This window comes from Fervidobacterium nodosum Rt17-B1, assembly GCF_000017545.1.
GTDB classification, from domain to species: Bacteria; Thermotogota; Thermotogae; order Thermotogales; family Fervidobacteriaceae; genus Fervidobacterium; species Fervidobacterium nodosum.
In genome coordinates, this window is sequence record NC_009718.1 from 749,729 (window position 1) to 807,399 (window position 57,671).

Here is a 57,671-nt window from a genome sequence, read left to right on the forward strand (position 1 = left end):
TTTCGATTTCCATTTCCGCATCAACTGCAAACATCCTAATACCAACTTCGTAAGCGAACTTTATATCTTCAATTTTCTTTATTGTGTTTCCAAAGCTCATTCTAGATGGTTCGACACCGATAGATAGAAGTTTCTCAATTTCACCGCGTGATGCAACATCAAAATGGCTCCCCATGTCTTTTAAAAATTTCACAATCTCAATATGAGAGTTAGACTTCACTGCGTAATAAACTTTACAATTATTTATGTTTTCTATAAGTTGTCTATAGTTGTTTGCTATCACGTTTAAATCCATTACTAAGACTGGTGTTCCGTATTTTTCAGCGATCTGTCTAAGTTTTTCCATCCCTTTTTACCTCCTTTGTAAATTGTCGAACTTATGATAGAATAGAATTGCCAAAATATACATAAAATTCTGTTTAAAATATCAGGTACATATGTTACAATTACTATAACATCACATTGGGGGGAGTAGATTTGAGTATTAAAGAACTTTTCTTTGTATATACATGTATTATTGTTGGTTTGATAATGATTATCACAACACAACCTGTTGTATTTAATACAGATATACCTTTACTTGGTATAGCTCTGGCTTTGTTGTTTTTCTCCCAATCTGTTGAAATACCTATAGGAGGATTAGTATTTAATATTAAGAGTTTTAGCATGCTTTACTTATTGCTTTTTATTCGGCCAGAAAGTATACTAATACTGAGTATTATTACTCTACTTGTTTACATAAAAGATTTACGTCGTTTCCTATTCAAGGTCTCTTTCGAAGTATTACAAATTGGATTTGGCACTCTATTGTTTAAAGCATCTCCAAATGATTATCTTAAAATAATATCATTCGCAATCGGCTATATGCTTAGTAATGTTTTGGTGACGATTTTTTACATTAAGTTTTTTGGAAAAACAAATGTAAAAGCTTATATAAGGGCATTTTTGCTTGTATTTGCGTTATCTTTATTCGGCTCAATGATTTTAACAACTATATACACATTCAACGAAGTCAAGTTATCCTCACTGATTTTTGTTTCAGTTCTTTATTCTGGATTTTTGATACAACTTTATTACACTGTATTTTCTGAACTTTGGCACAAAGAACTTACATTGGAAAAGGAACAAATAGCAAGAGAGATAGAAAATCTTAAGAAATTACCGGAAATTCTCGAGAAAAGTTCAAAAGAAGATATAGACGATGTTTTACAAGATGTTTTAGCTACAACTTGTAAGCTAATAGGATTTGAGTACGCATTGCTTAGTATATTTGATTTCAGGAGCGGGAAAGTAACAAGAATATCAAAGTATGGTATAAAAGATGAGGATTTTGAAAAATTAAAACAAAACAGGCCTGATATAAAATCGACTTACGTTTTAATGCAACAACGCTTTGATGTCGGTGGTGCTTACTTTATCCCAAACGGAAGTGTTGATTTATCCCAATCATCAATTTACAGACCATCTGAATACTTTAAATTAGAGGTTGAAAATGCTTGGGATCCAAATGATTTATTCATTGTCCCATTGATTTACAAAAACAAAACAATAGGATATATAAGTTTTGATAAACCAACAAATATGCTAAGGCCTTCAAAACGTGAAATTGAACTTGCCAAGTTTTTTGCATGGCAGATAACTAGATTACTATCAGAAAGTAAATATTCCGTTTTCTTCCTTTCCGATTACAAAAAAGAGCAAACATACGCATTTCTTATGGAAGAAATCTCGAAAAATATCGAATTTGGGAAGAGTTTTCTAATAGTTTACGTTGACATTGATAAATTTGAAAAGGTAAATATAACGCATGGTTTTAAAGCTGGGGACGAAATGTTACAAGAACTTAGAAATATTTCTGAGGAAGAAATTAAAAACCTTGGAATTTTTTCACAATTCAACGACGAACTTATAATGCTACTATGGTCAATGAGCAAATCGGACGGGGTGCTAGTCGCAGAGAGAATAATTGAAAAATTCAAGAGAAAGTATCCAGATGTCAGTTTAAGTGTTAGCGTTGTTAAATATCCAACTGATGCACAAACATTTGATGAATTACTTGAAAAAATTAAAGTAGCTTTGACAACAGCTAAAAAATCTGGAGGAGGACGTATCGTAACATTATGAGACGTGTAGCTATTGAATTTTCCTACGATGGAACGGACTTTTTTGGTTATCAGATTCAAAATAATGTAAGAACTGTCCAAGGTGAATTGGAAAAAGCATTAGAAAAGGTCTTTAAAATCCATATAGATACATACGCTGCGGGACGGACGGATACAGGTGTACATGCAAATGGTCAAGTAGTATCGTTCGACTGCCCAAATGATAGGCTAATGGAAAATGATATAAAAAATGCAATAAATGCTAATTTACCTGGTGATATTTACATAAAAAAAGTATGGTTCACACATCCAACTTTTAATCCACGTTACGAAGCGAAAAGAAGAATTTACCATTATTATATAGATACATCCAAATCCAAGAATCTTTTTACAAGGCGGTACGTGTGGTGGTTTCCATATGAACTTGACATTGAAAAAATGAGAATAGCCGCTAAATATTTGATTGGAGAACACGATTTCATTTCTTTCAGCAAAAAAGGCGAAGAGAATACCAAAACTATAAGAACGATAAACAATTTAAGAATAATTGAAATAAAAAATGGACTAATTCTAATCCGAGTTGAAGGAATATCATTTTTGAGAGGGATGGTAAGGAGCATCGTAGCAAACCTCGTACGTGTTGGAACTGGAATATGGGAACCTGAAAAAGTAAAGGAGGTGTTAGAATCAAAAGATCGTTCAAAATCAGCTGGTTTAGCACCTGCGCATGGATTATTCTTATACAAAGTTTTATTTTAGCTAATATGAATTTTAATCCTTTTATACCAAATGAAATAATCGAAAAATTAAACGATGATATAAAAAACGATGTTATTAATTGGAACAAATTGGATGTTGTATATCTTAAATTTATTAACGTACCATACGAAATTGAAAATTTTATATACAGACAAATCGCAAAATATGGATTAGTACCAATAAATATAGACTATACAGATTGTACATATCACACAATAGATTCTTCAGATTCTTCAAACAATATGGTTTCATCAGATTCAACTTCGGTCATATTATCTCCTATGATTTCCAAATGTGAACCTATCATATTTTCAACAGATGACTCGTTTATTTTAATTGAATATGGTAATGATGAATACGCTTTACCAATGAATTTGGTTTACGAATTTCCTAACACCTTAGCTCAGTTGATTGAAAGTATTATAAAAAATGATATTATTTATGAAAATTTGGCTGATGCCAAAAATGATAATATCTTAAAAACTATAGTTGTAGATCAAAAAACTGGTTCTTCTTTTCTTACTCAATTTATTGGAATTACTTATTTCATTCAAAATGATAAATTAGAATTACTACAAGGTAAAGTTATATATAGCGCTAAGACAAACAATGTCGAGGCGGTTAATATCGATTTACTGGAAAAAGAGTTACAAAAAAATGATGTGGTTGCAATAACATCTGATAGTGTGGTGACAAAAGAATACATATATAATCTAAAGACAAAGTCTCTAACAAAGTTCCAAGCACCTATAGTTTCAATATGGGATAATTATGTACTATACTCAGATGGAAGTATATCTGATTTATCTTTTACTTGGAATACAAAGATTAGTAATTCGCCGTTGGATTATATATTTACTGAAAACAGAATATGCATTCTTGACATCTCAGGCCAAGTGGTTATAATGAATCAGAAAACACGCAGAATACTTTTTTCAAAAACATTTGAAGGAGCTTATTCTCTAAGTTTAGACAAAGATAATTCATTTATTGTTAAAACTACAAATGGATGTTATAAAATATCTGGCGATAAAGACGTAAATCTTATAGAAAAAGGAGCCAATGAAACATATGAAGAAAGTTCTAAATTTAATATATTTTACCCCTCTTTATTGGACATTTTTCACACTCCATTTGGCTTTTTCTACAAAGGGAATTTTATAGGTAATGAAATATCTGGATTTTATATAAAAGATAAAACAGCACATGTCATTACGGAAGTGGGAACTTGGAAAATAAAGTTCTAAGACTTGATCAGTTATTAATTTTGAAAGGTTTTGTTGAAAGTAGAACGAAGGCTCAACAAATGATTGAAAACGGGCTTGTACTATTAGATGGCAAAGTATGTACAAAACCATCAAAAAAATGTCATTCAGATTCAAAAATTATCATTCTTGATGATTTAAAGTACGTTAGCAGAGCAGGATATAAACTTGAAGGTTTATTAAAAGAATATAAAATAGATGTTAGTGGAAAAATAGCATGTGATATAGGCAGTTCAACAGGTGGATTTATAGATTGCCTTCTTCAAAATGGTGTAAAAAAGGTTTATGCTGTTGACGTAAATACAAAACAGTTACACTCAAAGATTTCTTTAGATGATCGTGTTGTGAAAATTGAAAAAAATGCACGGTATATTTCTAAAAAAGATATAAGTGACAAACTTGATATAATAACAATTGATGTCTCTTTCATATCCATCACAAAATTACTGGAAGGTATTCTTCAATTGTCTGAAAATTACACAAAAATAATATCACTAATAAAACCTCAATTCGAAACAACAAATACGGATAAGGGTATAGTAAAAGATAAAAAAACTCATATTGAAGTCATAAGAAAAATTGTCAAAGCTTTCCGTGATGAAGGCCTATACTGCGAATACTTAACATATTCGAAATTACCAGGTGCTGATGGCAATATAGAGTTTTTTGGTGTATTTTCAAAAGAACCTGTACACTCTATAAGCAAAAGTGATATAATAAGTATCGTAGATACAGCTTGGGAGGAACTAAAATGAAAAAGTTGTTAACTTTGCTATTTATAATCATTATAATATGTTATACATTTGCCGATTCGGATATTTTCAACTTTGTACACAAAGATTATGACTTCATAATAAGATTGTCTAAAGGTGGCGCTTGGTATAAAGAATTAAAAAAGGTTTCGTTTTTTTCTTTTGTTTTTGATAGGAAAGGATTAGGATTCGAAGACTCATTTCTTAGAATACTTGAAGATATGAAATATAAAACTGGTGTACAGCCAACAGTTGTTCAAGACGCTCTTTCAAATGATATACTTTTTGCATCAAAAGGAGCGGAGGTAGATTTCACAACATTAATTTCTTTCGATATAAATTACTACCTGGAATTTATAAAAACTATAACCGGAAGTAGCTTCATAGTTTTTGAAAGCAAGTATCCCGTTCAACTTGTAAAAGCGTTATCATATTTGTTGTCCGTTAATTTTAAAAATCTCCAAAACAATATCTTTCAACTTGGCGAATCGCTTTTTTGCACATCTACTGGGAAATACTTAATATTAGCTGGAAGCAAACAGACTTTAGACATGGCGATAAAAACTTATACAACCCCAGAAATGCAACTTTCAAGAACAAATAAAGATTTTGATAGATTAAAAGCGGGGGTATTTTTTATAAGTGGCTTTGCAAAACCAAATACGCTGAAATTGAATTTACCTGGTGGAATAGGAATAGAAGATTCAACAGCAAGTCATTTACTCATTACATCAAGTATCTCAGCTGGCTCTTTTACATTTACAATAGAGCAAAAAAACACGAAACAATACACAAGCTCAAAGAATATAGACACAATGGGTCAATTACCCAAAGTTTGGAATTACTATCTGAGTATACCTTCGTCAAAGTCATCGATAATTATCGGATCTATTGAACAATGGTTTTCAGGCGTAACATCTGAACTTCAGCAACTTACAAATCTGGTAAAGAATCTTTCAAATTCTTCTACAAATACTTACGTCGCTGGTAAACTCGAAGTTGGTGAAATAGTCTTTATATTTGAAAATTACAGTGGGAAAGACTTTGAAACAAATCTCTCGAAACTTGGTGCAAAGTATGATAGTCAGAAGCAAGAATGGGTTATTAATCTTCAGAATTCAAAACTATACGCGTTCAAGTCATCTAATAAAGTTATAGTTGGTACAGTCGATAAAAACAGCTTTGAAAAGTATGAAAAAACTAGCAAAAAATTGAAAGATTTACCAATTTACTATGATTTTTCAAAGATAGAAGCATACGATTTTAAAGCACTTATGGATTTAGGTGATATAATTAAATCCATTATTGGATTTAATATAACTTCCAAGTTACTTTTTTGGCAATATTCAATAGGTTACATAACTTACTATAAATTTGTTGTCTCCTGAAAGGAGGGAGTTAGATGAGTGAGTTTAACGAATACTTGGGAGTATTTATTGACGAATCGAAAGAATATATTCAATTGTTAAATGAATCCTTGCTTGAGCTTGAGAAAAACACAGATGATGTTGAGCAAATCAACAAAGCGTTCAGAGCCTTGCACACATTGAAAGGTATGGCAGGAACCATGGGTTTTGAACACCTTGCAAAGTTGTGCCATAGAATGGAGAATTACCTTGATGCTGTTAGGTCCGGAAAAGTTACTATATCCAGTGACGAGCTTGATTACCTATTTGGTGGTCTTGATTTAATTGAAAAGATGCTCCAAAGTATTGTGAATAAAGGTAATGACGAAATCGAAGAAGATATTTCTCAAATTGTTGAAATATTTGAGAGAATAGCGGCTGGTGAAAAAGTTTCATCAAAAAAAGTTGCTGAAAAAACTACAGAAATAATCAAAGAAGAGATAAAAACTGAGAAAGAAATTGGAAAAGCTAAGATTGGTGAACTCTTCACCCAAGAAGTAATAAAAGATGTTTTAATGGAGGCCGCAAAGAAAAACATCCCAGCTTATCACGTAATTGTAAATCTACAGGAAGGTACTCAATTAAAATCTGCGAGAATGTACATGGTCTTCCATTCTCTGGAAGAAATTGGTATTGAGATTATTAATTCAATACCACCGGTCGAAGATATAGAAAATGAAAATTTTGATCTTACTGTTGAATTGTTATGTGTTGGAAATGTTTCACAAGAAAAAATATACGAAAAAGTAATGAACGTTTCAGAAATAAAAAGCGTTGTCGTAAAACCTTTAAAAATTGAAAAAGAAGAAGAAGAAGGGGAAAAGAAAGTTGAGCAAAAAGAAAAAAACACAGAAGAACAAAAAAAGGTAAAGGTAACTCAAACTGTAAGAGTGGATATTGAAAAATTAGATAATCTAATGAACCTTATGGGTGAACTTGTTATCGCAAGAAGCAGAATTGCTGATATACTTAAAAAATATAATATTAAAGAGGTTGATGAATCTCTAGCACAGTTAAGTAGAATTACATTAGACCTTCAAAACGTTGTTATGAAAGTAAGAATGGTACCTATTGAATTCGTCTTTAACAGATTCCCAAGGATGGTAAGAGACCTTTCAAAGAATTTAGGAAAGGAAATTAACTTTATAATGGAAGGTGAAGAAACAGAGTTAGATAGAACGTTCGTTGAGGTAATAGGTGATCCTCTTGTCCACCTTATTCGTAATGCTATAGACCACGGAATTGAGTCAAAAGAAGAAAGAATTGCTTTAGGTAAACCCCCTGTCGGAACAGTTAAACTTTCCGCAAGGCATGAAGGAAATAATGTAGTTATAGAAGTAGAAGATGATGGTAGAGGTATGAACAAAGAAAAAATAATCAAGAAAGCAATTGAAAAAGGATTAATTACAGAAGAAAAAGCTTTGACATTACCTGATGAAAAAGTTTTTGAATTCATATTTTTACCTGGATTTTCAACAAAAGAACAAGTAAGCGAACTTTCTGGTCGTGGTGTCGGAATGGATGTCGTGAAAAATACAATTGATTCACTAAATGGTACAGTCTCAATAGAAAGTAAACCTGGAAAGGGAACGAAAGTAACAATTAGACTGCCTCTCACACTTGCGATAATACAAGCATTACTCGTTAAGGTTAATAATTACGTTTACGCAATTCCAATATCGATTATAGATAGCACATTAATCATATCTTCGGAAGACATAAAAGTTGTCCAAAACGAAGAAGTAATAGTAATAAGAGGCGAAGTAATTCCTATTATTAAACTTTGGGAAGTATTTGGAATGGAACATGAACAAAATCCACATGAAATGAACGTAGTTGTTGTAAAGTCTGGAGCAAAGAAATATGGGCTTGCCGTTGATACACTAATCGGGCAGGAAGACATTGTTATCAAATCACTTGGAAAAGTATTTAGCGACGTAAAAATATTCAGTGGTGGCGCAACGTTGGGTGATGGTAGCATTGCCTTAATTCTTGACATCACCAACATAGTTGAGTGAGGTGAGAAACATGGAAGAAATTAGGGAATTTGAAGTCCTTGTCTTTAAAGCTTTAAATCAAGAAATGGCAATAGACGTTGAAATGGTAGAAATTGTTATAGATAAAACAGATATTACGCCTGTACCAAAAGCAAGAAAAATCATTGAAGGCGTAATTAATCTAAGGGGTAAAATTATTCCTGTTATAAGTTTACCAACTTTGCTCGCAGGAAGTGACAGTAAAGAAAATCAGAAGAAAATAGTAATAGTGAAAATCGAAGACGTGGAGTTTGGACTTATAGTAAATGAAGTTGTTGGGGTTTTAAGAACAAATTCTTCTGAATTGGAAACAAACCTCGGCAAAATAAACACATATGGAAAAAAAGCAAAAGGATTAATAAAAAAAGGCACAAGATTAATTGTTTATTTAAACTTAGAAGAAATATTAAGAGAAATAACTGGTTCGGAGGTGGCGTAAGATGGCAAAAGTCTTGGTTGTTGATGATGCAGCATTTATGAGAATGATGTTGAAAGACATCCTTACAAAAGCTGGTCACGAGGTTGTTGGTGAAGCTGCAAATGGCGTTGAAGCTGTTGAAAAGTACAAAGAACTTAAACCCGACGTAGTAACAATGGACATAACTATGCCGGAAATGAACGGAATAGACGCAATTAAGGAAATTAAAAAATTTGATCCAAACGCGACTGTTATCGTTTGCAGCGCAATGGGTCAACAAGCGATGGTTATTGAGGCAATTCAAGCTGGTGCAAAAGACTTTATTGTAAAACCTTTCCAGGCAGCGAGAGTTATCGAAGCTATACAGAAAGTTTTGAAATAAATTTTACTTGCCGGGGTGACGAAAATAAAGGAATTAATTAATTTCTTCATAGGTCTTTCGTTATTTATAATCCTTATGTTTGTTACATATTGGTTTATTAAAAGAAAGCTCCCCAACGTTGTTGGGGGGCGTTTTGCTAAAGTAATAAGTAGAGTATACATCGATAGAAATACTTACCTTGCTCTCGTAAGAATTTTTAAAGAATATTACGTTATACTTGTTAGTCCCGGAAAAACAGAAGTTATAAAAAAACTTGATACAATTGACGAAGGTGAGTTAGAAGAAGAACCACAAGATTTTAAAAGTATACTGCACAAATATGTGGGTGGTAAAAAGTGAAAAGGTTTTTCACAATACTTTTTCTCATTTTTCTCATTTCATCAATATTTTCACAAGACGAAGTCCCAATTCCTGGAATAAGCATCCAAGTAACTCCCACACAACAACCTCGAGATTTAGTAGCAACTCTTGAAATTTTATTAATTCTAACTGTATTAACATTAGCTCCTAGCATATTAATACTTTTTACATCTTTCACCAGGATAATAATAGTTTTTTCATTTACAAGAAATGCTCTCGGTACAAGACAAGTACCACCTAACCAGGTATTAATAGGTTTGGCTTTGATTCTAACATTCTTCATAATGCAACCTACATGGAATGAAATAAATACCAATGCTTTAACACCTTATATGGACGGAAAAATAACTTACCAAGAATTCTTTTCAAGAACTATGGCTTCCGTAAGAAAATTCATGATAAACGAACTTGTTAATCATCATAACGAAGATAATGTATTTACAATTGCCAACGCTTTGAAACAAAATGTAACAAAAATTGAGGAAGCTCCTGATTCACTTTTAACTGCTGCGTTTGTACTTGGGGAAGTTGAAATAGGTTTTAAAATGGGGATATTAATTTACATACCATTTATCGTAATAGATATGGTCGTTGCAAGTATTCTTCTTTCATTGGGTATGATTATGATTCCTCCAGTTTTAGTATCTTTACCTTTTAAAGTTCTTGTATTTGTACTTGCTAACGGTTGGGAATCGATAATTGTCAGTTTAGTAAAGAGTTTCGCGTATTAAATTATTTAAATTATAAAAATTGTCAGATTGGGTGACCTTGATGACGTTAGAAGTCTTCCTGGATATTGCCAAACATGCCATACAATTATTGTTAACTCTAATAACCCCACCACTACTTGTAAGCTTAGTGGTGGGTATACTTATAAGCATTTTCCAAGCAGCTACACAAATTCATGAGCAAACGCTAACATTTGCTCCAAGAATTATCGTTGTTTTCTTAACGCTTATGCTACTCTTTGGTTGGATGATTGAAAGTATGCTTGAGTTTGTAAAAGATATAATAGAAAAATATATCCAAATGATTTAGCATTTTTTTAGAGGTAAGCATTAAATACTTTCACTATTTCTCTATGGATTTCCTCAATAGTCCTTGTTCCATCTATAATTACAAAGTTTTCATTCTCTTTTGCCATTTTGAGATAACAATTTCTTATACTTTCCCAGAATTCTTTCCCTTCTTTTTCTATCCTATCTTTGTGCTGGTTTTTCATCCTTTCCATGGCAACATTAACCGGAACATCTATGTAAAATACTATATCTGGATAAGTTTTATCTGTAGCAAAATCATTTAGAATCTTCACGGTCTCGGGCCCAAGTTCTCTCCCACAACCTTGATAAGCTACACTTGAATGTGCAAATCTATCAGCAATTACAATTTTTCCATTTTTCAAAGCAGGTTTTATAACGCTTTCAACTAACTGGGCACGTGATGCCAAAAATAACAACAATTCACTTCTTGCACACATCTCTTGAGTTATTAGTAGTTCGCGAATCTTTTCCCCCAAGTGTGTTCCACCTGGTTCTCTAACCTTTATGTACGGTATACCTTTTTCTTCTAAGTAATTAACCAACAAATTTACCTGCGTGCTCTTACCACAACCATCAATTCCCTCAAATGAAACAAACATCAAAATCCCTCCTGATGAATTGGCACAAACTGATTTTAAAAATATTTTATCATGTGGTACAATATATTTAAAGGTTTAAAAATGAATAAAAGTTTGAAAACCTTATGGAATTTTATCAGGAGGGATTTTTATGCGAGTAGCTGTAATAGGTGCCGGTTCTGTAGGAGCGTTAATAGCCCGCGAATTATCTCGTTACGATTTAGAAGTCATTATAATCGAAAAAAACGTAGATGTTGGAATGGGAGTTACAAAAGCAAATTCAGCAATTGTTCATGCCGGATACGATGATGAACCTGGAACAGTACGTTCAAAATTCTGTGTACCGGGTAATAAAATGTACACAGAATTATCAAAAGAATTGGAAATAGACTTAAAAAGAATCGGATCTTTGGTGTTAGCATTCAAGGACGAAGAAGTTAGAACCCTCGAAGAACTTTACAAACGTGGAGAGCAAAATGGTGTAGAAGGTATGGAAATATGGGATAGGGATAAGGTACTTTCTTATGAACCGAATGTTAATCCAGAAGTAATTGCTGCTCTGTGGGCCCCAACAGCCGGTATAACGGAACCTTGGATGGTGGCAATTGCCGCGGTTGAAAATGCTGTTGAAAATGGTGCAAAATTGTTTTTAGAAACAGAGGTACTTGATATCATTACAAAAAATGGGAAAGTTGAAAAAATAATAACAAATAAAGGAGAATTTGAGGTTGATATAATTATAAACGCCGCAGGTTTATATGCTGATGAGATAGCAAAAATGGCAAATGCCGACTATGTGCCACTTCATCCAAGAAAAGGGGAATATATATTACTCGATAAACAAGAATTCAGTGGTTTTGTCAAAAGTGTGCTCTTCCCAACCCCTTCCATTCTTGGAAAAGGAACACTCGTAACCCCAACCGTTGACGGTGGAATTTTAGTTGGACCTACCGCTGTAGATCTTCCTCCAGAGAGAGAATTCAGAGAAGATACGTCAACAACATTTGAAGGTTTTGAATCGCTCATTTCAAAGGCTCTAAAAATGACTCCTCTCATTGATTTTAGAACTTCTATAAAAACATTTGCTGGTCTTAGGCCAGAAAGCCCACAAAAAGATTTTCTCGTTGGAAGAACAAGAATAACCGGATTTTTCAACGCTATGGCAATGCGTTCGCCTGGTTTAACAGCCGCACCAGCGATAGCAAAATTCATGGTCGAAGAAATTCAAGAATCTGTTGGGGAAACGTTTGTTCCAAAATCTGATTTCAATCCAATTAGAAAGAGAATTAAACATTACGCAGATATGCCACTTACATTATGGGATCAGGAAATTAAAAATGATCCACTCACCGGCAAAATGATATGTTTTTGCAATAAGGTAACTGAGAAAGAAATTCTTGAAGCAATAAAAAGAGGTGCAAGTACAATCGATAGCATAAAATTTAGAACACGGGCAATGTTTGGAAGTTGCCAAGGTGGATTTTGTATGCATAGGATAATGAAAATTTTGGCAAGAGAGCTTGGCAAGGATATATCAGAAATAAGACTAAGAAGCGAAAAAAGTGTTGTACTGAATGGGAAGGTGAGACAATGATCGAAAAAGAGGTTGATGTATTAGTCATAGGTGCTGGAGCGGCTGGGCTTGGAGCAGCTATAGGAGCTGCGAGAGAGGGCGTGGATAAAGTAGTTATAGTGGAACGGGATGAACGAAGTGGTGGAATTCTAAATCAATGTATACACAATGGCTTTGGACTTCATTATTTTAGAGAGGAACTTACCGGTCCAGAATACGCAGAGCGTATAAAAAACATAGTAAAACAGTATCCGAATATTGATGTAAAAGTAGAACAATACGTACATGGTATAGATTACAGAAGAAAAGAAGTATCCGTTGTTTCCACTGAAGGAGTAACCATTTACAAACCAAAATCACTTGTCGTAGCAACAGGTGCCCGCGAAAGACCGATGGGTGGAATACTAGTGCCTGGTACCAGACCCGCCGGTGTTTTTACCGCAGGAGTAGCTCAGAGATTTGTAAACCTTGAAAATAGGCTCCCTGGTAAAAAGGCAATAATTGTTGGTTCTGGTGACATTGGATTGATAATGGCAAGAAGATTAACTCTTGAAGGTGTTGAAGTGGTCGCCGTTGTTGAAAGAATGCCATTTCCTGGTGGATTAGAAAGAAACATTAGACAGTGTTTAAAAGATTTCAATATCCCACTATATTTAAGTCACACTGTTGTTGGAATATACGGAAAGGAAAGGCTTGAACGTGTAATAATAGCTCAGCTTGATGAAAATTTCAAACCCATTCCAGGTACGGAGAAAAAATTTGATGTTGATACACTTATTCTATCAGTTGGATTAATTCCACAAAGCACTTTATTTAAAGACTTTCTAAAGATAGATCCTTGGACAAAGGGTATAATGACTTCAAGTTCAGGAAGAACATCACTCAATTGGATATTTGCGGCTGGAAATTGTACAGTCATATACGACCTCGTTGATTGGGTTACGGAGGAAGGCTCAACGTCTGGAAAATTTGCGGCGATGTATGTTAAAAATAATTGGGAACCTGCTAAATTTTCCGTTGAAAAAGGGCAGAATGTAGGTCTACTCTTCCCAACATGGTACGAAGAAGGTACAAACCTTAACATTTACATAAGAGTTAAAAAACCTCTAGAAATAGGAACGATAAGAGTTAAACAGAGAAACAATCTACTTTACAGCAAAAAACACGCAAATTTAATGCCAAGTGAGATGGTAAACATAAGAATTCCTGAGTCAAAAATAGGAGCCGGTGATATCGTTGTGGAGGTGGTAGAATGAAAACCGAAGAAATGGTCTGCGTTATGTGTCCTTTAGGATGTAGACTAACAGTAACTATTGAAGATAACGGTGAAATAATAGTTAGTGGAAATAAATGCCCGAGAGGTATAGAATATGGAAAACAAGAAGTAACAGAGCCTTTAAGGATATTAACTTCAAGCGTATTAGTAAATAATGGTGAACTTCCCCTTGTTTCTGTAAAAACAAACAAGCCAGTACCAAGGAGGTTGATAGGTGAAATTATGGAAATACTTAAAAAAACAGTTGTTGAAGCACCTGTCAAATCTGGTGATATTATCTTAGAAGATGTGCTTGGAACAGGAGCTGATATTGTTGCTACAAGAAATGTTGAACGAATCAAAACAGCATAACATCCACGATGAAAATTGCTCTAATAATATTGAAATTGATTTGAGACTATTTCCAGAACCAAATGTGAATCCTGACGAAATGTCGATCGATTCACTCGCATATTTGGGTGACGCAGTTTTTAACCTCTACGCGAAACTTTATATACTAGCCGATGTGAAAGTTACAGATTTGCACCGTCGCTCAAATAAATATGTTTCAAGGCAGGGACAGAGCAAACTACTGAAGTCTATATCACACTTATTGGACGAGAAAGAAAAAAATGTTGTTCAAAGAGGAATCAACAGTAAAGGAGCTAGAAAACATGGTAATGACCGCCTTTATATGGAAAGTACAGGATTCGAAGCATTAATTGGATATCTTTACCTAACAAATAAAAAACGACTTTCAGAAATTTTAAAATTCGGATTTGAAAGCTTTGAGTAATTCTATTATACCATTCAAGGAGGGAGCAAAATGGGAAGAAGTGTCATTATAGATGGTTCAATTGTCTACACCGATTCGAGCGAAATATTGAGCAATCCTGGTTTCGAAAAGTTATTAAGGGAATATATCGATTTTCTGAAAGAGAAAAATAGCCCCTTGTTAAGAACATTGGAAGCATTCAGAATAGGTGAAGAATACAATGTAAGGCATTTTATTGAGTATCTCCATTTACTCACTCTAAGAGATGTAAAAGAAATAACAACAATCATAAATTACGTTAATCCTGAAGATTTAGCAAAATTTATAGAATCTTTCTATTCTTTTTGGAGAAACAAGCACAGGTTTATGATAAAAAGAGAAAGTTACACAATCGATAACGCACGAAAAACAAGTATAGTATTCACCGCAACTATGATTGCAGAAGAATTCAAAAACCTTGTGAGAAATCTTTACAGAACAATTATGAAAAATATTGAACCAGATAATTCAAACATAGTAAGGCAATTACCAAGTGGTGCTCAAGTAACGTTTTTGGTAGATTCTTTTGACTGTAACGACGAAAGATTTTGTAATTTTTCGAACATTCCAATGGTTTGGGGCGCGATTTTTGACCCACCTGTGATATTTTACACAAGATCAAATAAAAGAAAGGGTGTATTACCTGTTGTTGAGAGAAATGTTCTAAGTGATTTGAAACTTCCAAATAAGGAAAAAGATTGGTATTTAATCCCAATTTTAGTCGCTGATTTACTTATGTTTGTTTATGTAAACAAAGAATTTCTATCACATGCAGCAGGTCTTGGTAATCTCTTCCAGTTTGCAAATATTATGGATCTAAAAAAGAAAGAAGTATCAGGTGCGCTTATATTTGGATTACCTGTCGAAAATATACCAGATTATCAAGAAAAATGGAAAAATGGTGTTATATTTAAAGATCAAGGATTATATATAGGTGTTATTCCGGCATTAGACGAAAATGATTACTTTGGTTATATGAAGAAAACGTTACTAACAATGCATAATTTAATAAGAATAGACCAAGGGAAACTTCCAGTTCACGGTTCCATGGCAAGAATCGTTTTGAAAAACGGTAAAAGCGCCGTTGCGATGTTTGTGGGCGATAGCGGGGCTGGTAAGAGTGAAACATTGGACGCATTAAATAGATTGGAAGAAGTAGCTTATGTGGACGTTATAATAGACGATATGGGGTCTCTAGATATAGTAAATGGAAAGGTTGTCGCTTACGGAACTGAAACTGGTGCATTTGTTAGATTAGATGACTTACCACCGGGATACGCATATTACACGATGGATAGGAGTATCTTTATGAATCCAGACAAAATAAATGCGCGCGTTATTGTTCCATTTAATAACTATAAAGAGGTAATCACACCAACGCCTATAGATTTCTTCTTGTACGCAAACAATTACACAGAAGTCAAAAATGACGAAGACAGAATTGTATTTTTCGATAATTTAGACGATGCAATTCAAGTATTTTCTGCCGGAAAACGTATGTCAAAAGGAACGACTTCGGAAGAAGGCATGACAGAGAGTTATTTTGCAAATCCATTTGGTGCTGTTCAAAGAAAAGAAGAACACCACAAAATAGCAGAAATTTTCTTGAAAAAAATGTTTGAAACAGGAGTAAGAGTTGGTGAAATCAGAACGATGCTCGGTGTAGAAGGATACGAAAAGGAAGGTACTTACTTAGCTGCTAAAGCCCTTTACAAGATAGTAGAAAGGATGTGATAAACATTGAAAAGTAGAATAATACTCATAACCATATTTATAGTTATTATATTGATTTACTTAGGTACAGGGGTTTTTCAAGTTAATCCATCGGAAGTTGCTTTGATAAAAACTTTTGGAAAATTTACTGGTACCGTTGGACCCGGTATACATATCCACGCTCCTATTCCTTTCCAATCGCATGTTATAGTTGATGTTCAAACTATAAGGAAGGAAGAGATTGGATTTCGTACAGTTGGCGATAGAAAATACGAATCAAGAGATGTTGAAGCTTTGATGCTAACAGCGGATGGAAATATAGTTAGTGTTGAGGCTGTTGTGTCATACAAAGTATCTGATCCCGTGAAATTCGCTTTCAGAATTAAAGATCCAAGCAATCTTGTTAAATTTACCACAGAATCAGCTTTAAGAGACAGGATATCAAAAAGAAATGTAGATGATATTCTCACTCAAGAGCGTGAAAAGGTTGCTGATGAAGTATTAGAAATAGTTCAAAACTTACTTGATAAGTACCAAGCAGGTGTGAAAATCGTGAACGTTCTGCTACAAGAAGTTGTGCCACCAGCCGAAGTTGTCTCAGCCTTCGACGATGTAAACAACGCAAAGCAAGATAAAGAAAGATACATAAACGAAGCAAATAAATACGCTAATAACCTTATCCCAAAAGTTGAGGGAGAGGCTTTGAAAATAGTGCTGGAAGCGGAATCTTACGCTCAGCAACAAGTTCTTAAAGCTCAAGGTGAAACTCAAAGATACTTAGCACTTTTAGAAGAATATAGAAAAGCACCTATGATAACAGAAACACGTTTGAGACTCTCTACTCTCCAAGAAGTTCTTCCAAAAGCGAAGAAAATTATGGTTATGGATAACTCACAAAAAATAACTGTACTTTCTCTAGACCAGCTATTAGGTGGTGATTCGAAATGACTAAAGCAAAACTTATCACCGCTATTTTCGTTATTATCTTAGCGATAATATTTCTTGCACTTTCAATTGTTATAGTCGACGAAACCAAATATGTAGTTATATTACGCTTTGGTGAAATTAGAAAAGTTATAACCGAGCCGGGATTAAACTTTAAAACCCCTTTCGTTGATAACGTTGTGAAATTAGATAAGAGATACTCTATTTACGATATACCACCTGAGAGAATTATCACAAAAGATAAAAAGACTCTCATCGTTGATTCATATATTATTTGGAAGATTTCTGACCCAAAACTTTTTATTGAAAGCATGAGAACTGAGAGCCTAGCTTTATCAAGGTTAGATGATGTCGTATATTCAGGTTTGAGAAATACACTTGCGAAGTTAGATATGGACACAATTGTAACACAAGAAAAGACATTCTTAAAGGATGTATTAGATTTTTCCATCAGCAACACAAAAGATTACGGAATACAAGTGATAGATGTAAGAGTCAAGAAAACAGATTTACCAGCGGAAAATAGAAATGCAGTATTCGAAAGAATGAAATCAGAAAGACAAAGCATAGCAGCGTTGATAAGAGCAGAAGGCGAGAAAGAGGCACAAAAAATCAGGTCAGAAGCAGACAAAAAAGCAGCTATAATAAAAGCGGAAGCACTTAGTAAAGCGGAATATATAAAAGGAACTGGAGATGCAAGTGCTACAAAGATATACGCTGAAGCGTATTCAAAAGATGAAAGATTCTACAAACTTTGGAAAACACTTGAGAGTTACAAAGATATTGTACCTGGTAGTGTAATTATTTTAAGCAAAGATGCTGAAATATTGCAATATGTTAAGTAAAACTAAAAAAATAAAAAAGAAAATCGGGGACAAGTCCATAAAAGTCCCCGATTTATTTGTTATTGTTCTTTAAAAAATTACAATAATGTCGCAATCATCACAGCTTTAATAGTGTGTTTTCTGTTTTCTGCTTCATCCCATACTCTTGATTGTTTACCTTCAATAACTTCAAATGTGACTTCTTCGCCTTTTACCGCTGGTAAACAATGCATGAATATTGTTTCTGGCTTTCCTGTCTTTTTCATAAGTTCTTCGTTAACTTGGTATGGTTGTAGCAATTTTCTTCTCTCCGCAGCCTTATCCTCTTCACCCATTGATGCCCAAACATCTGTGTAAATAACGTCTGCGCCTTTTACTGCTTCTTCTGGATTGTCTGTGAACTCTATCTTCGCACCACTTTCGGCTGCGAATTTCATACATTCGTCAACAAGCCATTTTTCTGGCCTGAGCGATTCAGGTGAGCATATCACGTAATGCATTCCCATCTTTGCTGCACCAACCATAAGTGAATTTGCCATGTTGTTTCTTCCATCGCCCATAAATACCATCTTTATACCTTTTAATCTACCAAATTCTTCTTCAATTGTTTGAAGGTCTGCTAAAACTTGTGTTGGATGGAATAAATCTGTTAAACCATTGTATACAGGGACACCAGAATATTTTGCAAGTAATTCAACGGTTTCTTGTTTGAATCCTCTGAATTCAATTGCATCAACCATTCTTCCGAGAACTCTTGCCGTATCTTCGACTGATTCTTTCGCACCAAGTTGTATGTCTTGGATGGACAGGAATATTGGATGACCGCCTTCTTCAGCGAATGCTGTTTCAAAAGCAAGTCTTGTCCTTGTTGATCTTTTTTCGAAAATAAGAGCCAATGTTTTCCCAACAAATCTTTGGTGTCTTATTCCTGCTCTGCTTTCTGCCTTAACTTGCTTTGCAATGTCGAGAAGATATTTTATTTCTTCTGGCGTGTTGTCCATAAGTGAAAGAAGCGATCTACCTTTCATGTTTACTCCCATCTTCTTTGCCTCCCTTACCTTATTTTTTGAAAATTTTTGAAAGTAGGAATTGCTCATAAAATACTCACAAAGAATATAACTTACAATTCAACATTTATCAACTCAACAATAGATAAGCATACTAACGCGTAAAAAAGCATACTTGAAAATTGACAAAAAACTATTCACAAAAAACTTGCTATTGAAAATATGCTAGAAAATTAAAAAATGTAACCTATCGAAAATTCTATTCCCTCAACTTTTGTATTATCTATAAGATAGAAACTGAAAAGCCCGGAGGTTATGGAGATATCTCCAAAGTAATATTTCGCTCCTATTCTTATTATACTGGTAATCTTTTCAAAACCAAAGCCATTTATAGGTGCTAACATACCACCCATTCCAAAAAGTGAAACTGTTCCTATCTCTAATTTAATATCGTACTTCGCAATTCCACCTAAAGAAATGTAATAATTAGCAAAGTCTGTAATTAAGGCCAAAGAAAAACCACTAACTGCGTTAGGTGCATTTTTAATAAGTCCTAGAGTATTAAACTCGCCTGAGAACAAGTAATTTCCACTAAATGAATACATAAATCCAGCGCTTATTTCGCCAGCAAATACCGAAAATGACAAAAGTAGACATAACAACGATAAAATTAAAAACAAATACCTACTCATCAAAATCACTCCCCTTGTATTTATTGTAAATTATTGTAAATTACTTCAAATTTTTTAAAGTTTCTTGAATCTTTTCCTCATCAACATACAACCTTATAAAAACTTTATCGCCCACTGTTATTTTTATAGGTTTCGAAGTCATAGTCGGTATATCGTAAGTTTGTATGTTAAATCTTCCAAGAGAATAATAAAGCTTGGCCAACGAAGCCTCGGTAATCACAGATTCCGGACGAAGGGTAGAGACATGGCTACTAAGTGTAAAATAATCGAAGAATTTGAGCCCTCTTTTTCCGTAATATTGAACGAAATCATCTAGCTCTTTGACTCCGACTTTTTTAAGATACTCATTTTTCAAGACTATTTCGTAAATATAGTCTGCTTTTATACCTACCAATTCATTAAATAAAACAACAAAATCGTGTGGATTTGAACTTGAAATGTCTAATTTTTTTGAAAATATAAACAAATGGTCAGGAACATTAATAACGTTTACAACTCTCTTTTCTCCATCAACAATAAAAATTTTTCCTCTTAGTTTTGAACCTTCCAAACTTATATCATTGTTATTAGCTGATGTGCTTTTATCTAATGGATAATATAGATAATAGACAGATTTTTTCTTCATGTCGAATTCGCTTGAATTCTTGACCGACACAATACGTATACCAAGATATAAAAATCCAACTAATAATAAAATCGACAATACAATTATAACAGGTTTAACGTAATTTCTTTCTGAACTTCTCCTACTTCTACCTATGTATGTTTTTTTTGTTCTCACTTTTTACCCTCCTCTACAATCTTATTCCACGTCTCAACTGTGTAAGGCAAAACATATAAATTGAAATTTACCGCGTATATAATTTTATTCCTTATAACTTCTCTGTAGGCAAGTTCCATATCATAGAATGCAAGTTCTCTAAACTTATTAACACCATCATAAATCCTTGTAAATTCAAGAGAATCTGCTAAGGCTAGCGCTTTTCCATATACTCCAAATTCCGGATGACCAGATGTATGATAACCAACTCCCAGCAAAACGTCATAATCGTTTACTCCAAACCGTCTTTTCAAATACTCAGAAGCCACAAAACCATGCAAAAGAATTGGTTTTTTTAAGACTATTTCGTTGAGTTCTATACCGTAAAGTGATGCTATCTTCTTCAATTTCTCTCCTTCAACATCCCTAAATAAATCATGAGAAAGAGCCATAGTCTTCAATTTTTCATTATCTAATCCATACCTTCGTGCAAGTTTTTCGCAGAATTCAACAACTCCATAAATGTGGGGTTTCCTTTCTTCTAAAACGAGAAGTTCAACAGCTCTTTCAAGAAATTGGTTAATTTCTTTGTACATGTTTAATATTCAATCCTCCTATTTTGCCAACGTTTTCACGTTAAAAATGATGTAAATCATAGGTAAATTCTTCAATGGCGTGAATCATTTCGATAAAGTTTTCAATGTTATCCATCTTTGATTCACAATCTTTTTCAGATAAAGTAGCAAACGCGATTCCAATCAGCATGTAATCTTTTGAGTCTTGCCTTCCACATTCTATAGCTGAAACTTCAAATCTTTTTTGTAATTCGTTAATTAAAGATTTTACAACTCCACGTTTTTCTTTCAAAGAATTTATACCAAACAACCTTATCAGAACATTAGCATAGCAAACAACCAACAACAATTCCCCTTTCTTGTTTAAGAGTTTAACATTTTATAATTCCTCAATTGTTATGTTCTCATTTGTATATATACATATCTCACTTGCTATTTTCATCGCCTCTTCAACAATTTTTCGCGCATCAAAATCTGTGTTTCTCAGAAGTGCTCTTGCCGCAGCTAACGCATAAGGTCCACCAGAACCTATAGCTATTACGTCTTCGTCAGGTTGGATAACTTCACCTGTACCAGAAAGAAGCAATAAATTATCCTTATCTGCAACTATTAGCATCGCTTCAAGCCTTCTTAAAGCCCTATCGAGTCTCCAATCCTTTGCAAGTTCAATTGCAGCTTTTAAAAGATTACCATTCCACTCTCTATACTTATTTTCAAATCTTTCGAGTAAAGTCATAGCATCGGCAACTGCACCCGCAAAACCTGCTAAGACCTTACCATCTCCGATTTTTCTTACTTTTCTTGCTGTTCCTTTCATCACGGTCGCACCGTAAGTAACTTGCCCATCGGCGGCCATAACAACTTTTCCATCTTTTTTTATTGCAAGTACCGTCGTAGAACGCCACATATTTTTGTCATTAAAATCATTTAATGCAGTATCACTCATATTTACGCCTCCTTGCTCTTATTTACTTTCACTTTTTGCTAACTGCTTTCTTTATTCTATTCATTATCGAAAAGAATATACCATATTCGGGCAGTTTTTCAATAACTGCGTATTTGTAATTTGTCTTATCAATATCTCTAAATGAACGATACAGATTTTGCGCAATTGTATATGGTTTTGATAATTCACCAATTATGTACACATTTTTTGCATTTGGAATAAGACGTTCTTTTGTTTCTTTTGTGCAGAGTATAAGCACATCTGTGTTTTGGTACTCTAAGAGTGCTGATTGGTCAACCAATTCGAGATGTTTCTCAGGCGCGTAGTGCCTATATTTCATTCCAGGTGCCAGAGGTTTTTCTCCTTCTTTTAGTTGATAAAATTCAACTACTCCGAACAATTGTGTTAGTTCTTCGAGTGTTATAGGCCCGGGCCTAAGAACTACAGGGAAATCTTTTGTCAAATCGACAATCGTTGACTCTATTCCAAAAGCACATTCTCCTGCATCGATTATGCACTCAACCAAACCATTGAGGTCTTCTATTACCGCATTCGCATCCGTTGGACTTGGCTTTCCAGAACGATTAGCACTCGGTGCCGCTATCGGTCCTGAACAATTTATAAGCTTTTGTGCAACAGGATGGGCAGGGATTCTTACACCAACAGTTTCCAAACCAGCTGTTACTTCACTAGGTATATTCTCCTTTTTCTTTAAGACAAACGTTATAGGTCCGGGGGTTACTTTTTTTATGATATCAATATACTTCTCACTAAGATATGCGATATTTTCTATCTCATCTACGCTCGAAACATGAACAATCAAAGGATTATCCGCTGGTCTACCTTTAACTTGAAAAATTTTCTTAACTGCTTCGGGATTTGTAGCAGTAGCGCCAAGACCGTAAACTGTTTCCGTCGGAAATGCAACAAGTCCGCCTGACTTTAATACCTCACAAGCATACGAAATATCTGGATTATACAAATCGTCTACCTTTATTATTTTTGTATCAAATTTACAAACCACAAAAATTATTCTCCTTTCCTGGAATTTTTATCATCAACACTCTCCAATGTTTTAAACACTTTCTCATACTCTCTGACTATCCATTTATCCTTTGTTATCCATATCATCTCCACGTTTTTATGAAATCCACTTTCCGTATAATTTGTCGAACCTGTAATCAAAATATCATCAACTATTATAAATTTATGATGTAACATTCTATCGCTGATAACATTTATATTTTCAATCGGCAATTTACTCAAATCGCTTGAATAAAACCACTTATCGGTTATAATCCTTACATCAACACCCTGGCTAGATTTATACTTGAGAACTGTAAGAATATTAACATCCGTGAAAGCATAAACGCAAACCCATACCTTTTTTCTTGCTTTCAATAATAATTTTACTACATGTTCTTCCACTTTGTCTATTGGTGAAACAAGAAAATCTTCTACTTTACTTACTAAACCTTCATTCCAAAGATTGAGAAAAAATTCTTTGAATCTTTTCGAGTAATTGGACGGAAATATTATTATATCATTGTATCCCGTTTCAAGTCCACTATCTGTGAAGTTAGCCGAACCGAATACAACGCCATTTTCGTTAACTATAAATTTAACGTGGTGCAAACCTTTTGAATAGTCTATTTTGGAAGGAAGATTTGGGATTGGCTTTTCGGTTATTATTCTTACATCAACACCAGTTTTTTTAAGCTTCGTCAACTCTGAAATAACATTAGGATGGTTTATATCAAAAGAAGAGATGAAAACATATTCTTTTGAACTCCTAATAAAATCTATTATCTTGCTCGTGAGAGGACCGTATTCTGTAAAATAAGCTTGAATCCCAAACAAAATGTGTGAAAATATAATTAGAACAACTAGAGAGATTGAAATCTTCGCTCTCATCCATATCACCATACGTTTATTCTTATTCTATCGAAAGTTTTTTTGACCTGATAATAGTTATTATAGAAGCCACTAATATATATATCAACGGAACAAGAAAGTGATTAGAATCAATTGAATTTAAAGATTTAACTGTTCTCATATTATCCACGATGTATGTAATAGGCAAAAACTTCGCTATGGTTTGGATTATAGGACTTGTGAATTTCAATGGCACGTAAAACCCTCCGACGAACATCTGCACTTGAAAAAACACCTGCTGGAAAGCGAACAAATTCGAAGGTTTTGTTACGAATGTCATTAGTGCAATCACAAATGTTATCATGACAGCTGATGAAAATAGTAGATTTAAAATTAAATTTGGCAAATAAGATATTACATCTACACCTTTAAGGTAAGAAAATACGGATAAAACTCCCACTCCGAGGAAAAGCACCAGTAAATTCACAACGGCTGTGAGAATGTAAATGTAAACAGGATTTATTGGAGCGGTGAAAAATTTTCTTAGTATGTTTCTTGTCTTAAAATATTGAATATCGCTCATAAAACCAAACAAAAACACAGAAAGTATAGCCATTCCAACAACACCAGGATATATGAAATTATTGTAATCGTAAGTATTTTGGGAAAGGTAATGCTTTTCGATAGTTGTGGACTCTAATAACCCCATTGATGTAAATATGCCCTCTACAATGTCCTTTGCTATCTTAGAACCATCCCTTAACGAAATGTAGTGTATATCAATTGGTACAGGTTTAAACAATCTTGTTTTTCTAAGCAATAACGCCGATGAATATTTAGAGTCAAAATTATCCGGTAAAACAACAACAAGATCTAATTTTTCATTTTCAAGTTCTTTAAGGGCTTTATTTATCTGCTCTGGATTATCTGAATTGCTTGATTTATCCTCAAAAATCACATTCAATTGCTTAATATCTTTAAAAACATTCTCAAGAGTCTTACTGTGCCCAATGATTTTGACTTTCAGCTCGATGTTTTCTTCGACGTTTCCAAACAATGTTGAGAGTATCAAAAACAAGATTGTCGGAAAAATAGACAACCAAAATACCGCTTCTTTTTGTCTTAAGAATAGAACCTTAAAGAGAGAGTCAAATAACACCGCGAATTTTTTTAATTTTCTTCTCATTTTAATGATTCTCCCGCTATTTGCAAATTTTAGAGAATATTAACTCAATCAATCTTTCTTCCCGTTAGTTTTAAAAACACATCCTCGAGAGTTGGATGCCTGACAACAAAGTCGTGGATACCTTTTTCAAGAAGGTTTTGTATAGCTTTTACAGAATCTGAAACGTGCATGTAAGCATACTCGCCAACGATAACCAATTCATCTTGTTGAAAATACTCCGAGTATTCTTTTGGAAATTCAATAACTGAATTGAGTCCAGAGGATATTATAAGTTCGTGTGGAGTACCAGTTGCAATAATCTTCCCATAATCTATTATGTAAACTCTATCTGAAAGGATTTGGGCTTCGTCCATATAGTGTGTAGTTAGTATAATCGATTTTCCAAGCAATTTGAATTTCAAGATTATATCCCAGAGGTGTCTTCTTGCGTGAGGGTCTAATCCAACGGTTGGTTCATCTAAGAAGACTATATCTGGATCGTTAACAAACGCTAAAGCAACCGCTAAACGTTGCTTTTGACCACCTGAAAGGTGCTTAACACGTGTTTTCTTTTTTTCATTAAGCTCGAAAGTATTTAAAATTTCATCTATGGGCAAACACTTAGTGTAAAGTGAACTAAACAATTTCAGAATTTCAACAACAGTTAATTCTTCAAAGTAAAAATTTTCCTGAAAACATACTCCTATCCTGTCTTTAATCTTATCGTTAATTTCGTTGTATTTTCCAAAGTAAATTATTTCACCTTCATCTTTAACTCTCAACCCCTCAATTATCTCTATGGTTGTGGTTTTTCCAGCTCCGTTAGGCCCAAGTACAGATATTATCTCTCCTGGAAAAAGTTCAAAAGAAACGCCATCGACTGCTTTGACACCCGGGTAATATTTTTTCAAATTTGAAACTTTCAACACTGGTTCTGAACTGTTTTGAATCACTTAGAATCACTCCTCGTTTTTCAGGCGGTAGGTTTCAAAAACTTTTTAATCGCATAACTTCCAAGAAGTAAGCCAAAAAATGAAAATCCAATTATCAACACAAAGAAAAGTACGTTATCCATGGAATTAACTCCATACAATTTCTGAAACATCATATGAACGTACCTTGGTGGTGTGAAGTACGATATTATTCTTAAAGATTTTGGAATAATAGTTATTGGAAAATATACCCCGGAGAAGAATATGAAGATAGTGTAAATCAAAGAAGAGATACTCTCTGCAGCCTTTTTAAAAAATAAGCTTAGCAAAACACCAATTGACAGGTTTATCATTACCGAAGCAAAAACAACCGCGATGTACAAAGGAATATCATGAAGTTTGACAAATAAATTGACTCCAAAAACTAATCTTGACAAAATCAAAATAATAAAAGAAGAAATTATACCTGTGATGAGCTGTGCTCCAACTGAACTGAATAACAAATGCGCAGGTTTAACCTTTGTTACCATAAATCTTTTAAAAAGACCGTATCTTACGTATTTCGAAAAGATGCTAACACCGGCGTTTAAACCAACTGATAGCAAAGAAACAGCTATAACGCCTATCATAATATATTCAAGATCACTTAGTTGCCTTTCCAACTCTAGGTTATGTGCTTTTATTTCAATAACAGAACTTTGATTTTGAGCGGAAGAATACTTTGTTCTAAAAAGCAAAACGTCCCTTTCTGATTGTGCCATGCTACTCAAATAATAAACATCTATTTTTCCTTTCTCTGCCAAAATGACTATGTCAAACTTTAAAGCCTTTATACTTTCAACATCCGATGGTTTATCGATTTTTACCCAATTACCGCTCTCTATATTAATATCCCTATCTGAATAATAGGCAACTTTATAAGCACCACTCTGCTTACCAAAAACTGCGCCGAACATAAGCATAAATATGATTGGTAGTATTAAATTCATGACTAACAAAAATTTACTGCGAAAATTCATGACTAAAAATGAGTAAAACACAACCCCACTCCTATAATAATTTCCTAAATATTCTGTTTACTTTGCAATTATTCCAAAAACACCAACAACCAAAGATAATATAAGTAAAAGTATAAGTAAGTTTTGATTATTCTGTAGGCTTTCTTTCTCTTTACTCAAATTCGATATATCCTTTTCAAGCTTTGTAACTTTGTTTTCAAGTTCTATGACTCTATTGTTGGTTTTAGATGATTCGTCGGTATAAAGGGCGACAAAATCGTTGAATTCTTTTTCGTGTGAATCTCTCCAGCTTTGAAGCTTATTTAGAGAATCTGTGTTATTTTCCAATAATGCTTTATTTTCGTCTATCGATTTCTTAAGTTCGCCTGTCAAAGAATAAATCTTCACTTCAACAAGTTGAATTTGCGTGCGAATTTTCTCTATTTCACTTATGTTTTTATCTGTTTTTTCTTCTAAAGAAATTACTTTCGATTCTAGCACATTCAATTGTGAATCAACGTTACTCAAAAGCGTCTGTAATTTATTTTCCAGTTCATCTTTACTAACAGATTTCAAAGCTAATGTTTCAAGTTTTTGGGATATATCTCTTTCATCTAATTTAATAGCATTTTCTAATTCTGCGAGTTTAGTTTCTATATTTAGTATTTTATCTTCAAATTCTTTTTGTTGATTTTTCAAATTTTCATTTTCCTGGTAAATTAACTTTTCATATACAACTTGTGTTGACTCGATCGTAGCAATTTTGTTCTCTAATTCCAATAATTTTAATGTATTTGCTTCCATCTTTGTTTGGGTAGTCTCCTTAAATGTTTTAATTTCATCCATACTATTCTGTAATTTTTCAATCTTTTGTACAATTTCATCGATGTTTGAAACCAACATTTTATTTTTTTCCTCTTGCTCTTTTATTTTATTTTCCAGAGAATCAAAAGATAGTTTTAAAGCATTTAGTTTGCTCTCAAAAATTGACAAATCGACATTTGATGAGACATTCTTTTGGTCCTCTAACTCTTTTAATTTTCCGTTTATTTGAGAAATCATTTCATAAACTGTGGACTTGGTTTCATTAATTTCTTCTTTAAGTGCAATTGTTTCTTTCTTTAATGCGTTTAAGGATTCACCCATATCTTTTACAGTGGCATTTTCCTTATCAAGTTTATCACTTACGTCTTTTATTAAAGTTCCAAGTTCTTCTTGCTTTGAAACAACGCTGGAAACTTTACTTTGAAGTTCACTAATATCTTTTCTTAGATTTTCGATATCTTCTGATGATTTTTCCAACGATTTCTCCGATTTTTGAGTCCCATCAGCAGGTGTTGTGGATGGTATGTTCAACGATTTTAACTCATTTCTTGTTTCTATAACCATTGAAAGAACTTTTTGAACGCTTTGATTAAGTGTGTTTAATTGTGCTATCGAGGCTTTTTTCTGGAGTTCATCTTCCACTTTTTGAATTCTATCTTTCAAATTGTCCAATTCTACCTTACTCAAAGCTTCACTAACATTGACTTGAGATTTTGAAATTTTATCACTCAAATTGCTAACTTTTTCCTCGAGTGCTGAAAGCCTTTTTGAAATATCATTGACAGTTTCAGAGAGAGATGAAACTGTCTTTTCTCGTTCGTTAATTTTGTTCAATATTCCTGATAAATCAATATTCTCCGCTGGAACTAACTTTATATCAGCTAACAATTCTTTTATGGAATTTATTTCCTGTGATAATTGACTAATACTGTTAATAAGTTCTTCGTTATTTTGGCTCTGTACAATTTTCTCGATATTAGTAAGTCGCAAGGAGAGTTCTTCAAATCTACTCTCAAGCTCTCCAACTTTTTTAATTGATTCAACAATTGCTGTCATTTCAGCTGAGGAATACACCATCGATTTTGTTTCTTCAATTGTTTTTTCGATTTCCGCTATTTTGTTTTTCAATTCTTCATAATCTTTATTCGAATCTATAGAATTTGTTGATTTTGTGTCTTTAATCTTGCTTATCTCGGATGTTATGTCATTTATTTGCATTATTAATTTCGCTATTTTTTCGTTAATTTCTTTATCGCTGTTTGTCAACGAGGATATGCTATTTGTAATTGTCTGTATTTTCTGATAAACATCTTGGACAAATTTATCTAACTCTTCTTTTTTAACGTAATCTTTAAGGGTGTTCTTTAAATTCTGCATGTCGCTTTTAAGATTGTCGATGATCGTTATTAATGTGTTTAAATTTTCTTCTAATTTTTCTTTATCAACATTTGTCGTTTCAATTGGTGTTTTTAGCTTGATTTCTTCGATAGAGGCTCTAATGTTTTTTATTTCATCTTTCAATGAGTTAACTTCGTTTTTTAGATAATTCATATACTCAAGTTGGTTATTTAAATATTCGATTTTCTTGTAAAGCAATTCTATATCTTTTGAATAATCAATATATGTATTGGTGCCTTCATTCATACTTTGGGCAGAAGAAGTATCACTCACATTTTTTTCTCTAATTTTTTCTATCTCTGATTTTAAATTTTTAGTTTCTATCTCCAAACTTTTGATACTGCTGTTCAAAGATGATTCAACATTTTTTATTTTATCTTCAATGTTAAGAACTGTGGAAGAAAATTTGTTGATGTTTTTGTCAATTTCATCAACTTTCTTTTGCAAATAATTATATTTTTCCGATATCGCTTCAACAGTTTTTTTGATACCTTCGTATTTCGAACTATTATCATCTACAGATGTGCGGAGGTTGGAGTACAATTCTGAAAGGCTTTTAACTTCAGAGACGAGTTTTTTAACGTCGTTTGAAAGAAGAGTAATTGAGTTCTTTATTGAGGAAATCTCTTTTGAAACATCTGTAAATTGTGCGTTTGTTTGAACAGTGAAATTGGAAAACTTTTTCTCAATATCTGAAATTCTTTTGTCTATATCACTTATCTTTGTATCAAATACACTGTAAAGTCTATACAGTAAAACGGCTACTTGGAACCTCGTTATCACTTCGTTCCCTCTGAACGTACCATCTGGAAAACCGGTGATTATCCCCATATTACTCAACTTTTCAACAGCTTCATATGCCCAATGAGATTCTTTGACGTCTACGTAAGTTTCTGCGCTAACTGTTATTGAAAAACCTATCAGCAAATATACCAAAATTGTTAAAAAAATAACTCCCCTTCTCATTTTAATCCCCCCTCTTGGATTCTGTTTTTCCTTTAGTTTTATTATACCAAATTAATTTAATTTTATTTCAACAAAAAATTTTTTAACAAAATTTTCAGCTTTTTTATCCACTGTCGAAAAATCCCCTTGTTTAATTCTCAGCGCGTTCTTTTTTCCAATGCCTGGAATACTTTCTAATTCTTCGATTGTAAGCTTATTTAATTCAACAAGTCTAACACCTGTTAAAGACCTATGACCATACCCAACAACTACAATATCTGTTGGTTCTGAGAACTTCGCAGGGACTCCTATGAGTATAGGGTATGTGCCTAATGGTCTTCCAAATGTTATTTTGCCCTCTGAAAATTCTGGAATAACGTATCTTATAATTGTTCCAAGCGGAAAAACCTTTTTCAGCATTGGTGTGTCAACATTGTTTCTTATCAAATATTTATAGTGTTCAAACAAACGTTTATCAGGTCTTACATTTTTTCGCTGAGAAAGATAATATAAAGGAGTTCCAGGGAATATCATTATTTGCCTTAAATTAATTCTTCTCAAAAGTAAATCATTTTCTAAATACCATAAAAGCTTATTGTAATTTATTTCGTAAGTTTTCTTTGTTTCACCAAATAGACCGAATATAATGTTTATTCCAGGTAGTAATTTTGGCACACCGCCTGAGTCTCTAAGACCACCAATTTCATTGACAACTTTAACTGCTAAATCTATATCTTCAACGGTTCCATCGATATTGTTCTTTTTTCTCACAATTTCGTCAAAAGATTCCACACCAAAAGACAGGATATCACCTGATGTATTGTATTTTACTATACTTTCTAAAATTTTAACTGATTTCTCTAAGTTTTTAGCAATGTAAGTCGGATTAGCGTTATCAGTGTGCAGTACTCTTATATCATCGCATTTAGACCTTATACCATTGTAAAGCTCGTTAACAGCGTTTGGATTTATGGTTCCACTATTGAAATCACTACCGTAAGCTATTATGTTTGCACTTCTTCCCAACCTAAATGCTCTTACACCATTTTTGTAAAGCGCTTCAACCTCGTCAACAATATCTTTTACTGGTCTTGAAAAAAACTTAGGGTGCAAAATAGGTTCTGTACAAAATGTGCAAAATGTACGTCTTTCACAACCAAGTGAAACTTCTATCTCACATATAACATCAGGAAATCTTGGATGAAATTTAACTATCTCAGCACCTGCTATGGAAGTTTCTCTTATACTTTGCAAGTAATCTGCGCCAAATTCTTGGGAAATCCAAGATGAAAAATCTTCAACAACTTCCTCAACATCGAAATCAAACTTTTTAGCAAAACTTCCACCCTTGTTTGAAAAAGCTTTACCAATTGCACCTATGAGTATTCGATAAGGTTTAGTATTAATATCGAAAAGCTTTTTAACCTCATCGGGTGTTATCGGATTTCCCCCGACATACTTTCCCGGTACGGTAAGTCCACCTATGATAACCATAGTGTCATACACAGAAAAAGCGTGCCACATATTATTGGCACGCACTTGATCTACCGTATAATAATCAACCTCAAAACCTTTAATTAGAAACAATCCAGCAGTGTATCTAACATAAGTACTTACATAGGGCGGGACCCCTAAAACTGCTGGCTCATCAACGTATCCATCAATAATCACGCAACGCATTCTTTATCTCCTTCAAACTGCTTTCCGAAGCTTTCAGGATTTTCAAATAGTACGTCCCCACTTTGTAGTCTCCTTCTTTTTTGTTTATTTCCAATTCCAACGGTTTCCCACCTCTATCATATCCTATTATTCTCAAAAAATCTTTCCCTTCAACAATATTCGACCAGAGGAAAAGTTTGAATATAGCAAAAAATCTTTCAGGTATTGGACTTTCTTCAATGAATTTGTACTTTGAAATTATCGATTTTATGTCAAAATGCTTAGGAAATTTATTTATGTACATCGTAGTTGTAACATCACCAACAATCCTTGTAACTCGAACTATCTCTTTATCTATAACAAATATCTCTATAATAAAAAAGTCTTCGTTGAATCTATAAACTCCATCACGAGAAATATCCAGTTTTTTAGACTTAACATAATCGTACGCAATTTCAAGTAAATCTTTTATTGGGAAGGTTCTCTTCAATACATCCGAATCACCTATATACCATTTATCTTTTATCCTTACCCATACAAAGCTTTGAGGCGTGTTTACAATAACAACTTTTATGTCGTCCGTTTCGTAAACTTCTTCAGAACGCATAAAAATACCAGACTTGCTTGTTTCATAAACCATACGAACATAGTAACCGTCAGCAAAGTAAAAAGTAGCAAAAATCAACAATACAAAACATAAAACAAATAATCTTCTTTTCACTTTTATCTCACCTACGTTTTTTTATTTTTCAATAACTTTATAATCACCATCCACCGTCATTTGCGATAGAAACATATTTTATCATTTTGAAAATTTCATCTGAACCATTTTGTGAAATATTGTTATTATTAAGATAATCTTCTAAGTTTTTTTTCAGTAAATTTAAATTAGAGTTGTTATTTATACCCAAGCTAAAACTTGAAATATCTGGATTTTCGATAGTTTTTTGAGCTGCTTCTCTAAACAGATCGAATAGAGAAAATACACGCTTAGGATACTTCCATCCGAGCTCTTCTGTACCAAAAAAGAGAATTATTAAAGTGAGAAAAACACCTATACCGAATCTGTACATAGTTCCAATAACTTTTTTTCTTTTTATTTTCTTCAAAATTTTTTCTTCCATCATCGGGCCTGGTTTGTAACTAAAATTTATTGAAAAATTTTTCAGGAGTTTTGAATAACATTTTTCTGCACCGTTTTCATTCATCGAACGTAACCTCCTTGAAAGCCTTTCTAATTGTTTGTTTTATATAATGGAGACGGCTCTTAATAGTTCCTTCTGGTTTATCCAAAATTTTTCCTACTTCTTCGTAAGTTAATCCATCAATTTCTTTCATGAACAATATAGCCCTATCTTCCGGCGAGAGATTCTCCAAGATTTTTCTCAACTTTTCGTACATTATATCGTTTGTTACATTTTTTTGGACATCTTCATCTGTTGAAAATTGAAATGTATAATCTTCATCATCCATAGGCTCAGTTAAATCTACAACAGGCCCTCTACCCTTCATCTTTCTGTACATATTGTTGCAAACGTTTATAGCTATTCTATAAATCCACGTTGAAAGTTTTGATTCACCACGAAACTTCTTTACATTTTTGTATATTCTTAAAAATACCTCTTGGACAACATCGTCGATATCATCGCTTCCAAGATAGCTCTTAACAAGTGCGCCTATCTTCGATGCGTAATTTCTGTACAGATATTTATACGCCTCTTCATCACCTTTTGCCAAAGCTTTAACTAATCTCTGTTCATCGTTCCATCTATTTTGACTATCATTTTTATCATTACGTTCACTATTAATCGAAAATTCCAATTTTTTCGCCCCCCACGATTTCCCTAAAGCGTAGCGCATTTTTCAAAGCTTGGCCATTATAACAATTGTTGAAGAAAACGTACGCTTCTTCAAACGATTCGGGAAAAACAAAATCAATTATACCTTTCAATTCTTCATCGGAATAATTATAGTCATACTTTCTCTTTTTATTCCTTCCATGTAACCTCAAATATACCACTTTATCCAAAGACCTAATTAGTGGAAAAATCCCTTTCGACATTGGCAAATCTGGAATAACAACATGTACATTTTTGATACCGTGTAAATTATCTAACCATTCCACCCAGCTCTCATGTCTAAATTCTAAAAATATCTCCTTGCCATAAAATTTTTCCAATAAAAGCTTAATGTAATCTTGATTATCAGGTACGTTCTTAAAAGAATATGGAAACTGTGCAAGATACCCAATAAGCCTGCTTTCATCTTCTATAACTCTACACGACTTAAGAAAATCATTTACATTCTCAAAACTTCTATCATGTGTTATAAACCCATGGACTTTTACAGCGAATTTAAAACCAACTGGTGCTTTGCGAAGCAAACTCACCATTGTTCTCGATGAAGGCATCTGATAAAAAGTAAAATTCAACTCAACACAATTGAATCCATACTTTTGCCAATAGTATGTAAACATTTCGCTCTTTTTAATATCTTGTGGGTAAACATTACCTATCCAATCGCCAAACGAAAATCCACTTGTGCCAATGAACCATTTACCAAACTCTCTCACCAAAATCCTTCCTTATTACTTAATTATCTTAATTATCTTACCTTCCAAAATTCCGCCAAATCCCTAGGAATATCTTTAACAAAATCTCTGTCGATTTGTTTATCACTATTGAATGAATTGTAAAAATATTCTCTTCTTGGTAGCGTTGAATGAGTTATGTAAAGAATATCTTTGGCACGGGTTATTGCAACATAAAATAATCTCTCCTCTTCATCTAATGTATTATCTTTTAAAGCTAAGAAGTGTGGAAAATCTCCCGGATTAACACCTATGACAAAAACAACTTTCCATTCGAGACCTTTAGCTTGATGAATTGTAGTTAGCGTAACTTTTCCTTTATCATCAGAAAAGTCGTTAGATTCATTAGTTCTAACATCTTCTGAGATTAAAATATCGTTTAAAAAATCTTCCACGTTATCGTAGTAACTCGCCATTTCTATTAATCTTTCGATATCTTCTTCTCTATCCCTGAAATCTGTGTAATGGTATTCTAAAATATCCTGATAAAATTGCTCGTAAAAATTTTTTATCTGGAAGCTTGGAGCTTTATCTATCGAATTGAAAATTGCGCTTTTTAAATTCTCAACGTTTGAGCTCTTTATCTTCATTTCCAAGAACAAATCCAATGGTGATTTTTCCTCGTTGCTTTCGCTTGTTATACGACTTATTATCTTTTCCGCGGTTACATTACCTACATTATCTACCAATTTTAAAACTCTCATCCAAGAAATTACATCATATGGATTTAAAAGAATTTTTAAGAAAGCCACAACATCTTTCACGTGTGCCGTTTCGGTAAATCTTAATCCTGATAGTACTTTAAATGGTATGTTTCTCTTTGTAAGCTCAAGTTGTAATTCCAGTGAATGAGCGTGCGCACGGTACAAAACCGCAATATCACTGTAATCAAAGCCTTCATCAACGATTTCATTAATTCTCTGCGCAACAAAATATGCTTCATCAAAATGGTCATAAGTATTTACAACTATAGGTTTTTGAACACTTGTTCGTATTGCTCTCAACTTTTTAGGTACCGAATTTCTTGGAATCATTGAATTTACAAGCTCAACAATTTTGTCTGTGCTCCTGTAATTGGTTTGTATCTTAAAAACATTTGCACCATCCATTACCTCTTTTACATTCTCAAATCTAGCACCTCTAAATGAATAAATACTCTGCGCATCGTCAGCAACGACAAATAAATTTCCATGTACTTCTGAAAGATGCTGAACAATTTTTAACTGAAGAATATTGGTATCTTGGAACTCATCAACGAGTATCCATTTAAACCTCGAAGATATACGCCTTCTTAATTCTTCATTACCTTCTAGCATTTGCAGAGTTTTCAACAGCAAGTCATCGTAATCTAAAACATTTTGTCTCTCTTTCTCAAGAGCGTATTCCTGGAAGACTTTCTCTATAACATCTACAACTTGTATCCACCTTTTTGCCCTCTTAATTACAACTTCATATGGTGTAAGAAATGTGTTAACCATGTATGAATAAATGGAATATAACTCGCTGTGGGTTGGAAAAGCTTTATTCATCTGTTTCGAAGTAACGTATCTACTCCTTGCAATTTTCATTAAATCCTTCGCATCTTCTTCATCTAATATCGTAAAATTCGATTTCAAACCAATTGAGCTTCCATATTTTCTTAAAAGTAAATTACACACATGATGGAATGTACCTGCCATCATATCAGACAAATCTTTCTTTGTTACTATTTGCGCCCGTTCTATCATTTCACGAGCAGCAGCTCTTGTAAACGTAACAAGTAAAATTTCAGAAGGCATTACACCATTAAGTAGAAGGTAAGCAATTTTGTAAGTAATGACTCTTGTCTTTCCACTACCAGGTCCAGCGATAACAACCGATTTCCCATTTGATTCCATAACCGCTCGGCGTTGTTCGCTATCAAGCTCTTTAAAAAAATCTTCTATATTAGAATCTTTTGAATCTTCTTTTTTCAATTCGTAAATTCTTATCTTATCATCACCCATACATACACCTCACAAAAATTTTGACGCATTTGGAATTTCTTATAAATTTGAAATTTGCAAAACATCATAGTTTGGCAAGAAACTTCTTAATCAGTTTATACGGTACATTCATTCCAAGATTCACAGATTCCCTATTTGAGCCATGAAAATCGCTTCCAGCTGTAATTAACAAATCGTACTTATTCGCTATTCTTATCAAATCGATTGTCTGGTTCTGCGTGTGCCTTGAGTAAAATGCCTCCAAACCATCAAGACCATAATCAACGAGTTTTTTAATGAAATTTTCTAAGAATGTCATATCATCTTCTTCGGAGTTTTTACCACTCAATATATCGTATGGATGAGCCAAAACTGCTATTCCACCGGTCTTTTTGATAAGTTCAATTGCTTCTTGCGGTTTTAAACGCTTTTTCTCAACAAAAAATATCCCGCCATCTTTAAGATATTTATCAAAAGCTTCGTTCATGCTCCCAACATAACCTTTTTCTACCATTAATCTTGCGAAATGTGGCCTTCCAACAGCATCGCCTTTAGCTATTTTCCTTAATTCTTCCATTGTCGCATGAAAACCCAGCTTATTCATCTTTTCAAGTATAAGTTCATTTCTCCTATTTCTGTAATCTATAAGTTCATTTAAAACTCTTTCCATTGTTTCAGTGTCTTTAATATTGTAACCTAAAATATGTAGAGAATCTGTGGGATAGTCAACACTTATCTCAACACCTTTTATCACTGTAATATCCAAATCATCTGCATATTTATCATCTATTTCTCGAAAAGCACATATAGTATCATGATCAGTTATTGCAAGCACTTCAATACCTATTAATTTTGCTTTTTTAACTAACTCATTCGGCTCCAATGTTCCATCTGAACACGTTGTATGAGTATGGAAATCAACCAACATCAATTTTACCTCCCAAATCATTCAATTTTATTTATTCTACAGTTCAATTATAACACAATTTATGGTATACTTAAATAAAACTCAATGTAAAAAACTGAGGAGGGAAACTCATGACAAGACAAGAAGCTTTGGAACTATTAAAACAACACGTTTCCAATAAAAACCTCGTTAACCATTGTATAGCATGTGAAGCTATAATGAAGCGTTTAGCAAAACATTTTGGAGAAGATGAAGAAGTTTGGGGATTAGCAGGTTTACTCCACGATTTAGATTACGATTACACAAAGGATAAACCAGAAGAGCACGGTTACAAAAGTGTTGAGATACTTGGTAACTCCGTAAGTGAAGAAATTAAAAACGCCATCCTTGCGCATTGTGAGAAGAAAACTCCAGAAACACTTATGGAAAAAGCATTGTACGCGGTAGACCCAACTAGTGGTTTTATCGTTGCGGCAGCATTGATAAAGCCAGAGAAAAAATTAGCTGTAGTCGATGTTGAATTTTTGAAAAATAGATTCAAAGAAAAGGGGTTCGCACGCGGTGCAAATAGAGAACAAATGAAATCATGTGAGAATATTGGGCTTTCACTTAAAGAGTTTTATTCACTTTCCTTAGAAGCTATGAAATCAATTGCTGAAGAGATAGGTTTATGAAAGGAGTTCATCAATGCTTTTTGTCGTTTGGATTAGTTCCATAGCCTCTGTATTTGTTGATAATATATTCAGAGAGTATTTTACAATAACACCACTTTATTTTCTCTTAGAATCGCTATATCAAGAAGAGGATAAATGGAAAGCTCTTAGATTGATTATTTTTTCTTTACTTTATCAAAGTTTTGCTTATCATCAATTGAATTTTCTGTGGTTGTTTATAGTTTTTTTCGTAATTATGATAGAATTGTATAGAGATTCGTTTTATTATCCTTGGAGCGCATCTTTGTTGCAAGCCGTTGTGTTTTTATTGCCTTATTACTACAACAGACCTTTAACACTTATTTATGGTCTTGTCGTCAACTTGTTGTTATTCGTTTACATCTACAAAAGTTTATTCGCAAATAGCAAATAATTAATAAATATATCTTGGAGGTGTATTATAACTATGCAAATTAGGTTACCAGATGGAAGCGTAAGAGAATACTCACAACCAGTAACACCAGGACAAATAGCCAAGGAAATTTCGGAAGGTTTGTGGAGAAATGCCGCAGGAGCATTAGTTAATGGTCAGCTTTGGGATTTGGAAAGACCTATCGATTTTGATTGTGAGTTAAGAATCATCAAGCTAGATGATCCACAAGCAGCTGAAATTTACAGGCATACAATGTCACATATCATGGCACAAGCAGTTATGAGAATCTATGGGGCTGAAAATGTAAAACTTGGAATCGGCCCAACAATAGAGAATGGTTTTTATTACGATTTTGATATCGCAAACGTAAAAATTACAGAAGAAGATTTGCCAAAAATCGAAGAAGAGATGAAAAAGATAATCAAAGAAGATTTACCAATAGAAAGATTAGAACTTCCAAAAAAAGAAGCTATTGAACTAATGGAAAGCAAAGGGCAAATGTACAAGATTGAGTTGATAAACGAAATTCCAGACGAAAAAGTTAGTTTCTACAAACAAGGTGAATTTATTGACCTTTGTAGAGGTCCACACTTACCAAGTACAGGGAAAGTCAAACACTTAAAGTTGCTTTCTGTTTCTGGAGCGTACTGGAGAGGTAACGAAAAGAACCCAATGCTTCAGAGGATTTACGGAACAGCATTCGCCAAGAAAGACGAGCTCGATAATTACCTAAAAATGCTTGAAGAAGCAAGGAAAAGAGACCACAGAAGACTTGGACCTCAACTCGAATTGTTCTTCATCAACACAGATGTTGCGGCCGGTATGCCTATATTCCTGCCATATGGTATGACAGTCCTTAAAGAACTAATGAGCTTATCGAGAGAATTGCATAAAAAATACGGTTACAAAGAGGTTGGCACCCCACTTATAATGCACGAAAAGCTCTGGAGACAGAGTGGACACTGGGACCACTACAAAAACAACATGTACTTCACAGAAAAAGAAGAAGTAACTTACGCTGTTAAACCAATGAACTGTCCAGGACACATATTGATATACAAAAACAAACCTGTTTCTTACAAAGACCTTCCAATAAGACTGTTTGAATTCGGTAGAGTACACAGATACGAACGTGGAGGAGTATTGCATGGATTATTAAGAGTCAGAACATTCACGCAAGACGATGCCCATATTTTCTGTAGAGAAGACCAGATAGTCGATGAAGTAACCAACGTTGTAAGGTTTATAAACGAACTCTATGGCATATTTGGCTTTTCTTATAGAGCAACTCTTAGTACAATGCCCGAAGATCATATGGGTGACGAAGCGACGTGGGAAAAAGCAACAGAAGGATTAAGAAATGCTCTTGAAGAGATGAAAGTACCTTACGAAGTCGCGGAAGGAGAAGGCGCTTTCTACGGTCCAAAGATAGATTTCCACGTTAGAGACGTACTTGGAAGAGAATGGCAATGCGCAACCATTCAAATGGATTTCCAAATGCCTGAGCGCTTTGACTTAACATATAAGGATTCGGATGGAAACGAAAGAAGACCTGTCATGATACATAGGGCACTTTATGGTTCTATCGAAAGATTCTTTGGTATTCTTATTGAACATTACGCAGGAGCGTTCCCAACATGGCTTGCACCTGTTCAAGCCGTTGTTATACCAGTATCCGAAAAATTCTCAGAATATGCAAAGAACATTTACCAAACTCTTGATGAAAACGACATCAGGGTTGAATTAGATGATAGAAATGAAACACTTAGCTACAGAATAAGAGAAAATCAAATGAGAAAAGTACCGTACATGATAATAGTCGGTGAAAAAGAAAAGGAAAGTGAAACGATAAGCGTAAGGACAAGAGAAGGAAAAGACACTCACGGAATTAAGATAAATGACTTCATAGAGACTGTACTTAATGAAATAAGAAAAAGAGTAAACAAATAAGCTCATTAATCTTTTTAACCACCAAAAGAGGTGATACGGTGTTTAACAACGAATTCATAAAACTTTTCAAGGAAGCATTTGGAAAAGAGCCAGAATGCAAAACTGAATCTGATGACGTATCAATTTGTTATGAAGAAGGAAATATAGTTATCAGAAAGGGCGGAGAAATCATCGCCCAGTTCAAAGATGAAGAAAGCGACTATGGTTTTATACTAAAATACTACGCAAAAAAAGCAGGATTAATTTCACCACCAGATAAACAAATAGAAGAATTGCTTAAGTCTCTCTTTGCAAACATTATCGTACTTACAGAAGTCGAGGATAAAAATGGCTTTTCGCACTCACAAAGGGTGGCAAAATTGGCTGAAGAGTTTGCCAAGTACATTGGCATGGACGAAGAGCAAGCTACTGAAATGATGCACCATGGAATTCTCCACGATGTGGGGAAAATTGCCATTGAACAACTTATGCTCTATTCTCCAACAAGATTAAGAAATTTAGAAGCGCACTACGAAGACCATCCTCTTATGGGAACGATATACTTGTCAATAAACGAGAATCTTTGGAAGTATATACCAACTGTAAGACATCACCACGAAAGATGGGATGGGAAAGGCTTTCCCGATGGTTTAAAAGGCGAGGAAATTCCGTTTTGCGCTCGCATAATATCGATTATAAACTATTACGATGAAGTCACAAATTTCGTATCAGCTGATTGGGATTCCGAACTCAAGACACCAAAACAAGCACTTGAAGAAATAAGAAAACTTGAAGGAACCTATTTCGATCCAGACCTAGCTGAGAAATTCATTGCTTTCATGGGAGATGTATACGGTATAAAAATCTAATCTTCTTCCGATGCTGTTAACTAGTAGTGATGATGGAAGCTAAAGCTGTAATCATCTCATTTTCGTTCTCATATAACTTGCATAGGTTCCTTACTACACAAAAACCATTTACATAGTACCGTATGTTGCTAAATTTCTTGAAGCTCCTTTTTGCTCTAACAAACATCTTAAATAACGAAAATTTCGATTCACATTCGTTGTTTTTACCTAGTCTTACTTCTCTGTGCTCAACATTATCAAAATTTAGTTTCACTGCTATCTCGTACGCTTTTAGTCCATCGGTTATTAACTCTATTTGTGTGTTTTGTTTTCTTTGACTAAAGTATTTATCTAACAATATCTTAACTTGTGACATATCACGATATCTTGATACATGCCAAGCTACTATTAAATTCGTACCATGCTCAACTAATAGCCACACATAGTACTTTTTGTCTCGAAATACAATAACTGTTTCATCACCGTGAACTTTAAATACATTCTCAAACTCAAAAAGCGAAATAACAGAAGATAACTTGATAATCCATTTGTAAATAGCAACATGAGAGACATTGATATTCAAGCAAGCTTTAATAGCACGAAGAGAAAGGTTGTATTTGAAGTACAAGATGAAAGCTTTGAGAATGATATAGATAGGGAAACGGAAGAATTTGAAAGGATGAAAGTTGAAAGGCACAGGCTGAGGAAGAGAAAGTGGAACAGAAGTTTTGAAGTTGCACTTTCTGCATCTGAAACGAACGAAATAACGGCGGATTTTGTAAATTTCCATGACATGGTTACAATGAACACAACGAGGGTAAGGGAAAGAGAAAAGTTTGTGTTTTTTGGTGAAAGAAAGTTTAAAGTAACGCTTGCAGTCTTTGCAAAAGAAGATTTGGTTTTTGAACTTATCATGACCGTTTTTGATGAAGTTAGAAGAGCCACAATGAGGGCATTTGAGTTGGACATTAGCCATATCGGGATACCTCCTTATTGAGAGTATATTGGGGGGTGTCCCCTATTTAAGAAGATAATATGGTTTTTGAAATTTATCAATACCTTTGGTTAACAAAATCTTTCTTCCAAAGGGGGGAAACAATGTGATAACACCTGTGGCTTTCTGGATTATATTCGGAGTTATACTGATGGTTATCGAAATATTCACTCCAACGTTTTTCATATTCTGGTTCGGTTTGGGAAGTCTTGCCGCGGCTGTTGTAGCATATTTTTACGAAAACACACTATTTGAGCTTTTAACATTTATCATTGTTTCAGGTATATTAGTTCTTTCAAGTAGAAAATTGGCAAAAAAAATCACCGGAGAGGAAGTTAGAAGCATTAATGTTGATGAAATAGTCGGTAAAGAAGCGGTTGTAATCGAAAAAATTGACAATAGGCAAAGTAAAGGTGTGGTAAAAGTCAACGGAGACATGTGGCGTGCTGTATCCTTTGATGATAACGTAACGTTTGAACAAGGTGATTATGTAATCATAGATAGAGTCGAAGGAGCGCATGTGGTAGTTAAACCAAAAGAAATTGAAAAAACTGACGAACACTAAAACTAAAAGGGAGGCTGGTCAATATGTATATTGTATTAATTGCTATTGCTTTCTTGTTACTAATAATCGCGGCAACAGGTATAAGGATAGTTAGACCATACGAAAGAGGCCTTATAGAAAGACTTGGTAAATTCAGAAAGGAAGTTCGTGCAGGTCTTAATTTTATCATTCCTTTCTTCGATAGAATGATAAAAGTAGACATGAGAGAACACGTTATCGATGTTCCACCTCAAGAAGTCATCACAAAAGATAACGTTGTTGTCGTTGTTGATGCGGTTATCTATTACGAAGTTACAGACGCATTTAAATCTGTCTATAACGTAAACAACTTCGAATTTGCGACAATTAAGCTTGCTCAAACGAATTTAAGAAACGTCATAGGTGAACTTGAACTTGACCAAACACTTACATCAAGGGAAAGTATTAACACAAAATTGAGAACTGTACTTGATGAAGCCACAGATAAATGGGGTATAAGAATAACAAGGGTAGAAATAAAAAAGATTGACCCACCAAAGGACATTATGGAAGCTATGAGTAAACAGATGAAGGCAGAAAGAACCAAACGTGCTGCAATTCTTGAGGCTGAGGGTATAAGACAATCCGAAATTCTAAAAGCAGAGGGTGAAAAACAAGCCGCTATTTTGAAGGCCGAAGGTGAAGCTGAAGCTATTAAGAGAGTTGCTGAAGCTAACAAATACAGACTTATCGCTGAAGCAGAAGGTCAGGCATTGGCTATTGCAAATGTATTCAAAGCCATCCATGAGGGTAATCCAACAAATGACCTTATCGCAATTAAATACCTTGAAGCACTTAGAGATATAGCAAATGGCCAGGCAACCAAGATATTCCTCCCGCTTGAAACATCCTCTGTTCTTGCTTCAGTTGGTGCTATGGCGGAATTGTTTAAAGACAAATCAGAAAAAACAAATCAGATGGGAGAGCAGAAAAAATAATGCTCCAGGGTTTTGAACATGTAATTTATGGCTCTGCGATCAGTACATTGATCGGGAGCCTTTTTGCTGTGCTTATTTCATTTGAGATAGTATCTAAAAGAGCAAAGTTGAGATATCAATCTTTGTACTTTTTTAACGAAATTATGACCGTTGGTGGTTTAATATTAATGTGGTATTACTTAGACAATATATACTTGATCTTCACAATTTTGACAGCACTGTCGATAACATACCAGTTGTACAAATTACTCGTTGCAATTTATTCTGTTGATAAGCGTTTCAGATTGCTTATACTATCACTTGGTACAAGTCATTCTGAATACGCTCGATTTGTATTAGAGAAAAACTTAGGAAAGATGCTCGGAAATCTACTCAAATTTTACACTGTTTCCCTAATAAGTTTCTTAGCTTCACTAACACCATACGCATCGAATATAGGTTTCCTTGCACTTATAGTAGGTTTAATATTAACGTTACTACAATCAGATTAAATCAAGTAATTAATGAATGGAAAGGAGAACAAATATGTCTATCAACGATAAAATTTTAAGAAACTACGCGCAAGCGATATTAAAAGTCGGATTAAACCTCCAAAACGGTCAGAAACTGATTGTAAATGCATCAGTTGACCACAAAGATTTTGTAAGACTCTTTGTTGAGGAAGCATACAACGTTGGTGCAAGTGAAGTAATTGTTATCTGGAATGATACTTATGTTTCTAAACAAACGTTGTTGAAATCTCCAGAAGAAGTTCTAACGAATGTTTATAATTGGGAAATTGAAATGCGCATGAGCTTTTTGGAGAAAGGTGCGGCAACTGTTTCGTTGGTTGGATCTTACGCAGATTTGCTAGCAGACGTACCATCGAAAAGATTGGGAATGGCAACTAAAGCTCGTCAACAAGCATTTAAGGATATCATGGAACGAACAATGATGAATAAGAACAGATGGTGCGTCGCCGGTGTACCTAATCCGGAGTGGGCGCAGAAAGTTTATGGAGAAAATGATACGGAAAAACTCTGGAATGACATACTTTACATGGCAAGAATTGATGAAAATGGATACTCAAAATTACTCGAACATCTTGAAAATTTGAAGAGACGAAAAGACTACTTGAATAAAGCTCATTTTGAAGCGTTAAGATACGAAGGGCCAAATACAAACTTGACAGTTAAACTTGCGCCCAAACACATCTGGCTCAGTGGAGTAGAGCACGATATAGACAATGTACCGTTCTTACCAAACATACCAACAGAAGAAGTATTCACCGCGCCGTATAAATACGGTGTTGATGGGATAATATCAAGTAGCATGCCTCTTGTCTATCAGGGAAACATCATCGATGAATTTTGGCTCGAGTTCAAAGATGGAAAAGTTGTCAATTTTGATGCAAAGAAAGGAAAAGATATTTTGAAAGAACTTATAGAAACCGATGAAGGAGCAGCATATCTTGGAGAAGTTGCTTTAGTAGACATAAGCTCACCAATTTATAAGCTTGGAAGGATATTCTACAACACACTCTACGATGAAAATGCGGCTTCTCACTTCGCATTTGGAAGAGCGTATCCAACCTGTGTTGAAGACTTCGATGGAGATGCTGAAAAGTCTGGTATAAATATGAGCTTAACACATGTAGATTTCATGGTTGGAAACGATAAGATGAACGTTTATGGAATAAAAGAAGGAAAAAAGGAAATTATAATAGAAAATGGCTTATGGAAAATATAGATTTATCTGCTTTATTTAAATGGCTTATACTTTGAAAGGAGGGTACATATGGATAAACAAGCATTTGTTCACGAGTTAATTACGCCAAACAACAGTAAAATTGTTCTTCTTGTCATGGATGGTATCGGTGACCTTCCAAACGAAGAAGGTTTAACACCGCTTATGAAAGCAAACACACCAAACTTGGACAAAGTAGCCACATTGAGTGACCTTGGCCAAACTATCCCCGTTCTTTATGGTATAACACCCGGGAGTGGACCTGGACACCTTGGTCTTTTTGGTTACGACCCAATTAAATATCAAATAGGTAGAGGTATTCTTGAGGCATTAGGAGAAGACATCGAAGTTGGAGAACTTGATGTTGTTGCAAGGGGAAATTTCGCAACAATCAACGGAGATATCGTTGTTGACAGAAGAGCTGGAAGACCATCAACTGAAGAAAGTGCAAAAGTTGTGGAGATACTCAACGCAAATATTAAAGAAATAGAAGATGTTAAAGTCACATTCTATCCAGGAAAAGAGCACAGATTTGTTCTGAAACTTACAGGCGAAGGTCTATCAGATAAAATTGAAGACGCAGACCCACAAAAAGAAGGAAAACCAATCAAATACACTTCCGCGCTATCACCAGAAGCAGAAAAGACAGCAAGAATTATAAACAAACTCCTCGATAGAATCAAAGAAGTTCTTAAAGACCAACAAAAAATGAACTTCGCACTTGTAAGGGGATTCTCAAAATATCCACAACTTCCTCAATTTCCAGAAGTTTACAAACTTAGAGCTGGAGCAATTGCCGTATATCCAATGTACAAAGGACTTGCAAAATTAGTGGGAATGACAATTATCCCAACAGGTCAAACGATAGAAGACGAAATAGAAACACTTAAGAAGGAATGGAATAATTACGACTTCTTCTTTGTACACATTAAAAAGACCGACTCATACGGAGAAGATGGTAAATTCGACGAAAAAGTACACGTAATAGAAAACGTTGATAAAATAATTCCAGAGATACTCAGTCTTAATCCGGATGTACTTGTTGTCACAGGTGACCACTCTACACCATGTGCGATGAAAGGTCACTCATTCCACCCAGTACCGATAATGTTCTGCGCAAAATATACAAGAAGAGGGCTTTCAAAAGCGTTTAACGAATTCGAATGTGCAAGAGGAACAATAGGTACAATACACGCAACAGACGTTATGAATCTTATACTCGCATACTCTGGAAGATTGGAAAAATTCGGAGCATAAAATAAATACCATGCAGGTTACACAATATTTATCTTTTTTCTACTTTGGAGGTGCAATTTTAGGTGCTTTGGTGGGAACAATTTACAAGTTCCCACCTTTATTTATAATTTTTTCAATTATACCAACTGCTTTATTTAAAAAGCCACGTTTGTCTTTATTCATACTCTTTTTCCTAATCACCAACTTGCTAGTTGTTAAAGATGTGCAAATTAAGAAGGCACAATTTGTTGGCACAATAAAAAGTGTGCAAGAAGGTTCATCAGTAGTTGAACCAAAATTTTATGATGGTGAAAAATGGAGAAACCTAGGTTTTGATGTTAGATTGTACAAAGAAGAAAAGATAGGAACAATAGTATACTTTATAGGTGACCTGAGAAAAACAACATCGTATCCAAGCTATTATGCAAAGACGACTTTTTATGCGACCGCAACAAATTATACGTCACTTAGTTCGAAGATATACGAATCGTTCGAAAACTTTAGAAATTTTTCCTCGAAAGTCGATCCGTTTTTCCAAAATTTGTTTGGAAGCAATTCGCGCGATGAAAACTTTATAAAAAGCGGATTGTTCCATATATTTTGTGTCTCTGGAATGCATGTGAGTATACTTTATTTATTCAGTACATACGTTGTATCTCTTTTCACATATAGAAAAAAGTTGAAATTAATATTGTCATTACTCTTTCCAACTATTTTTGTTATAGGTTCTGGTATGAACTTACCATCGATACGAGCGCTTATAATGTTGTACATGGCTTCCATTTTTAAGTTGTTAGATATTAAGATAAATCCTATAAACACAGTTTCTTTAGTTGGACTTGCGATGGTAATAGTCAACCCAGAGATAGTATTTTCGCTTTCCTTTTATATGACCTTCTTTGCAACGATTGGGGTGTTATTCTCAACAAATTATTTACTGTCAAACGTTGGTGGTTTTCTTGGAAGCGCGCCATATGTTGCACTCATTGGACAGGTAAATCCATTCTCTATCTTTGCAACACTTATAGTTTCATTCCCAGTACAAATAGTAATGTTTGGACTGACTATATCATATATATTATACGTGTTGAAATTAAACTTACTGAGTGCTTTAGTTTTGTACATATTGCTTCCATTTGCGCAATTTGTAGAGTTAGTAGCATGGTTCTTTTCTAAATTTCCAACTTTACCTCAGCACATTGTCATTTCTATCGCATTCGGTCTGACTTTTGTGATATATTTGGCAATCGTTCAACAAATAGATAATAATAAAAAAATAAGCACTGGGAATTAACCCAGTGCTCAAGTATTTAATATTTAATTAAATGATTTATTTTGATTTCCTATGTTTTTTCAATTGTTTCTCAGAGCATTTTGGACATATTCCCCTGAATTTTATATCAAATTCTTCCACAATGTAACCATTTCCATTTAGTAAATCAATATATTCCTTCATAACAAATTCTGGTGAAAGTTCATTTTTCAATTCGTATATTTTTCCACAAGAATTACAAATAAAGTGTGAATGTTTATTTTGCTTATCAACGAGTTCATACCTATAAACTCCCTCGTCAAATTGAAGACGTCTAAGAAAACCTAATTCAACAAGTAAATCGACAGTCCTATAAACAGTGGCTTTACTAACGTTTATCCTTTTATTCAAAAGATATCTATAAACTTCCTCAGCTCCAAGGTGTTCGCTATTAGTCTCAATAAAAACCTTTAAAATTTGCTCACGCTGTGGCGTCATTCGCCATCTTCTATCTCTCAATTCTTTTTTTAAAGCATCGACATGCATGTTATCTCCCCTTAATTAATATTTTTTTGATCACGCGTTCATAACTGGTTTTATATCTATCTTCCACCCAGTTAATTTTGCGGCAAGCCTTGCGTTTTGACCAGCCTTACCGATTGCAAGAGACAATTGATTTGGCGAAACAAGAACACGTGAAGCTTTAGATTCGTAATCTAATATCTCAACATCTATTACACTTGCTGGAAGCAATGCGTTCGCAATTAATTCTTTTGGATCATTCGACCATTTAATTATGTCAATTTTTTCAATTTTTAATTCTTTTAGTATCGGAGCAATCCTTGAGCCTTCTGGACCTATGCATGAACCAACTGGATCAACTTTTGGATCATGTGAGATAACCGCTATCTTTGTTCTTACACCTGGTTCTCTAACAATCTTAACAATTTCGATAATTCCGCTCTCAATTTCAGGTACTTCCAATTTCAAAAGTCCTACAACAAATTCGTTATCAATCCTTGTAACAATTATCTTTGGACCCTTTTTATCTTTTTTAACTTCTCTTACATATACCTTTATCAAATCAGACTGTTCAAACTCTTCTCCCGGAATCCACTCTTTCTTTGGTAAATGAGTTTCGAGCTTACCAATTCTTATATCGAGCCATTCTGGTGTTACCTTTAAAACTTCCGCTGTAACAACTCTCCCAACAAGCTCCGCGTATTTTTCATATTGTTTTTCCTTTTCAATTTCCCTAATCTTCTGGATTAACACTTGCTTGGCAACTTGAATAGCAAATCTACCAAGCCTCTTTATATTCATCTTTCTTTTAACTATATCTCCTATAGTTGCATCGGGTTTTATTTTCAGAGCATCTTCAAGAGAAATCTGAATATTTTCATTTTCAACTTTTTCAACAACTTCTAAAATTTGATAGGCTTCTATCTCACCAGATAATTTGTTAATAACTATCTCAACGTTTCTTTCACCTGTTTTATTTTTGTACGCACTCATAAGAGCTTTTTCTAAAATCTCTATTGACTCATCAACACTTATACCTTTTTCTCTTTCAAGTTCTCTGAGCGCTTCAAGTAACATCGGACTATTCATTTTCATACCTCCCTTTGTAATCTTATTTTAATTTTATTTCTCACAATTCAATCTCTAAATTGGCTGATTTAACGTCATCATACTTAATAGTTATGTTTTCATTATCAACTCTTAGAATAATTTCTTTTGTTTCCATATTAACATCAACTATATACCCTCTATAAGTTTTCTTTGTTTTCACCTTTACAAGCTTTCCAACAAACCTTCTGAAATCTTCTATTTTCTTTAATGGCCTATCAAGACCTGGTGAAGAAACTTCAAGATAATATCTTCCTGGAATGAAATCATGCGAGTCAAGCACTTTTTCAATTTCATAAGACACAAGTTCACAATCTCTTGTACTAACATAATCGTCAAGTTTATCAATTATTATACTCAGTACCCACTTTCCAGCTTGTATCCTATATTTCACATCGAAAAGCTCCAGTCCCATCGATGTAACAATTGGTTCAGCAATCGCTCTAACACGTTCTATTATCTCCTTTTGACTGAGACTCATAAAAAACACCTCACTTTAGATTACTTTTGCTCTTTTAATAATTAATAATTAATCGAAAAACCGGGACTAAATGTCCCGGTTGTGAATAATTTTTTCATCTGGCGGAGAGGGTGGGATTTGAACCCACGGGTGGTTTGTGGCCACCGCACGCTCTCCAGGCGTGTGCCTTAGACCCCTCGGCCACCTCTCCAATTAATCTTCTGAATAAATTTTACCAAATTCAGACGGCCCTTGAGCACACAACGCTGAGGAGCCGAGATCAATTATATCATAACCTTTAAAAAATTCAAGATTCTTTGTGGTTATTTAATACCTTTTTTTTTGAAAAATTCATCAATTATCCTCTCAATGTCTTTTTCTTTCTTTTTGTTCTCCATCAATGTTATTCTCATAAGTTCCTTCAAGATATCTTTCCTATTTTTATCAGTGATTTTATCATCTGAAATGACTATCACTCCATTAACTGTTACTGCTCCAAGATTTGTATTAATATTCGTAAGGTTCACAAGAACTTGGAATTCTGATCTCGATTGTGCAAAGTTTAAATCGATCTTCTTTGGCATTTTCAAGTTGTACTCTTTTAAAAATAATTCAAAATACATCCCAGTAAGAGAATCTAGGTCGTATATTTCCTTTAAACTTACAACTGATTTCTTCTTTGCGCCAAAGACAAGAGAAGACATCGATAAAGCAAAAACCATAATAAGCATAACAGTTAAAAATTTTCTCATCATAGTTTTTCCCTCCTCTTCAAGTTGTCAAAATCAATAAATATTTAATAAATATTTATCAAACAAAGTGGGGCAGAAGTTTTCTAATCTGCCCCGCACTCAAATCTAAAATTAGATAATTACTCTTGACATAATCTTTGCAAGCTCTATAAAGCTTTCTTTTAAACTTGCGCCTCCAACCAATGCACCGTCTATATCTTTTTTCACAAACAAGCCAAACCAATTTTCTGGCGTTACGCTTCCACCGTAGAGTATTGTAATTTGTTGTGCTGTTTGTTCATCGTACATCTGAGCGAGAAGTTTTCTAACAAACTCGTGAGCTTCCTGCGCTTGCTGTGGAGTTGCCACAACACCTGTTCCAATTGCCCATACTGGTTCGTAAGCTATAATTACTTTCGAAACATCTTCCTTGCTTATTCCATATAAACCTTCTCTAACTTGCTTTTCAAGAACACAGAATGTAAGACCTTTCTGTCTCTCCTCAAGAGTCTCGCCTATACAGAATATCGGTGTTAACCCTTCTGAAATCGCTTTCTTTATCTTCTTATTAATCAATTCGTCACTTTCGCCAAATATCTTTCTTCTTTCACTATGTCCAATTATAACTGCCGAAACATTCAATTCTTTTAACATCTTTGGAGAAATCTCCCCTGTAAATGCTCCACTATCTTCGTAGTACATATTTTGCGCAGCAAGTTTAATATTGCTTGAAGAAATAATTTCCCTTACTCTATCAAGAGCGGTAAACGTTGGAGCTATGTAAATATCAAATGAATTAAACCCTACGAGTGCACTAACAAGTACATTAGCAAATTGTTGTGCCTCGTAGGGCGTTTTATTCATCTTCCAATTTCCAGCTAAAATAAACTTTCTAATTACTGTTTTTTTTTATCTGCGATAGAAGCAATTCCTGGTAATTCTTTACCTTCTAAAAATTCAAGTGACGCACCACCACCTGTGGAAACGTGGCTAAATTTCTTCTCAAGTCCGAATTGACTAACTGCTGCTGCGCTATCTCCACCGCCAACAACTGTTGTTACACCCTTATCTGTGAGTGAAGCGATGAATTCTGCAACAGCTTTTGTACCATTTGCGAAATCTTCAATTTCGAATACGCCAAGTGGTCCATTCCAAACAATTGTTTTCGCGTCAGCAAGTTTTGATTTAATAAGCTCTATACTTGCAGGTCCGATATCGTATCCAGCCCAGCCTTCTGGTATACCTTCCTCGCATGTAAATACTTTCTTCTCAACTCCAGCTTCCATCTTTTGAGCACAAACGGCATCGGTTGGTATAACAAGTTCTACGCCCTTTTCTTTTGCTTGTTCAAGGAGTTGCTTTGCAAGGTCGATTTTGTCTTCTTCTACCAATGAGTTACCTGTCTGCTTTCCAAGAGCTCTCCAGAATGTAAACATCATAGCGCCACCGATTATTATCTTATCGGCCTTATTGAGAAGGTTTGTAATAACTCCTATCTTATCTGAAACCTTTGCTCCACCTAAAACAACAACGTATGGTTTATCGGGGTTGTGTGTTGCTTTTGAAAGGAATTTAATTTCCTTTTCCATTAAGAATCCTGCAACGCTTGGAATGTATTGTGCAATTCCAACGTTACTTGAATGTGCCCTGTGAGCTGTACCAAACGCGTCATTTACATGAATATCGGCAAGTGATGCCCATTTCTTTGCAAGCTCGAGGTCGTTCTTTTCTTCGCCAGGATCAAATCTTGTATTTTCAAGCATTAAAACTTCGCCTTCCTTAAGTTCAGCAACAGCCTTTTCTACTTCTTCGCCGTAAAGTGCAGGAACGAATTTTACTTCTTTACCGAGTAATTGAGCCAATCTTTCAGCTGCAGGTTTAACTGTATACTTTGGATCTGGACCGCCCTTTGGTCTACCAAGATGGGTGAGGAGTATGACCTTTGCACCTTGTTCAAGAACATACTTAATTGTTGGAAGAGCCTCAACAATTCTTGTATCATCAGTAACTACACCATCTTTGATAGGAACGTTAAAATCTACCCTCATAATGACCCTTTTACCTTTAAGATCGACGTCTCTTATTGTAAGCTTTTCCATAATTTTCACCTCCCGTGTTCACTCCAAATCAATCCGAAACTACTTAATCTAAAAACAGGGGGATAAACTCCCCCTGCTTCAATTATATTAATTAAAGCATCTTACCAACTAATTCAATTGTATCGACAACTCTGCATGTGTATCCGTATTCGTTATCGTACCAGCTGTAAACATTCACGAGATTTCCATTCATTACCTTTGTCAATGTTGCATCAAATACTCCCGCGTATGTTGTTCCAACAATATCCATACTTACTATTTGATCTTCATTGTACTTAATAATTCCCTTAAGTCTTCCTTCTGTCGCCTCTTTAACCTTTGCGTTGACTTCCTCTGTTGTTGTTGCTTTTTCAACTAAAACACTAAGTACAGAGATTGAACCATCTGGAGTTGGCACTCTCAATGCCATACCATCGAGTTTTCCTTTTACTTCAGGAACTACAAGCGCTACTGCTTTCGCTGCTCCTGTTGTTGTTGGAATAATGTTCATAGCAGCTGCTCTTGCCCTTCTAAGGTCTTTGTGTGGAAGATCAAGAACTCTCTGATCATTTGTGTAGCTGTGAACTGTTACAAGGTGACCTGTTACAATCTTGAAGTTATCATTTATAACTTTAACTATAGATGCTATAGAGTTAGTTGTACAAGATGCACAAGAAATTATTTGGTGCTCTGGTTTCAATTGGTCTTCGTTACAACCAAGAACTACCGTTATATCTTCACCTTTTGCTGGAGCTGTTATTATAACCTTTTTCGCACCGGCTTGGATGTGTTTCATTGCGCCATCTCTTTCTGTAAACTTACCTGTTGATTCGACAACAACATCAACACCAAGGTCTTTCCATGGTAGATTTACTGGGTCCTTTTCTGCAAATACTTTGATTTCCTTTCCATCAATGATAATGGAATTTTCTGTTGCCTTTACTTCTCCCGGGAAAATTCTATGAACTGAGTCATATTTGAAGAGATGAGCTAATGTCTCTGGTTTGTCCAAATCGTTAATGGCAACAACCTCAACGTTACTACCGCGGCGAATGAGTTCCCTCAAAACAAGTCTTCCTATCCTTCCAAAACCGTTAATAGCTATCTTCATCTTACTCCCTCCTTAAATCAAGTATTGTAGAGACTTTCAAATTTGTTTTTCTTTCCTACTCGTGAAAAATTGTACAATACAATTATTACATTTGCTACAAAAATCAGGTTAAGATTTTGAAATATTTTTTGCATACTCAAGCATATAACAGATAGAAAGAATTTTTATGGTTTATTTAGTCATAACTAATTATATTTTACCACAAAGAAGATTAACAAGCAATACTTGCAAGTAAATTTATTTGATTGTATAATATATTTTACAACAAACCAATAAGCAAAAAAGATAAAAAATATTTCTTTGAAGAGGTGGTATTACATATGATACTGAGCATCTTACTTCTCATAATCGGTTTTGTCTTTGTCTCTATTGGCTCAGACAAATTGGTTGAAGGTGCGTCAACTTTAGCGAAAAAACTAAAGGTTTCTGATTTATTAATAGGTCTTACAATTGTAGCATTTGGTACTTCTGCACCAGAACTTGCTGTTAATATCGTTTCGTCCATTAAAGGAACATCAAATATAAGCTTAGGAAATGTTATTGGAAGTAATATTTTTAACATACTTGTTGTCGTTGGATTATCAGCTGTGATAAGACCTGTAATAGTCCAACATTCTACATTGAGAAAAGAAATTCCATTAAGTTTAATAGCAGCACTTTCCATTCTTGCACTTGGAAACAAAACACCATCTGTTATAACAAGAGGAGATGGAATAGTTTTGTTACTATTCTTTGCGATATTCATGTCTTATATCTTGGAAATGGCACAAAAAGACCGTGAAATGTTTGAGGAACTTGAGAAGACCAAAGAAAAACAATTAGGTACAATTATCTCTATTCTATACATAATTGGTGGGCTTGCAGGTTTGGTTTTTGGCGGTAGATGGATAGTAAACGGCGCAGTTGACATAGCAAAAGCTTTTGGTGTCTCAGATAAACTCATAGGATTAACCATAGTAGCTGCGGGAACTTCCATTCCTGAACTTGCAACATCTTTAGCTGCAATAATAAAAGGCAATAACGAAATAGCACTTGGTAATGCAGTAGGTTCTAATATATTCAATGTATTCTTCATACTGGGTATATCAGCTGTTATAAAACCCATAGTTTACACAACTGTTTTGAACTTTGACGTAACTTTGCTTGTCATAATTACTGTAATATTGTTACTATTTTCAAAAAATTTGAAAATAGAGAAATTCGAAGGGTTGCTTATGGTATCAACTTACGTTGGCTACACAATTTACTTAATCTATCGTGGATAAATATCCATCGAGGTGAAACTTATTTGTTATTCGAACACCTTCAATATTACGGTGTTTCAAGAAAAATTATCGAAGCGATGAATAAAGTTGACAGGAAATTATTTGTTCCAAGCGAACTCCAAGAAAGTGCTTATCTTGATATTCCACTCCCTATAGGATATGGTCAAACAATCTCAGCTCCACATATGGTTGGAATGATGTGTGAGTATCTTGAACTAAAAGATGGGGACAGAGTTCTCGAAATAGGTACAGGAAGTGGTTACAACGCAGCGGTTATGAGTTTACTCGTTGGTGAAAGTGGTTGGATATACACTATCGAACGAATACCAGAACTTGTGCAAGAAGCTCAAAAAAGAATTAATTTACTCGGGATAAATAACATAACCATCATCGTTGGTGATGGTAAGGAAGGTCTTGAAGAATATGCCCCTTTTGACAAAATCACAGTAACTTGTTATGCTAAGCACATTCCGAAAAAATTAATTGAGCAATTGAAAGACAATGGGATAATGGTTATTCCAGTTGGTAATGAGTATGTCCAGATACTAAAACTAATTAGAAAATCAGGAGAAAAAATTATTGAAGAAGATCTAACTCACGTGCGATTTGTACCAATGCAGTAGTTTACTAATTAAACTTATTCTTGAAACTCCTCGTACAATTTCTGGATCGACAACTTGCCCCATGTATATGTAACCAACGACGCACTTGCATTTCCGATAACTATTCCCCACCAAACCCCAACCAAACCTATTTTTATAACATCGACAAATAGCCATGTCCAAAATAATTGGAATATGATAGTTCTAAGAATAGTCGCCACAAGACTTTTAAAACCTTGACCAATTCCCTGGAACATTCCAGATGTGAGCATTCCAAGAGGAGTACCGGGCAAGAATAAACACAAAATTTTTAATGCTTGAGAAATATTTTCAAGTAACTCACTAGAGGCTTTTGAGTACGCAAAAAGAAATGCTAACTGCTTTGAGAAGATGAATATTCCTAACATTATGGTTAAACTAAAAATCTCCGCAAATTTTATAGCATAATTTAGCGCGTCTTCTATCCTTTTTACATTTCTAGCACCATAAGCAGCACCTGTAACGGGTGTTACAGCAGAAGAAATACCTATAATAGTCAACGTACCAAGGTTTATTATCCTCCATGCCCCTGTAAAAGTCGCAACTCCAACATCCCCTCCAGCCTTCACAGCAAATCTATTCAAAACGTAAATTGCAATTGACATCGCTATTTGAGCCAACGCCGTTGGAAAACCAACTATGGAAATATCTCGCAGATATTTACCATTGTATCTAAACTTCTTCAAAGAGACCTTTAAAAAAGTTTTATCAGAAAAGAATAAATAATAGATAAATATAACCGTTGCTGATATAATAGATATTCCAGTTGCCCATGCAGCACCTTTAATTCCCAATTTAAATGTGTATATAAAAATAGGATCCAAAAAGATGTTCAATATAGAACTAAAGGTTACAGCATACATAGGTCTTTTAGAATCACCTTCACCACGTAATATTCCTACAGCGGTGTTGTTAAACATTAGAAATGGTGTAAACAAAAAAATTATAAACCCATAATCATATGCTTTCTGAAGCGCTTCACCACTCGCGCCAATACCTTTAAGAACAGGTATCAACGTTGTGATACCTATTAAAACTGTAAAAAGTGAAACAATCAGCGAAAGTAAGATCGAATGTTCCGCTACGGAATTTGCACCTTCGTAATCCTTCTCACCTATCTTTCTGGAAATAGCCGAACTTGTTCCAACAGTTATTCCCGTCGCGATCGAAACAACAATCATAAAGATTGGGAAGAAAAATCCCATAGCTGCAAGTGTAACAGCTCCAAGTCCGGCAACCCATATAGCGTCAACAAGGTTATATATTGTCTGGACAAACATGGAAATCATATTTGGAATAGATAACTTTACAATGGCTTTCCTGTAATCTCCGAGCAGCAATTCTATATTTCGATTGTTCATCGCTTATCCTCCAATCGTCAAACTAGTAATTTGATAGAATTTTTTCATCTCATCAAGCGCTTTCAAAGCTATTTTTTCCCTGTCTTTTCCCCCGCCGAGTAATCCAAAATTTGCGTACATTGGTTTAAGCTCTGGAGCGGTTGTTATGTATCTTACTAATGCGCCACACATAGTCTTTTCTGGAAATTTTATCATATCCTTACCCAAAATTAATCTTGAAATATTTAAGCCGACGTATAATCCAGTCATAGCAGATTCAACATAACCTTCAACACCTGTAATCTGTCCAGCAAAGAATACATTTGGCATTTTCTTTAATCTCAAATACTCATCCAAAACCTTTG

The 57,671-nt window shown here is 34.3% G+C and carries 61 protein-coding genes and 1 tRNA gene (2 of these 62 running past the window's edge); 30 read left to right on the forward strand and 32 right to left on the reverse strand.

Going from position 1 to position 57,671, the window contains the following annotated elements; genetic code table 11:
- Window positions 1-346 carry the 5' portion of a type III PLP-dependent enzyme gene (locus FNOD_RS03540; protein ID WP_011993858.1) on the reverse strand. It extends 836 nt beyond the left edge of the window, so 346 of the gene's 1,182 nt are visible here — the first part of the coding sequence; the start codon lies at window positions 344-346; its stop codon lies off the left edge, out of view.
- Window positions 347-477: 131 nt separating this feature from the next.
- Here FNOD_RS03540 and FNOD_RS03545 point away from each other — a divergent pair, with 131 nt between their 5' ends.
- From FNOD_RS03545 to fliQ, 11 genes are read left to right on the forward strand one after another with little or no spacing between them, the layout of a single operon-like run.
- Complete coding sequence (locus FNOD_RS03545) at window positions 478-2,124, forward strand: sensor domain-containing diguanylate cyclase (protein ID WP_011993859.1); 1,647 nt, start codon at window positions 478-480, stop codon at window positions 2,122-2,124.
- Window positions 2,121-2,861 carry a tRNA pseudouridine(38-40) synthase TruA gene (gene truA, locus FNOD_RS03550; protein ID WP_011993860.1) on the forward strand — a complete coding sequence of 247 codons (741 nt, stop codon included), beginning with the start codon at window positions 2,121-2,123 and terminating at the stop codon, window positions 2,859-2,861. Before FNOD_RS03545 ends, truA begins: the two co-directional genes overlap by 4 nt.
- Window positions 2,862-2,866: 5 nt before the next feature.
- Complete coding sequence (locus tag FNOD_RS03555) at window positions 2,867-4,108, forward strand: hypothetical protein (RefSeq protein WP_011993861.1); 1,242 nt, start codon at window positions 2,867-2,869, stop codon at window positions 4,106-4,108.
- Window positions 4,090-4,881, forward strand: coding sequence for a TlyA family RNA methyltransferase (locus FNOD_RS03560; RefSeq protein WP_011993862.1), 792 nt, complete (start codon window positions 4,090-4,092; stop codon window positions 4,879-4,881). The genes FNOD_RS03555 and FNOD_RS03560 overlap by 19 nt, the downstream gene beginning before the upstream one ends.
- Entirely contained in the window at window positions 4,878-6,266 is a 1,389-nt protein-coding gene (locus FNOD_RS03565; RefSeq protein WP_011993863.1) for a hypothetical protein, read from the forward strand. Before FNOD_RS03560 ends, FNOD_RS03565 begins: the two co-directional genes overlap by 4 nt.
- Before the next feature lie 14 nt (window positions 6,267-6,280).
- Window positions 6,281-8,302, forward strand: coding sequence for a chemotaxis protein CheA (locus FNOD_RS03570; protein WP_011993864.1), 2,022 nt, complete (start codon window positions 6,281-6,283; stop codon window positions 8,300-8,302).
- Between the two features lie 10 nt (window positions 8,303-8,312).
- Window positions 8,313-8,759, forward strand: coding sequence for a chemotaxis protein CheW (locus FNOD_RS03575; RefSeq protein WP_011993865.1), 447 nt, complete (start codon window positions 8,313-8,315; stop codon window positions 8,757-8,759).
- Window position 8,760: 1 nt separating this feature from the next.
- On the forward strand, window positions 8,761-9,120 hold the full coding sequence (cheY, locus tag FNOD_RS03580; protein ID WP_011993866.1) for a chemotaxis protein CheY: 360 nt from the start codon (window positions 8,761-8,763) through the stop codon (window positions 9,118-9,120).
- 15 nt (window positions 9,121-9,135) lie between these two features.
- On the forward strand, window positions 9,136-9,459 hold the full coding sequence (locus FNOD_RS03585; RefSeq protein ID WP_011993867.1) for a FliO/MopB family protein: 324 nt from the start codon (window positions 9,136-9,138) through the stop codon (window positions 9,457-9,459).
- Complete coding sequence (fliP, locus tag FNOD_RS03590; protein ID WP_011993868.1) at window positions 9,456-10,211, forward strand: flagellar type III secretion system pore protein FliP; 756 nt, start codon at window positions 9,456-9,458, stop codon at window positions 10,209-10,211. The genes FNOD_RS03585 and fliP overlap by 4 nt, the downstream gene beginning before the upstream one ends.
- A 40-nt stretch (window positions 10,212-10,251) precedes the next feature.
- Complete coding sequence (gene fliQ / locus FNOD_RS03595; RefSeq protein ID WP_011993869.1) at window positions 10,252-10,518, forward strand: flagellar biosynthesis protein FliQ; 267 nt, start codon at window positions 10,252-10,254, stop codon at window positions 10,516-10,518.
- Window positions 10,519-10,525: 7 nt separating this feature from the next.
- Here the strand turns inward: fliQ and tmk are convergent, their stop codons facing one another.
- Window positions 10,526-11,119 carry a dTMP kinase gene (tmk, locus tag FNOD_RS03600; RefSeq protein ID WP_011993870.1) on the reverse strand — a complete coding sequence of 198 codons (594 nt, stop codon included), beginning with the start codon at window positions 11,117-11,119 and terminating at the stop codon, window positions 10,526-10,528.
- Between the two features lie 130 nt (window positions 11,120-11,249).
- Here tmk and FNOD_RS03605 point away from each other — a divergent pair, with 130 nt between their 5' ends.
- From FNOD_RS03605 to hflC, 7 genes are read left to right on the forward strand one after another with little or no spacing between them, the layout of a single operon-like run.
- Window positions 11,250-12,692, forward strand: coding sequence for an NAD(P)/FAD-dependent oxidoreductase (locus FNOD_RS03605; protein WP_011993871.1), 1,443 nt, complete (start codon window positions 11,250-11,252; stop codon window positions 12,690-12,692).
- Entirely contained in the window at window positions 12,689-13,927 is a 1,239-nt protein-coding gene (locus FNOD_RS03610; protein WP_011993872.1) for an NAD(P)/FAD-dependent oxidoreductase, read from the forward strand. The genes FNOD_RS03605 and FNOD_RS03610 overlap by 4 nt, the downstream gene beginning before the upstream one ends.
- The gene (locus tag FNOD_RS03615; RefSeq protein WP_011993873.1) at window positions 13,924-14,298 is read left to right on the forward strand and encodes a DUF1667 domain-containing protein; all 375 of its coding nucleotides are present in this window, start codon (window positions 13,924-13,926) and stop codon (window positions 14,296-14,298) included. The genes FNOD_RS03610 and FNOD_RS03615 overlap by 4 nt, the downstream gene beginning before the upstream one ends.
- Window positions 14,261-14,722, forward strand: a complete 462-nt coding sequence (locus tag FNOD_RS03620; protein WP_238374614.1) for a Mini-ribonuclease 3 — start codon at window positions 14,261-14,263, stop codon at window positions 14,720-14,722. The genes FNOD_RS03615 and FNOD_RS03620 overlap by 38 nt, the downstream gene beginning before the upstream one ends.
- Before the next feature lie 30 nt (window positions 14,723-14,752).
- The gene (locus tag FNOD_RS03625) at window positions 14,753-16,474 is read left to right on the forward strand and encodes a hypothetical protein (RefSeq protein WP_011993875.1); all 1,722 of its coding nucleotides are present in this window, start codon (window positions 14,753-14,755) and stop codon (window positions 16,472-16,474) included.
- Between the two features lie 6 nt (window positions 16,475-16,480).
- Window positions 16,481-17,401 (forward strand): FtsH protease activity modulator HflK, encoded by a 921-nt coding sequence (hflK, locus tag FNOD_RS03630; RefSeq protein WP_011993876.1) that lies wholly within the window; start codon window positions 16,481-16,483, stop codon window positions 17,399-17,401.
- On the forward strand, window positions 17,398-18,243 hold the full coding sequence (gene hflC / locus FNOD_RS03635; protein WP_011993877.1) for a protease modulator HflC: 846 nt from the start codon (window positions 17,398-17,400) through the stop codon (window positions 18,241-18,243). The genes hflK and hflC overlap by 4 nt, the downstream gene beginning before the upstream one ends.
- Before the next feature lie 77 nt (window positions 18,244-18,320).
- On the opposite strand, the gene argF is transcribed toward hflC, so the two are convergent.
- The 19 genes from argF to FNOD_RS03730 form a co-directional block, all read right to left on the reverse strand.
- Entirely contained in the window at window positions 18,321-19,262 is a 942-nt protein-coding gene (gene argF, locus FNOD_RS03640; RefSeq protein ID WP_041256861.1) for an ornithine carbamoyltransferase, read from the reverse strand.
- A gap of 200 nt (window positions 19,263-19,462) precedes the next feature.
- Window positions 19,463-19,921: a hypothetical protein gene (locus FNOD_RS03645; protein ID WP_011993879.1), complete on the reverse strand. Its 459-nt coding sequence runs from the start codon at window positions 19,919-19,921 to the stop codon at window positions 19,463-19,465.
- A gap of 40 nt (window positions 19,922-19,961) precedes the next feature.
- A complete protein-coding gene (locus tag FNOD_RS03650) occupies window positions 19,962-20,702 on the reverse strand; it encodes a hypothetical protein (RefSeq protein ID WP_011993880.1) in 741 nt (246 codons plus the stop codon).
- Window positions 20,699-21,277 (reverse strand): bis(5'-nucleosyl)-tetraphosphatase (symmetrical) YqeK, encoded by a 579-nt coding sequence (gene yqeK / locus FNOD_RS03655; RefSeq protein ID WP_011993881.1) that lies wholly within the window; start codon window positions 21,275-21,277, stop codon window positions 20,699-20,701. Before yqeK ends, FNOD_RS03650 begins: the two co-directional genes overlap by 4 nt.
- Window positions 21,278-21,317: 40 nt before the next feature.
- Window positions 21,318-21,599 carry a DUF503 domain-containing protein gene (locus FNOD_RS03660; RefSeq protein WP_238374615.1) on the reverse strand — a complete coding sequence of 94 codons (282 nt, stop codon included), beginning with the start codon at window positions 21,597-21,599 and terminating at the stop codon, window positions 21,318-21,320.
- 36 nt (window positions 21,600-21,635) lie between these two features.
- Window positions 21,636-22,163, reverse strand: coding sequence for an ATP-dependent protease subunit HslV (gene hslV, locus FNOD_RS03665; RefSeq protein WP_041257108.1), 528 nt, complete (start codon window positions 22,161-22,163; stop codon window positions 21,636-21,638).
- A 67-nt stretch (window positions 22,164-22,230) separates the two neighbouring features.
- A complete protein-coding gene (locus FNOD_RS03670) occupies window positions 22,231-23,226 on the reverse strand; it encodes an L-threonylcarbamoyladenylate synthase (RefSeq protein ID WP_011993884.1) in 996 nt (331 codons plus the stop codon).
- 5 nt (window positions 23,227-23,231) lie between these two features.
- A complete protein-coding gene (locus tag FNOD_RS03675) occupies window positions 23,232-24,116 on the reverse strand; it encodes a phospholipase D-like domain-containing protein (RefSeq protein WP_011993885.1) in 885 nt (294 codons plus the stop codon).
- 22 nt (window positions 24,117-24,138) lie between these two features.
- Window positions 24,139-25,263, reverse strand: a complete 1,125-nt coding sequence (locus FNOD_RS03680) for an ABC transporter permease (protein ID WP_011993886.1) — start codon at window positions 25,261-25,263, stop codon at window positions 24,139-24,141.
- 44 nt (window positions 25,264-25,307) lie between these two features.
- Window positions 25,308-26,195 carry an ABC transporter ATP-binding protein gene (locus FNOD_RS03685; protein WP_011993887.1) on the reverse strand — a complete coding sequence of 296 codons (888 nt, stop codon included), beginning with the start codon at window positions 26,193-26,195 and terminating at the stop codon, window positions 25,308-25,310.
- A 20-nt stretch (window positions 26,196-26,215) separates the two neighbouring features.
- Window positions 26,216-27,214 (reverse strand): ABC transporter permease, encoded by a 999-nt coding sequence (locus tag FNOD_RS03690; protein WP_011993888.1) that lies wholly within the window; start codon window positions 27,212-27,214, stop codon window positions 26,216-26,218.
- Window positions 27,215-27,250: 36 nt separating this feature from the next.
- Window positions 27,251-30,361, reverse strand: coding sequence for an S-layer homology domain-containing protein (locus tag FNOD_RS03695; protein WP_011993889.1), 3,111 nt, complete (start codon window positions 30,359-30,361; stop codon window positions 27,251-27,253).
- Between the two features lie 51 nt (window positions 30,362-30,412).
- A complete protein-coding gene (locus FNOD_RS03700; protein ID WP_011993890.1) occupies window positions 30,413-32,020 on the reverse strand; it encodes a radical SAM protein in 1,608 nt (535 codons plus the stop codon).
- Window positions 32,001-32,720 carry a hypothetical protein gene (locus tag FNOD_RS03705; protein ID WP_011993891.1) on the reverse strand — a complete coding sequence of 240 codons (720 nt, stop codon included), beginning with the start codon at window positions 32,718-32,720 and terminating at the stop codon, window positions 32,001-32,003. Before FNOD_RS03705 ends, FNOD_RS03700 begins: the two co-directional genes overlap by 20 nt.
- Before the next feature lie 43 nt (window positions 32,721-32,763).
- Window positions 32,764-33,207, reverse strand: coding sequence for a hypothetical protein (locus FNOD_RS03710; RefSeq protein ID WP_011993892.1), 444 nt, complete (start codon window positions 33,205-33,207; stop codon window positions 32,764-32,766).
- The gene (locus FNOD_RS03715) at window positions 33,200-33,820 is read right to left on the reverse strand and encodes an RNA polymerase sigma factor (RefSeq protein ID WP_011993893.1); all 621 of its coding nucleotides are present in this window, start codon (window positions 33,818-33,820) and stop codon (window positions 33,200-33,202) included. The genes FNOD_RS03710 and FNOD_RS03715 overlap by 8 nt, the downstream gene beginning before the upstream one ends.
- Window positions 33,804-34,571 carry a DUF72 domain-containing protein gene (locus FNOD_RS03720; RefSeq protein WP_011993894.1) on the reverse strand — a complete coding sequence of 256 codons (768 nt, stop codon included), beginning with the start codon at window positions 34,569-34,571 and terminating at the stop codon, window positions 33,804-33,806. Before FNOD_RS03720 ends, FNOD_RS03715 begins: the two co-directional genes overlap by 17 nt.
- A 32-nt stretch (window positions 34,572-34,603) precedes the next feature.
- Window positions 34,604-36,574, reverse strand: coding sequence for an ATP-dependent helicase (locus FNOD_RS03725; RefSeq protein ID WP_011993895.1), 1,971 nt, complete (start codon window positions 36,572-36,574; stop codon window positions 34,604-34,606).
- A 64-nt stretch (window positions 36,575-36,638) separates the two neighbouring features.
- Entirely contained in the window at window positions 36,639-37,481 is an 843-nt protein-coding gene (locus FNOD_RS03730) for a PHP domain-containing protein (protein WP_011993896.1), read from the reverse strand.
- Window positions 37,482-37,591: 110 nt separating this feature from the next.
- Between FNOD_RS03730 and FNOD_RS03735 the strand changes: the two genes are divergently transcribed.
- Genes FNOD_RS03735 through FNOD_RS03750 form a run of 4 tightly spaced genes read left to right on the forward strand, consistent with a single transcriptional unit; the run spans window position 37,592 to window position 41,344 of the window.
- Window positions 37,592-38,134, forward strand: a complete 543-nt coding sequence (locus FNOD_RS03735) for an HD domain-containing protein (protein WP_011993897.1) — start codon at window positions 37,592-37,594, stop codon at window positions 38,132-38,134.
- 13 nt (window positions 38,135-38,147) lie between these two features.
- Window positions 38,148-38,546: a hypothetical protein gene (locus FNOD_RS03740; RefSeq protein WP_011993898.1), complete on the forward strand. Its 399-nt coding sequence runs from the start codon at window positions 38,148-38,150 to the stop codon at window positions 38,544-38,546.
- Window positions 38,547-38,573: 27 nt separating this feature from the next.
- Entirely contained in the window at window positions 38,574-40,496 is a 1,923-nt protein-coding gene (gene thrS / locus FNOD_RS03745) for a threonine--tRNA ligase (protein ID WP_041256864.1), read from the forward strand.
- A 38-nt stretch (window positions 40,497-40,534) separates the two neighbouring features.
- Window positions 40,535-41,344 carry an HD-GYP domain-containing protein gene (locus FNOD_RS03750; protein WP_011993900.1) on the forward strand — a complete coding sequence of 270 codons (810 nt, stop codon included), beginning with the start codon at window positions 40,535-40,537 and terminating at the stop codon, window positions 41,342-41,344.
- A 16-nt stretch (window positions 41,345-41,360) separates the two neighbouring features.
- Here FNOD_RS03750 and FNOD_RS09680 read toward each other — a convergent pair whose 3' ends face one another.
- On the reverse strand, window positions 41,361-42,299 hold the full coding sequence (locus tag FNOD_RS09680) for a DDE-type integrase/transposase/recombinase (protein ID WP_011993607.1): 939 nt from the start codon (window positions 42,297-42,299) through the stop codon (window positions 41,361-41,363).
- A 124-nt stretch (window positions 42,300-42,423) separates the two neighbouring features.
- Between FNOD_RS09680 and FNOD_RS03760 the strand changes: the two genes are divergently transcribed.
- The 6 genes from FNOD_RS03760 to FNOD_RS03785 all read left to right on the forward strand — a co-directional run bounded on the left by FNOD_RS03760 (window position 42,424) and on the right by FNOD_RS03785 (window position 48,093).
- Window positions 42,424-42,882, forward strand: a complete 459-nt coding sequence (locus FNOD_RS03760) for an NfeD family protein (RefSeq protein WP_011993901.1) — start codon at window positions 42,424-42,426, stop codon at window positions 42,880-42,882.
- A gap of 23 nt (window positions 42,883-42,905) precedes the next feature.
- A complete protein-coding gene (locus tag FNOD_RS03765) occupies window positions 42,906-43,838 on the forward strand; it encodes an SPFH domain-containing protein (protein WP_011993902.1) in 933 nt (310 codons plus the stop codon).
- 68 nt (window positions 43,839-43,906) lie between these two features.
- Window positions 43,907-44,329 carry a hypothetical protein gene (locus FNOD_RS03770; RefSeq protein WP_011993903.1) on the forward strand — a complete coding sequence of 141 codons (423 nt, stop codon included), beginning with the start codon at window positions 43,907-43,909 and terminating at the stop codon, window positions 44,327-44,329.
- Between the two features lie 34 nt (window positions 44,330-44,363).
- On the forward strand, window positions 44,364-45,566 hold the full coding sequence (locus FNOD_RS03775) for an aminopeptidase (RefSeq protein ID WP_011993904.1): 1,203 nt from the start codon (window positions 44,364-44,366) through the stop codon (window positions 45,564-45,566).
- A 48-nt stretch (window positions 45,567-45,614) separates the two neighbouring features.
- Entirely contained in the window at window positions 45,615-46,820 is a 1,206-nt protein-coding gene (locus FNOD_RS03780; RefSeq protein WP_011993905.1) for a 2,3-bisphosphoglycerate-independent phosphoglycerate mutase, read from the forward strand.
- A gap of 10 nt (window positions 46,821-46,830) precedes the next feature.
- Window positions 46,831-48,093 carry a ComEC/Rec2 family competence protein gene (locus tag FNOD_RS03785; RefSeq protein ID WP_083756793.1) on the forward strand — a complete coding sequence of 421 codons (1,263 nt, stop codon included), beginning with the start codon at window positions 46,831-46,833 and terminating at the stop codon, window positions 48,091-48,093.
- Between the two features lie 36 nt (window positions 48,094-48,129).
- Here the strand turns inward: FNOD_RS03785 and FNOD_RS03790 are convergent, their stop codons facing one another.
- The 8 genes from FNOD_RS03790 to gap form a co-directional block, all read right to left on the reverse strand.
- Window positions 48,130-48,597 carry a Fur family transcriptional regulator gene (locus FNOD_RS03790; RefSeq protein ID WP_011993907.1) on the reverse strand — a complete coding sequence of 156 codons (468 nt, stop codon included), beginning with the start codon at window positions 48,595-48,597 and terminating at the stop codon, window positions 48,130-48,132.
- A 30-nt stretch (window positions 48,598-48,627) separates the two neighbouring features.
- Entirely contained in the window at window positions 48,628-49,662 is a 1,035-nt protein-coding gene (nusA, locus tag FNOD_RS03795; protein ID WP_011993908.1) for a transcription termination factor NusA, read from the reverse strand.
- A gap of 40 nt (window positions 49,663-49,702) precedes the next feature.
- Window positions 49,703-50,161: a ribosome maturation factor RimP gene (locus tag FNOD_RS03800; RefSeq protein WP_011993909.1), complete on the reverse strand. Its 459-nt coding sequence runs from the start codon at window positions 50,159-50,161 to the stop codon at window positions 49,703-49,705.
- 99 nt (window positions 50,162-50,260) lie between these two features.
- Window positions 50,261-50,351, reverse strand: a tRNA-Ser gene (locus FNOD_RS03805).
- 112 nt (window positions 50,352-50,463) lie between these two features.
- Window positions 50,464-50,895, reverse strand: a complete 432-nt coding sequence (locus FNOD_RS03810; RefSeq protein ID WP_011993910.1) for a hypothetical protein — start codon at window positions 50,893-50,895, stop codon at window positions 50,464-50,466.
- Between the two features lie 108 nt (window positions 50,896-51,003).
- Complete coding sequence (gene tpiA, locus FNOD_RS03815) at window positions 51,004-51,756, reverse strand: triose-phosphate isomerase (RefSeq protein WP_274376825.1); 753 nt, start codon at window positions 51,754-51,756, stop codon at window positions 51,004-51,006.
- A gap of 11 nt (window positions 51,757-51,767) precedes the next feature.
- The gene (locus tag FNOD_RS03820) at window positions 51,768-52,970 is read right to left on the reverse strand and encodes a phosphoglycerate kinase (protein ID WP_011993912.1); all 1,203 of its coding nucleotides are present in this window, start codon (window positions 52,968-52,970) and stop codon (window positions 51,768-51,770) included.
- A 91-nt stretch (window positions 52,971-53,061) separates the two neighbouring features.
- Window positions 53,062-54,060 (reverse strand): type I glyceraldehyde-3-phosphate dehydrogenase, encoded by a 999-nt coding sequence (gene gap / locus FNOD_RS03825; RefSeq protein WP_011993913.1) that lies wholly within the window; start codon window positions 54,058-54,060, stop codon window positions 53,062-53,064.
- A gap of 320 nt (window positions 54,061-54,380) precedes the next feature.
- Here gap and FNOD_RS03830 point away from each other — a divergent pair, with 320 nt between their 5' ends.
- Both FNOD_RS03830 and pcm read left to right on the forward strand, forming a co-directional pair.
- Window positions 54,381-55,325, forward strand: coding sequence for a calcium/sodium antiporter (locus tag FNOD_RS03830; RefSeq protein ID WP_011993914.1), 945 nt, complete (start codon window positions 54,381-54,383; stop codon window positions 55,323-55,325).
- 23 nt (window positions 55,326-55,348) lie between these two features.
- Window positions 55,349-55,948: a protein-L-isoaspartate O-methyltransferase gene (gene pcm / locus FNOD_RS03835; protein WP_011993915.1), complete on the forward strand. Its 600-nt coding sequence runs from the start codon at window positions 55,349-55,351 to the stop codon at window positions 55,946-55,948.
- A 14-nt stretch (window positions 55,949-55,962) separates the two neighbouring features.
- Here the strand turns inward: pcm and FNOD_RS03840 are convergent, their stop codons facing one another.
- Together FNOD_RS03840 and trmFO are read right to left on the reverse strand one after the other, a co-directional pair.
- On the reverse strand, window positions 55,963-57,327 hold the full coding sequence (locus FNOD_RS03840) for an MATE family efflux transporter (RefSeq protein WP_011993916.1): 1,365 nt from the start codon (window positions 57,325-57,327) through the stop codon (window positions 55,963-55,965).
- A gap of 3 nt (window positions 57,328-57,330) precedes the next feature.
- A protein-coding gene (gene trmFO / locus FNOD_RS03845) for a methylenetetrahydrofolate--tRNA-(uracil(54)-C(5))-methyltransferase (FADH(2)-oxidizing) TrmFO (protein ID WP_011993917.1) crosses the window boundary here: on the reverse strand, window positions 57,331-57,671 show its end. 952 nt of this gene lie beyond the right edge of the window; the window shows 341 of its 1,293 coding nt (coding positions 953-1,293); the start codon falls outside the window, past its right edge; it ends in the stop codon at window positions 57,331-57,333.

What these genes read in the sequence shown, in the direction of transcription:
- argF (WP_041256861.1), bottom strand. Translation starts at nt 19,262, where the DNA reads ATGGGAGTAAACATGAAAGGTAGATCGCTTCTTTCACTTATGGACAAC.
- FNOD_RS03780 (WP_011993905.1), top strand. Translation starts at nt 45,615, where the DNA reads ATGGATAAACAAGCATTTGTTCACGAGTTAATTACGCCAAACAACAGT.
- FNOD_RS03680 (WP_011993886.1), bottom strand. Translation starts at nt 25,263, where the DNA reads ATGAGAAGAAAATTAAAAAAATTCGCGGTGTTATTTGACTCTCTCTTT.
- FNOD_RS03695 (WP_011993889.1), bottom strand. Translation starts at nt 30,361, where the DNA reads ATGAGAAGGGGAGTTATTTTTTTAACAATTTTGGTATATTTGCTGATA.
- nusA (WP_011993908.1), bottom strand. Translation starts at nt 49,662, where the DNA reads ATGAATAGTCCGATGTTACTTGAAGCGCTCAGAGAACTTGAAAGAGAA.
- FNOD_RS03790 (WP_011993907.1), bottom strand. Translation starts at nt 48,597, where the DNA reads ATGCATGTCGATGCTTTAAAAAAAGAATTGAGAGATAGAAGATGGCGA.
- FNOD_RS03830 (WP_011993914.1), top strand. Translation starts at nt 54,381, where the DNA reads ATGATACTGAGCATCTTACTTCTCATAATCGGTTTTGTCTTTGTCTCT.
- FNOD_RS03555 (WP_011993861.1), top strand. Translation starts at nt 2,867, where the DNA reads ATGAATTTTAATCCTTTTATACCAAATGAAATAATCGAAAAATTAAAC.
- FNOD_RS03610 (WP_011993872.1), top strand. Translation starts at nt 12,689, where the DNA reads ATGATCGAAAAAGAGGTTGATGTATTAGTCATAGGTGCTGGAGCGGCT.
- truA (WP_011993860.1), top strand. Translation starts at nt 2,121, where the DNA reads ATGAGACGTGTAGCTATTGAATTTTCCTACGATGGAACGGACTTTTTT.
- FNOD_RS03710 (WP_011993892.1), bottom strand. Translation starts at nt 33,207, where the DNA reads ATGAATGAAAACGGTGCAGAAAAATGTTATTCAAAACTCCTGAAAAAT.
- hslV (WP_041257108.1), bottom strand. Translation starts at nt 22,163, where the DNA reads ATGTGGCGTTCTACGACGGTACTTGCAATAAAAAAAGATGGAAAAGTT.
- FNOD_RS03775 (WP_011993904.1), top strand. Translation starts at nt 44,364, where the DNA reads ATGTCTATCAACGATAAAATTTTAAGAAACTACGCGCAAGCGATATTA.
- FNOD_RS03575 (WP_011993865.1), top strand. Translation starts at nt 8,313, where the DNA reads ATGGAAGAAATTAGGGAATTTGAAGTCCTTGTCTTTAAAGCTTTAAAT.
- FNOD_RS03570 (WP_011993864.1), top strand. Translation starts at nt 6,281, where the DNA reads ATGAGTGAGTTTAACGAATACTTGGGAGTATTTATTGACGAATCGAAA.
- FNOD_RS09680 (WP_011993607.1), bottom strand. Translation starts at nt 42,299, where the DNA reads ATGGCTAATGTCCAACTCAAATGCCCTCATTGTGGCTCTTCTAACTTC.
- FNOD_RS03765 (WP_011993902.1), top strand. Translation starts at nt 42,906, where the DNA reads ATGTATATTGTATTAATTGCTATTGCTTTCTTGTTACTAATAATCGCG.
- FNOD_RS03840 (WP_011993916.1), bottom strand. Translation starts at nt 57,327, where the DNA reads ATGAACAATCGAAATATAGAATTGCTGCTCGGAGATTACAGGAAAGCC.
- FNOD_RS03615 (WP_011993873.1), top strand. Translation starts at nt 13,924, where the DNA reads ATGAAAACCGAAGAAATGGTCTGCGTTATGTGTCCTTTAGGATGTAGA.
- FNOD_RS03800 (WP_011993909.1), bottom strand. Translation starts at nt 50,161, where the DNA reads ATGAGTCTCAGTCAAAAGGAGATAATAGAACGTGTTAGAGCGATTGCT.
- FNOD_RS03725 (WP_011993895.1), bottom strand. Translation starts at nt 36,574, where the DNA reads ATGGGTGATGATAAGATAAGAATTTACGAATTGAAAAAAGAAGATTCA.
- FNOD_RS03730 (WP_011993896.1), bottom strand. Translation starts at nt 37,481, where the DNA reads ATGTTGGTTGATTTCCATACTCATACAACGTGTTCAGATGGAACATTG.
- cheY (WP_011993866.1), top strand. Translation starts at nt 8,761, where the DNA reads ATGGCAAAAGTCTTGGTTGTTGATGATGCAGCATTTATGAGAATGATG.
- FNOD_RS03605 (WP_011993871.1), top strand. Translation starts at nt 11,250, where the DNA reads ATGCGAGTAGCTGTAATAGGTGCCGGTTCTGTAGGAGCGTTAATAGCC.
- yqeK (WP_011993881.1), bottom strand. Translation starts at nt 21,277, where the DNA reads ATGTACAAAGAAATTAACCAATTTCTTGAAAGAGCTGTTGAACTTCTC.
- FNOD_RS03820 (WP_011993912.1), bottom strand. Translation starts at nt 52,970, where the DNA reads ATGGAAAAGCTTACAATAAGAGACGTCGATCTTAAAGGTAAAAGGGTC.
- FNOD_RS03785 (WP_083756793.1), top strand. Translation starts at nt 46,831, where the DNA reads ATGCAGGTTACACAATATTTATCTTTTTTCTACTTTGGAGGTGCAATT.
- FNOD_RS03700 (WP_011993890.1), bottom strand. Translation starts at nt 32,020, where the DNA reads ATGCGTTGCGTGATTATTGATGGATACGTTGATGAGCCAGCAGTTTTA.
- FNOD_RS03565 (WP_011993863.1), top strand. Translation starts at nt 4,878, where the DNA reads ATGAAAAAGTTGTTAACTTTGCTATTTATAATCATTATAATATGTTAT.
- FNOD_RS03740 (WP_011993898.1), top strand. Translation starts at nt 38,148, where the DNA reads ATGCTTTTTGTCGTTTGGATTAGTTCCATAGCCTCTGTATTTGTTGAT.
- fliQ (WP_011993869.1), top strand. Translation starts at nt 10,252, where the DNA reads ATGACGTTAGAAGTCTTCCTGGATATTGCCAAACATGCCATACAATTA.
- tmk (WP_011993870.1), bottom strand. Translation starts at nt 11,119, where the DNA reads ATGTTTGTTTCATTTGAGGGAATTGATGGTTGTGGTAAGAGCACGCAG.
- FNOD_RS03735 (WP_011993897.1), top strand. Translation starts at nt 37,592, where the DNA reads ATGACAAGACAAGAAGCTTTGGAACTATTAAAACAACACGTTTCCAAT.
- FNOD_RS03645 (WP_011993879.1), bottom strand. Translation starts at nt 19,921, where the DNA reads ATGAGTAGGTATTTGTTTTTAATTTTATCGTTGTTATGTCTACTTTTG.
- FNOD_RS03625 (WP_011993875.1), top strand. Translation starts at nt 14,753, where the DNA reads ATGGGAAGAAGTGTCATTATAGATGGTTCAATTGTCTACACCGATTCG.
- FNOD_RS03675 (WP_011993885.1), bottom strand. Translation starts at nt 24,116, where the DNA reads ATGAGAGCGAAGATTTCAATCTCTCTAGTTGTTCTAATTATATTTTCA.
- gap (WP_011993913.1), bottom strand. Translation starts at nt 54,060, where the DNA reads ATGAAGATAGCTATTAACGGTTTTGGAAGGATAGGAAGACTTGTTTTG.
- FNOD_RS03810 (WP_011993910.1), bottom strand. Translation starts at nt 50,895, where the DNA reads ATGATGAGAAAATTTTTAACTGTTATGCTTATTATGGTTTTTGCTTTA.
- hflC (WP_011993877.1), top strand. Translation starts at nt 17,398, where the DNA reads ATGACTAAAGCAAAACTTATCACCGCTATTTTCGTTATTATCTTAGCG.